Genomic DNA, 57,671 nt, shown 5'->3' on the forward strand with positions numbered 1-57,671 from the left:
GGTATTTCTATCGACGGCCACGTGGAAGGCTGGTTCTCAGACGACACACCAAAACGTTTTGAAGCCTACGGCTGGCAGGTCATCCCAGCGGTTGACGGTCACGATGCGGAAGCGATTAACGCAGCAATTGAAGCGGCGAAAGCCGACACGTCTCGCCCAACCCTGATTTGTACCAAAACCATCATCGGTTTTGGCTCGCCAAACAAAGCCGGCTCACACGATTGTCACGGTGCGCCACTGGGCAACGATGAAATCAAAGCTGCCCGTGAATTTTTAGGTTGGCAATACGCACCATTTGAAATCCCAGCGGACATCTACGCCGAGTGGGATGCCAAAGCCGCAGGCGCCAGCAAAGAAGCGGCTTGGGATGCGAAATTCGCCGCTTACGCCAAAGCTTACCCAAGCGAAGCGGCAGAATACCAACGCCGTATCACCGGTGAGCTGCCAGCCAATTGGGAGGCTGCGACTAGCGAGATTATCGCTAACCTGCAAGCCAACCCTGCCAACATTGCATCGCGTAAAGCTTCACAAAATGCACTAGAAGCGTTCGGCAAACTGCTGCCAGAATTTATGGGCGGCTCGGCTGACCTTGCACCATCTAACCTCACCATGTGGTCTGGCTCTAAGTCACTAACCCGCGAAGATTTCTCAGGCAACTACATCCACTATGGTGTGCGTGAGTTTGGTATGACCGCAATCATCAACGGTATCGCGCTGCACGGTGGCTTTGTGCCTTACGGTGCGACCTTCCTGATGTTTATGGAATACGCGCGTAACGCGATGCGCATGGCCGCACTGATGAAAGTGCAAAACATCCAAGTCTACACCCATGACTCGATTGGTCTCGGTGAAGATGGCCCAACTCACCAGCCGGTAGAGCAAATCGCTTCTCTGCGTCTGACGCCAAACATGAGTACATGGCGTCCTTGTGACCAAGTCGAATCGGCTGTAGCGTGGAAACTGGCGATTGAGCGTAAAGATGCACCATCGGCGCTGATTTTCTCGCGTCAAAACCTGGCGCAGCAACCACGTAGCGCTGAGCAAGTGGCGAACATCGCCAAAGGCGGTTACATCCTCAAAGATTGCGCAGGCCAGCCTGAGCTGATTTTGATTGCGACCGGCTCTGAAGTGGAACTCGCAGTTGCGGCTTACGAGCAACTGAGCGCAGAAGGCAAAGCGGTTCGCGTAGTATCCATGCCATCAACCGATGCGTTTGATAAACAAGATGCAGCCTACCGTGAAGCCGTACTGCCCGCGGCCGTGACTCAGCGTATTGCGATTGAAGCCGGGATTGCCGACTTCTGGTACAAGTATGTCGGCTTAAATGGCCGCATCATCGGTATGACCAGCTTTGGTGAATCAGCCCCCGCCGATCAACTGTTCAAACTGTTTGGCTTCACCACTGAAAACGTGGTGCAGCAAGCGAAAGAACTACTGGCGTAATTAAAAACGATTCTTTTCTTTGTTTAACAAAGAAAAATCGATGATAAAAAAATCCCGCTGCGGCGGGATTTTTGTTTTAGAGGATAGCTAATTACTCTTTTGAAAAAAACTGTGTATTGATAGCCATGCATAAGTTGCCATTTGATATATAAGCTGAATCACGATTGGACAATTCTTTGATAGCGGTTTTGCTAATTCAGCATTTCACAGATAACTACATGGATTGGGAAATCAATTATTTTAGTGTCCCGTATTGATGGTATAGTTTTCTTCCATTATCGTATTTAATAAAAAGGCTAATACAGGTATTTAGGAGCTTTGGGGGAAGACCTGTATTAGCACGTATTTAGAGTCTTAATTTCTATAAAATACCTGCTTGGTGGATGGTATTTACATTAATTACACCTAAAAAAACGCCACTTTCCCGCTGAATGACAGGTAAAGCAGTTATTGATTTTTCATTCATGTATTTCAGAATGTTACTGCATAGTTGATCTGAATATGAGCACTTGAAACTTGTCGTCATTACATTACCAATCGGTAACATCAAGTCATAGCGACGATGAATAGCTCTACGTAGATCACCATCAGTAAAAACACCGGAAACTTTGTTGTCCGACAATATCGCAATCAATCCAAATCCAGTGTTACACATTAGCTCAACCGCATCTGCTATTTTTGTATCGGCGTTACAAAATGCTTGTTGATGTTTATCGCTGAGTAATTGATCTAACGTAAGTAATAATTTATTACCTAAGGCCCCAGCAGGATGAGATAGGGCAAAATCATGCTTGCTAAACCCTTTCATTGTCATGATTGTAAGAGCCAGAGTATCTCCTAAGATCAAAGTATTAACGGTACTTGCACTTGGTGCTAACCCTAGTGGACATGCTTCTTTATCAACCGCAGTCGATAAACTATATGCACATTGCTTGGCGAGGAAGCTATCAAGATTTTGAGTTATAGCTATGGTTTCTACCATTTTTCTTGTTAGTAAAGGAGCCATTACTTTGAATTCTGGTGCTTCGCCAGAATTTGAAATAAAAATAATAATATCGTCAGATTCAACCATTCCTAAATCACCATGTAAGGCTTCAGCTAAATGAACAAAAAACGATGGAGTTCCAGTTGATGCAAAGGTGGCCGCAATTTTTTTTCCTATATGTCCTGATTTTCCGATCCCAGAAACAATGATTTTACCTTTACATTCACATATAGCACGGCAGACATCAGTGAAGTTACTATCAATCACATCAACAATCTTATTCGCCTGTGCCAACTCCTCTTTCACAATTCTGAGCGCTGTAGAGCGCATCATTTCTATTGCATGAGCAACTTTCATTTCGCAGCATTTTTTCGTCATAAGGTTTCACTTGCCAATCAATCACTTTCACTCCAACACTCTAGCGGGTTATTTTTAGTAATTCAATTATCTGTTTTTTATTTCACTTGAAGAAAATAACCACCAGAAAACTATAATGCATTGATTTTAATTGCAATGTTAATGGCTTTTTTTGCCACCATTAACTTTCATAATTTTCATTTAACTTTTACTTGATTTTCATTTCGTGAGTTAGATCGCTTTTAGTATGAAAGCCAGCATGCATAATGCCGCTACCAAATAACAAAAAAGGTGAAACAAAATGGATACCATAATTTTAGGAGCAGAATGGTTTATCGGACTATTCCAAAAAGGCGGAGAAACTTTGCTTGGCATGATGACAGGCATTCTTCCACTACTCATTTCTTTACTTTGTGCAATGAATGCATTGATTTCATTTATTGGCGAACACCGAGTTGAAAGACTAGCGAGCAGATGTGCAAGCAATCCAGTGTCTCGCTATTTGATTCTTCCCGTTATCGGTACATTCATTTTTTGTAACCCGATGACTCTTTCATTGGGAAAATTTTTGCCAGAACGTTACAAACCAAGCTACTACGCAGCAGGCTCATACTCTTGTCACTCAATGAACGGTTTATTCCCACACGTAAACCCAGGCGAACTATTTGTCTATCTAGGTATTGCAAGTGGTATCACGACGTTAGGTTTGCCTCTGGCACCACTGGCTGTCGCGTATTTATTTGTAGGTATGATTTCGAACTTCTTTAGAGGTTGGGTGACTGACTTTACCACCATGATGGTCGAAAAACAGCAAGGGATTCAATTAGATCGCAAAGTTCATTTCGGTTAATGAGGAAGAGAACATGACTACAACATTAAAAATCAGAGCTGGTAAAGGTGGTTGGGGTAAAGAGCTGATCGTCAACTTCCCCAAAAATAAGAAAATCATGTACATGGTAGGAGGAACCAGACCAGCACTCGTTGACCGTTTAGTTGAATTGACAGGCTTAGAAGCGGTTGATGGATTCGCTGACGGTTGTGATTATGCAGATATGGCTGTAGCCGTAATCGACTGTGGTGGCTCAATGCGCTGTGGTCTGTACCCTAAAAACAATGTTCCGACCCTGAATGTTATGCCTACAGGTAAATCTGGCGTAATGGCGAAATACATAAATGAAAGTAACTATGTTTCTAGTGTTAACGTTGATTGCGTGAGCGTGGTTGATGCCTCTGAAGCTGCAACGAGGACTTCAACTGTTGCAGCTACCGAGATTTCTATTGACTCAAGCAGCGCGACTGTGATGACTAGGGATATTGATATCACTAAAAAACTCACCGAACAATCTGATGGCCTTTTAGCTCGCATCGGTATGGCTATGGGTAATGTTATGGCAGTGTTTTTTCAAGCAGGTCGTGACACGATTGATACAGTGATGTCCACAATCATTCCATTCATGGCATTCGTTTCGATGCTCATCGGTGTGATATTGGCTAGTGGTATTGGAGACACAATAGCTCACGTGTTAGTGCCTCTTGCAACTAATCCTGTTGGTCTAATCATCTTAGCTCTAATTTGTTCATTCCCGTTCTTGTCACCATTCTTGGGCCCTGGTGCTGTTATTGCTCAAGTAATTGGTGTGTTAATCGGTACTCAGATCGGTTTGGGTAACATTCCACCACAATTAGCCCTACCTGCTCTATTTGCGATCAATGCTCAAGCTGCTTGTGACTTTATTCCGGTAGGTCTAGGACTCGCTGAAGCGAAACCAGAAACAGTGCGTGTGGGCGTTCCATCTGTCCTTTATGGACGTTTCTTAACCGGTGCACCAACAGTGTTGTTGGCATGGTTTGCATCAATGTTCATTTACAACTAAGGGCCAGAAGATGAGCTTGTATAGTATTGAAATTATTAAAGTTGGTGAGTGTGCGTTAGAAGCACTTGAAGACGATATGTTGATTTTATTCAACCAGTCAGTGCCAGCCGATGCCGCGCAGTACTGTTTTGTGCACACTCATGATCAATTGAAAGGTGAAATTTCTGTTGGTGGTGAAGTGGTTATCGATGGCAATACTTATCCAATAACCGCTGTTGGTGGTGGTGTTAATCAAAATTTAGGCAATTTGGGACATATTACATTGCGTTTTGATTCATCAAACGAAGCCGACTTCGTTGGTAGCCTTCATTTAGCCGGTACACAACCCTATTCATTGAGAGTTGGTTCAATTATTAGCTTTATTTGAGGTGCTAGCACCTTCACATTTTAGGAGATTCGTTATGAAAACAGCAGTCGTTATTGGTGGCGGTCAAACTCTGGGTAAGTATCTTTGTAAAGGCCTTGCAGAGGCAGGATACAAAGTGGGTGTTGCTGACTTAAATGTTCAAAATGCAACAAAAGTAGCTGATGAAATCTGCACATTACAAGGAGAAAACATCTCTGCCGGTGTTGGAGTAGATGCCACTAATGAGCAAAGTGTTGCCGATGCATTTAAAATCATCAAAGATCAGCTAGGTAGTATTGATATTTTGGTTTATAGCGCTGGTGTAGCAAAAGCCACTAAAATTACCGATTTTACACTACAAGATTTTAATTTTAACGTGAATGTTAACTTAAACGGGTACTTCCTATGTGCTCGTGAAGCTGCTCGACACATGGTTCAACAAGGTAATGGTGGGCGCATTATTCAGATCAACAGCAAATCAGGAAAAGTGGGCAGTAAACATAACGCTGGTTATAGTTCAGCGAAATTTGGCGGGGTAGGTTTAACCCAGTCGATTGCACTTGACTTAGCCGATGACAAAATTACCGTAAATAGTTTAATGCTAGGGAATCTTCTAGAATCTCCAATGTTCCAAAGCTTAATTCCGCAATATGCTAAAAAATTAGGACTAAAAGAACATGAAGTCATGCAACATTACATTGACAAAGTACCTCTAAAAGCAGGCTGTGGCTATGACGACGTATTGAATGTTCTCAAATTCTATATCAGTGATGGTGCTAAATACTGTACAGGCCAATCGATCAACATTACTGGCGGCCAAGTGATGTTTTAATTGCGAATTTAGCTAACTGCACAAGTATTATAGGGGCTGCAAAGCCCCTATAAATTATTTCGTAGTCAGGGGGATTTTATGGGTATAATTTTTGCTATTATAATATTTTTTATTATGACCTGGTGGACAAGATTGTTTTTGAACTATATGAAGTTCACACCAAAAATCAAAGAAAAAAATGAAAATCAGTAAAAGTACACCATCACTATGAAAATTGTGGCACTCACAAACTATCACGATTTATTTCTTATCTTCCATTAGCTAATGCACTTTGGCTATCACTTTGAGGTAATCTATGGATTCTATTTCTTTGTTCATCAGCATAGCAATTGTTGCTTGGGTTACGCAAATAGCAATGAGTTTTTTCCAAATACGCGCCTTTAATAAAATGATTCAATCGATGGCTAGAAAAGGTAAAGTAAAGATCGGTCGAACTAAAAATCGGTTGAAGGCAAGAACAATTGTCGTTTTAGTTGAAGCAGAAAACGGCACCATTATTGATGCTAAGGTACTTCATGGAATCACTGTTTTTGCACGGCCTAAAACACTAACCGAAGTGATTGGTTACACATATCCGCTTAGTAAACAGACTATGGATGGGCTTAATAACGGAATTAAGGAAGCACTTAACGTTGCCTTTCAAACTGAATGACATAACTTTCAAATTATATTCAACATGATACTAATCTGGTGTAGAATAACCTCAAATGTATCGGTAGATTTTATGATGAGTATTGATAGCAGACAAAGTCAGTTGGTTTCTTACCTTCGAAAGAATGGCAAAACAGCAGTAAACGATCTTGCCTCTATTTTCCAGACATCTGGAGCCACGATTAGAAGTGATCTAAGAGCGTTAGAAGAAAAAGGCATTGTGGCAAGACGCTACGGAAGTGCAGAAGCCGTTTCCAGCAGTGGTGCTACCATCAGCACTTCTGAAGAAATTGCTATGGATGAAAAGAAAACGTTAAATCTAGATAAAAAAATCCGAATTGCAGACAAAGCGGCTCAGTTAGTTCGAGATGGAGACTCCATAATCCTAGATTGTGGTAGTACTACACTACAAATGGTCCCGAAGCTTGATAAAATCATGTCATTGACTTTAATGACAAATAGTCTAGATATTGTTCATGCCATGAACGAACTAAACTCAGAACATACGGTGATTATGCCTGGAGGGACTTACAGAAAACGTTCAGCTTCGTTTCATGGAAGTTTAGCGGAAAGAGCCTTTAGTCATTTTACATTTGATAAACTTTTTATTGGGGCTGACGGTTTTGATTTAACTCAAGGTTCCACGACTTACAACGAAGCTTATCAAGTTAGCCAAGCGATGTGTAAATCTGCCAAACAAATTATTGTTGTACTAGACTCCTCAAAGTTTGGTCGAAGAAGCCCAAATGTTGTTGTTCCCCTAGATCTGGTTGATATTGTCGTCACTGACACAGATCTATCCGCAGAACATTTAGACGGATTGAAAAGCAAAGGAATTACGGTTTATCAAGTATAGGATTTTTTAATTTGAAAATTTTCTTTGATGATTGAAATCACATTTCAACACACTGATTGTGTTTAGCCTGTCGTTATGTATCAAAATAGCCCAACTGTTATATTTATATTCAGGTGGGCGTTATGGAGTATTTTACTTTAAGTGCTGAGTGGTTTTTAGGACTGTTTGAAAAAGGTGGTGAAGTCCTTGTAAGTATGGTTACGGAAGTTCTCCCAGTGTTGATATGTCTGCTGATTGCCATGAATTCATTAATCTGCTTTATTGGCCAGCATCGAATTGAAAAACTGGCGGCAAAATGTGCTACTAATCCTATCTCTAGATACTTAATTCTTCCTGTAATTGGCACATTTGTCTTCTGCAACCCAATGAATCTAAGCCTCGGCAAGTTTCTCCCAGAACGTTATAAACCATCTTATTATGCTTCAGCTTCTTATAGTTGCCATTCTATGAACGGTATATTTCCTCATGTTAACCCAGGTGAGTTGTTTATCTATCTCGGTATAGCAAGTGGCTTGACTCAAATGGGTTTATCTTTAGCTCCTTTGGCAATAGGCTATCTATTAGTCGGGCTAGTTTCAAATTTTTTCAGAGGTTGGATAACTGATTTTACTACGGTAATGGTGTCTAAACAGCAAGGAAAAATATTGTCTGACCAAGTTAGTTTTTCATTAGATGGTAGAAAGTGATGAAACGTACGTTAACCGTAGTTGTGGGTAATCAGGGATGGGGTGGCCCCCTTTATATACCAATAATCTCAGGAAAAAAAATACTGTATGTCACTGGAGGGATAAAGCCTAAGGTTGTCGACTACATTAGCCAACTGACAGGTCTTGAACCTGTAGATGGTTTTAAAAACATAATTGCAGATGAAGATATTGCCTTAGTCGTTATTGATTGTGGTGGCACTCTGCGTTGTGGTTTATACCCCAAAAAAAATTTGTATACCCTAAATATTCACGCGACCGGAAAATCAGGCCCCCTTGCCCAATTCATTCATGAGGGGATCTATGCTTCTTCCGTAGATGAATCTTGCATCAGCATCGTGGAACATGAAAACGTAAGTGAACCAAAAAATCGAAAAATCAACGAAAACCATCCGCTAACTTACGAAACAGATAAAAAATTAAGCGAACAAAGTGCTAGCATCATTGCTAAAGTTGGCATGTCGATGGGCAATATCATGTCTACGTTTTACCAAGCGGGCCGGGATACCATAGACACTGTGCTAAAAACTATTTTGCCATTTATGGCATTTGTTTCGATGTTGATTGGCGTAATTTTGGCGTCAGGCCTTGGTGATTTAGTCGCCAAATTGCTTACTCCTCTCTCGTCAAACCCTATAGGCTTGATCGTTTTAGCTCTGATTTGTTCATTTCCGTTATTTTCTCCGTTTTTAGGCCCAGGAGCCGTGATCGCTCAAGTCATTGGTGTTCTGATTGGAGTACAGATAGGTATAGGAACCATACCTCCTCACTTGGCTCTCCCAGCGCTGTTTGCTATCAATTCACAAGCCGCTTGCGACTTTATTCCTGTAGGTTTAGGGCTAGCCGATGCTAAGCAGGAAACCGTAGAAGTCGGTGTACCTTCTGTGTTGTATTCCCGATTTATAACAGGTGCTCCAACAGTATTATTCGCATGGTTTGTATCCATGTTTATATATCAGTAGGTCCGACGATGACTTTGCAGTTCAAAGCAAAAATCACTGAGATAGGTATGCTCGCGACTGAAGCGTTAGAAGAAAACATGATCATTTTGTTTAATCAAACTGCACCTGAAGAAGTAAAAGACTACTGTTTTATTCATGATCAAGGTTTATATTCTGGTATGATCACAAATCAAAGCACATTACTTATTGCAGAGAAAGACTTCATCGTCACAGCAGTAGGGAGTGCAGCAAATCAAAACTTAACCAATTTAGGTCATATAACGATAAAGTTTGATGGGCAAATGGAGCCAGAGCAACCAGGGACTATTCACGTGATAGGACATCGCCCAAATTCAATACATGAGGGGGATGAAATTGTATTTGGTTGATATGAATCAGACGTAACATCGAAGCGTCTATGAGCAATTCTAAACTAGCAGCAAATCCCCATCATCTCCCCCTCAACTCCTCCAACTGCTTTTTCAGCATCGCGGGCAGTGAATAGAGCAACAATAAGCGCAGGGCGTGGTTGATCATTACAAATGCGGGTTCCATGCCGAGCAGTAAGGCGACGGCGGTCATGGCTTCAACACTGCCGGGGATCCAAGCAAGCAGCAGTACCACCCATGATTTATCGAGCAGAATCGAAAAAATGCCAGATACGCTAACCGCCACCAACAGGCCGATCATCGTGACCATCACCCCAGCGCGAGCATATGCCATGGCTTCGCGCCATGTACTATCGGCAATTCGTGAGCCAATCAAAATACCCAGTAAGGCGGTAGCGAACAGCACCATCCATTTCGGCAGTTGCATTTCCATAGTGATGGATAAGCTATTAAAGCTGGCGGTGACCAGTAGCGCCGCCAACATGTAGGGGGCGGGAATGCCGAGTAAGGTAGAGGCTTTACCGAGTAGCAAACTGAACAGCGCCAGAGCCAAGAAAATCAGCCAAGCGTAAAGCGTCACGTTGTTGGTAATAGCGGCGCTATCCGGCACATGGTTGGAGATCAGTAGTGCGAGCAAAGTGAGGATCATCAGCCGGATTGAATGAGCATAAACCACTTTGGTGGACGGTTTTTGGTTTGATTCGCTGATAACTAAAATCGCCGCCATAGCACCCGGCACTGCGCCGAGTAGCGATTCAAACGGCGTCCAACCTTCTTTTTTGGTGAGCCACAAATAGCTCATGCTGATTTGCAGGGTTAAACAACATAACAGGCCAATCAGCAGCGGCAGAGTTAAACTCGCACCCAGCTCAGTCAAACTGATGGTTGTACCGACGCTGATGCCAAGCACAATTTGCACCACCAATAATAACCAGCGTGGCGTTTGCATGCTCAGCCAGCGCTTTTTATGCAGCACAATCACTATAGCGGCGGCAATAAACATTTCCGATAACGGGATCGCAAGCAGGCTCCCCAGCCCAGAGGCAAGAGCGGCAATCAACAGAATTTGGATAACGAGAGTAAAACAAGCTCTTTCGAACATCTTGCTTTCCTTTCAGGTAGATAGCGTAACATCACAGATCCGAATCTTACGCTTTGCAGTCGCAATCAACAACACTGTACTGGCTTATTGGCAGCCGTGTTGTCGCGCGGCCATTGCCTGATAAACATTGTCAGACAACCATTTTACAAACAACAACGCCACTCGCGGTGAAACGAGTGGCGTCGAGTTTTATTGGCAAAACGATGGGATAATCGTTAGAACCAAGTTTCCATTTGCAGTGCAAAGATAGCTTCGCCGCCAGATCCCATGGTTTGGCCACTGCTTGAGTCGATCGCGTAGTTATCTAACTTATCGCTCCAATCCACATAACTGACCGCAAAGCGCAGCTCTGGTCGATCAAAAAATCCTGCCGATGTCGCCAGTTTAAATGTTGGCGCAAAGGTCGCTTTATAAAAACTGCCTTTGGCTTGCGTTTGGCTATTATCCAGATCCATATATTGGTAGGAAGCCTCATAAACTAATTCAAAGTTTTCGGTCATCTCTTGGGCTAAACGCACATTCAGCGATGCCCAGAAAAACTCATCATTTTTCTTCAAGCGATCTTGGCTGTATTCGGCCATTAGTGCTGGGGCTACGCGCCAGCCCTCGGCCAAATACGTCACCCCAGAAGCAAAAGCTCGGGTCGCAAACGCATCGTTGTACAATTCGCCATTAGAGCCAATGCCTTTCAGCTCGGCCCCTAAACCTTCACCAACTAATAAACCATATTGAGATGAGCCTTCATTGAGGCCAAAGAAACTCTGCGCATGGTAAGCCAACAAAGCATGTACGCCACTATCAGCCGTTTTGCTCACGCTATCGCTACGTTTCGCGTTATCGGCGGCATGCATGCCACTGAGCATCAATTGCCAAGGGCCAAAACGGTTATTCATGGTCACGATATAGTTTTCAATTTCAGTGTCTGAGCTATCAATTTGCCCAAAATCGCGCCCATAAATCGAGAAATTGGCCTGCCATTGATCGGCTAATTTAACATCATAAATCCCGGCCCCAGTTCCAGAAAGAAACACGATGTCGGAATCGAAGAAATGAATGTCAAAATTATCACGATCGAAACGTTTACCCGCCCACAGCGTACTCTCCGCAAAAGCGCCGCTGAATGAAGGTAAGTTGGCTAATTCCGCATACATTTGACGCACATTGAGCTTGCTCTCATCGGCAGTCCATTCATTACTGGTTTCGGTACTGTCGGCCAACATGATTTTAAATAGCGCGCTAGAGCCATTTTGCATCTGACGTTTATGGATCAAGTTGGCTTCTAAGTAATTATCATCCTCTAGCCCCAATCGACCAACCGGTGCGCCTAACGCTCCTGCCTCGGTCATATAAGGCCCGGTTCCAACCGCACCATTGAGATCACTGTTGGTCAGCAAACCTGCTCGTGCATAACCATGAAATTCAAAAGATGAATCGGCGGCCGATGCAGTTGGACGCTCAGCCGCCGCTTGCTCAAGTTGCTGGATCCGCGCTTCTAAAGCAGCGAGATCTGTATTGGCATACGCAGCGTGTGAGACTAAAAATAGATTGGCCAACGTGATTGCGATTAAGTGTTTTTTCATTTTGTATCTCCATGACTTATTGAATTATCACCAGAACCTGCAAACGTTCCCAATAATATGACCAATATGTGCGAAGAAACCTCGAAAGAGGCGCAATGCTAAAATCTTTGACTGCTAAGCAAAAAATAATTCGGCGATTGTCTTCACTGGCAAAGACCGATTACTTTGGCTTAATCTCTCAGCTCACTCACTATACACAAGCAAACGGGAACGATCCCGAAAATAATGGAGAATTCATAACTTCATCACGTTATTTGTTGATGCTGTAAATTTGAACTCTCCAACCACTCGCTCCAACCACCACTGATGCTTTCTCGCGTTATGCTAAGAAAAGCTTTAGCGCAGCTTGAGTTGGCAAGGCCGTCATCGCACCTTTTTGAGTGGTTGCCAATGCGCCGCAGCCATTGGCCGCTGTCACCGCCTCTACAATCAGCGCCGGATGCTGCCAATCTTTGGCCACTGACAAGTGATAAAGCAGCCCGCCGACAAAAGCATCACCAGCTCCGGTCGTATCTAGCGGCTTAACCACTTTACCGGCCACCATCTGCTGCCCGTCCGGGGTGACCACTAATGCGCCTTGCGCGCCAAGCGTCACCACCACTAATGGGATCTGGTACTGCTCAAGTGCCTTTAATCCCTCTTCAATCGAATCGGTTTCGGTTAAATATTGCAGCTCATCGGCTGAAAATTTGACCACATCCGCCAAACGCACCGCCTCCATCACTACCGCTCTTAGCTCGCTTGGCTGCGCCCACACTTCTTCACGTAAATTAGGATCAAAACTGATGTAACCCCCAGCTTGTTTCATTTGTTGAATGGCACTCAAGGTGCTGCTGCGACTGGGTTGATTGGCCAACGCGATCGAACAGACATGTAACCATTGGCCGGATTCAAAGCGCGGAATATCACTCGGCTGAAGAAACTGATCGGCACTCGGCTTAACCATAAAGGTAAAGCTGCGCTCGCCATGCTCATCCAGATCCACCAGCACGGTCGAAGTGCGTCGCTCAGGATCAAAAGCTAAGTACTGACAATCGACCTGCTGTTCGATCAAGGTCTGCTGCATAAAACGACCAAAGGGATCGTTCCCGACACGACCAAAAAAAGCACACTCACCACCCAGCCGTGCAATCGCGACCGCAACATTAGCCGGTGCACCACCGGGACATTTTAAATAATGCTGATCTCCATCGGGGATCAAATCCACCACTGCATCACCGGTTAACCATACTTTAGACATCAAACTACTCCTGAAATGATTGTTGGATTGAAGTCTAACTAAAGCGTTTCAGCGGCAACACTAGCGACACTAAAAACGATCCAGAAATTGATGAAATTTGTGAGCTCAGATAAAGATTGGCAATTTGTCGCGCATTTCCACTTTACTTTATTGGGAACGATACCTATCGAATGTTCACCCTTTCGATGACTCCTTTGCTGATCGACTCATCAAGCATCGACTCTTGATTCATTTCTGATCAAGATCAAATTTCATAGTAGAAATATTGCGCACTCGTGTGCTTTAATGTTTTCATACGAACATTAAAGAGCAAAAAACGAAAATAAATAATGCGGAGATAACCATGAATAGTCGCTCAACACGTTTCACCTCCAATGAAGTGCTCGACCTGATTATTGTCGGTGGTGGCATCAATGGTGCTGGTATCGCCGCCGATGCCAGCGGACGCGGACTCAAAGTCGGTTTATATGAAGCAAAAGATTTTGCCAGCGCCACCTCTTCGGCGAGCTCGAAGTTGGTGCATGGCGGTCTACGCTATTTAGAACATTATGAATTTCGCTTAGTCAGTGAAGCACTGGCCGAACGCGAAGTGCTACTCAATAAAGCCCCACACATTGTCACGCCAATGCGTTTTCGTCTGCCGCACCGACCTTTCTTGCGCCCAGCTTGGATGATCCGTGCCGGGTTATTTCTTTATGATCACTTAAGCAAACGAACTTCACTGCCCGCCAGCCATAAAGTGGCGCTTAAAGCGGGAACCATCACCAAACCGGAAATGGCGGTGGGTTTTGAATATTCCGATTGTTGGGTCGATGATGCGCGCTTGGTACTGCTCAATGCACTGCAAGCCCATGAACAAGGCGGTGAAGTGCTCAATTACTGCACGGTAGAAAAAGCCCAACGCGTGGGTAAGTTATGGCACGTGACGCTGTTTGATGAGCAAACCAAGCAACGCTTTGAGCGCCGTAGCCATGCATTAGTCAATGCAACCGGTCCTTGGGTCAAACAATTTTTACATCACCATGCCCAGCTCAATTCGCCTTATGGCATTCGCTTAATTCAAGGCTCACATATTATCGTGCCGCGCATTCACGCTGAGCCGCAAGCCTATATTTTGCAAAATGAGGATAAGCGAATTGTGTTCGTGATCCCTTATCTTGAACAATATTCGATGATCGGCACCACCGATGTGGAATACCACGGAGATCCGCGACAAGTCGCCATCACCGATGCTGAACGTGATTATTTGATTGCGATTGTGAATAAGCATTTTATCCATCAAATCACACGCTCTGATATTATTGCGGAGTTTAGCGGAGTGCGGCCACTGTGTGATGATGAATCCAATTCCCCACAGGCGATAACCAGAGACTACACGTTGGCGCTGGATCACCCAGACGATCAAGCACCATTGCTGTCCATTTTTGGTGGCAAGCTGACCACTTATCGTAAACTTGCTGAAGCAGCAATGGCCCAACTTGCCCCTTTCCTGCCACAGATGGGTGCGCCATGGACCGCTAATGCCTCATTGCCCGGCGGTGAAGGTTTTGATCATCTCACGTTAAAAAATCAGCTACTCACTGAGTTTCCATTTATTGCCGAACCTTTAATCGCACGCTGGCTACGCAGTTATGGCAGCCGTACCCGGCAACTGTTAATGGGCGTCACCGCGATCGATGATCTCGGGATGGCTTTTAGTGATGAGCTGTATCAAAAAGAAATCGACTATTTGTGTGAGCAAGAGTTTGCTCGGCAGGCGAGCGATATTTTCTGGCGCAGAAGCAAACTTGGCTTGAATCATGATCATGCGTTAATGATCAAAGTGGAAAGCTATTTGCAGCAAAGAGAGCTCAATCAGCGGATTGCCCAACAAGCGGTTTAAATAGCCATAGCCTTGAATAGCTATACTCTTGAAGTGCTTACTCTTGAAGAAAGTAATGGTGTGAATTTTATTGATCAAGACACTCAAAAGATGGGGTAACCATGTTAACCCCCACTTTTTCAGATCATTTTGAATGGTTTGAGTGTCTGTTTTAGTACTGCAATACTCAACTTATTGTCCAGCTAAGATAAAACGCACTTCAACTCGGCGGTTACAGGCACGACCAGTCTGCGTGTTATTGCTACACGCAGGCACATGCTCGCCAAAGCCGCGGGTATAAATGGTATTTTGCGCCACCTGACGCTGGATCAGCGCATTTTTCACCGCATTGGCTCTTCTTTGTGACAGGGTATCGTTAAATCGCTCTGTGCCGGTGCTATCAGCGTGGCCTTCTAACACCACTTCAATTCCATTTTGAGTGGATAAAAAGCGCGCGACGCGATCTAACCATTGTAGAGATTGACTGGAAAGCTGAGCCGATCCAGTGGCAAACTTGACGGTTTGTTTTAACTTTATCGTGGGGTGAGCGCCGGCAATAAATTCATGCTCAATACCGCTCGTGAGCAAATATTGCTGGATCAGCATATAGCGATTCGGTTGTGGTTGCGGTATGTTGTGCGGCAGTGCGACCACACTCTTCTTGGTGGCATAGCCCCACTCTGGATGACGCACATCCGCATCACTTTGCGGCGCAACATCCAACAAATTGTTACTGAGCATACGATCGGTTGCCAGTGAACCACATCCCGCCAAGCATAATGTCATGCAGCAAATCCAGAATTTCATATCCCATACTCAGTTGTTGATCTCTTATATAGTATCGGCGCATTTGGTAAAACTTTATTGCTGATCAATAACAATTTACCCAGCGCTAGCTTGCCATCACATAATCCATGGTTAGAATGTGGCTGGTTGTTCATTTCCGTATGGACAGCGACTCACGGAATCCGGTCTGTGATTTCAAGCGGATCAACTCTCTTGATTACTTGAGCGCAAGCGCTTCAAGTCGCAAGGCAATATTGCTGTTAAAGGACGTTAAACGTTTTATGTCGAAAATTATTATTCCCTTAGTTGTTTTTCTACTCGCTGGCTTTATGATTTATCGCACTTGGACTAACCATAAAGCGGCCGATGCTAATTTTGCGGCTGGACAACATTTTCTGACCGAAAATGGCCAACGTGAAGATGTGATCACCACCGATAGTGGCTTGCAGTACCAGGTATTGCAAGCGGGCAACGGAACCGAGCATCCGGGGCCGAAAAATCGGGTAAAAGTGCATTACCACGGTGAATTAATCGATGGTACGGTGTTTGATAGTTCAGTAGCACGCGGAGAACCGATCAGCTTTGGGTTGAACCAAGTGATCAAAGGTTGGCAAGAGGGTGTACAACTGATGGTGGTCGGCGAAAAAACACGCTTTTATGTGCCAAGCAATCTAGGCTATGGCAAAAGTGGCACTGGCCCTATCCCACCTTCTGCCGTATTAATTTTTGAGGTTGAACTGCTGGCGATTGAATAAATTCGCTGAGTTTGCCGCAAACAGATTGGATCTCGCGCTGAACCGAGCAATCCATTTAATACGCCATCCATAGAATAGAAAAAGCTGCCGCGGCAGCTTTTTTTGGCGCTAAATAATCCTCACCGCTGAAGCTGGCTGAGCCGCAGCAGGATAAAACGCCAATCCTTGCTCGCTGACCAATACACAATCCATCCCTCCAGCATGCGCCGCTTGCATACCTAGCTGAGTATCCTCAAACACCAGACACTGCTTAGGCTGTAATCCCATCTGCTCACAGGCACTCAAAAAGGTTTCGGGATGCGGTTTATGCTCAGTGACATCGCTCGCACTGACAATCACATCAAATTTATCCACGACTTGGGCACGAGTGAGTAAACCCAGCGCACTTGCTCGTTGACTGCCTGTGCCAATCGCCATCTTTTTCTGACCATGCCACTGACACAATAGCTGATAGGTAGCAGGGATCAGATCCGCTTGCAAACCCAACTTAGCAAACTGCGCCATCTTATAAGCCGCCACCTGCTCAGGATCCAGCGTCATATTTAATTTGTGATTGATCTGCTTAACAATTTTTGCACTAGGCATGCCTCCTAAGCCATAAAGCCACGCGGCATCAAAGGGAAAGTCAAACTGCTCAGCAGTGGCTTGCCAAGCGGCTATATGCGCCGGCATGGTATCAAGAAGAGTTCCATCCATATCAAAGATGAAGCCATGGTACTGATTAAAATTGATACTAATCACGTTATCTCCCACGCTTAATAAGGAATTTGTCATTAATAATTCATAGAAAACCGAATCGGATAAGCTTCTAAGCTATTGATCGTTTGCTTATTACCAGTACACTGCAGCGCAGTTTAGATTCAGACATTCATTTACGCTTGCAACAGTCTGTTAAGTAAAATAATAACTAGGTAATACCATGAATATTAAAAATAAGCTGTATAGTTTGGCCATCATAGCCATTTTAGGATCGATTGCGATTTTTTTTACTACCTCACAATTCGCCACCACCAACGATGAGCTTAATCGAGCCGTCAACCAAGTCGATAAACTCGAAGTCCGATTACTCAATTTAAGACGTAACGAAAAAGACTTTCTGCTGCGCAGTGATGCAAAATATCTCGAAACTTTCCAGAAAAATAGTGACCTTTTTCTCGCTCTACAAAGTGATCTCGATGCGGTCATGTTCAAGTATCAGCTTGGGGATTCTAACGCGCTACGCAGTGATTTACTCGAATACAAACGCAGTTTTGAACAATTGGTCAATGCTTATCAAACTCTAGGTTTAGATCAACAACGTGGTTTATGGCACAGCTACTATCAAGCGTTCAACCACACTCAACAGCAGCTATCAACCGATGCGCGCTTAGCCCTGCACGATTTTCATCAACAACTGCTGGACGGTACCATCACCAGCAACGCATTTAACCAATATCCTCAGCTCATCAATGCCGCACAAGCCGTCGTAGCCCAAAAAAAGGTGATTGGTTTAACCTACAATCAAGGTTTACTTGGCCAAGCACGAGCCAAGTCTCATGCGGTAGAAGAGCGCTTTAAAAACTTCTCAACCATGTTGAGCCAAGCGGTTGAGCAAAAACAGCACACCATGAAAACGGTTCAAATCACGGTCACGGTTGGCGTAGTGTTCGCCATTTTGTTGGTGATTTACCAAATTAGCCGCTCGATTAACTTACAGATCACCCAGCTACTCGCTGTGATCCAGCGCATTGCCCAAACCAATGATATTTCTCTGCGTGCCAAACTGACTGGTCAAGATGAATTAACTGCGGTCGCCCGTTACTTCAATGGACTACTGGATAAATTTGAGCAATTGATCAGCGGCTCACAAACTAAATCTCATCAGTTGTATACCAGCACTTCGAGCATGCATAACGAACTTGAGCAGGTAATTACACAGTTTAATGTCCAGTCGGAACATATTGCGTTAATGGCAACCTCGGTACAACAGATGGTCTCCACCATCAGTGAAATTTCGCAAAGCACCAATATTGCGGTCGATGGCGTCAACCAAGCCACTCACAATGCCGAACATGGGCGCAGCGTAGTCGTCACCACAGTGAAAAACATCGATCTACTCTCATCAACTCTGCAGAAAAGCCAAATCTCGATTGGTTCACTGAACACCTTAGTGGAAAAAATTGGAGGTGCGGTCAGCATTATTCAGGGCATTGCCGAGCAAACCAATTTGCTGGCGCTCAACGCTGCGATTGAAGCTGCGCGTGCCGGTGAACAAGGACGTGGATTCGCCGTGGTGGCTGATGAAGTACGTTCACTGGCCACTCGTACCCATCAATCCACCGAAGAGATCACCCGAGTGGTGTCGGATATTCAGTCTCAGATGAGCCAAGTGGTCGAAGAGATTGTACAGTGTAATCATCAAGGGCAAGAGACGCTCAGTGCATCACGTCAACTTGATGAAAGCTTGCAGCAAATTATTTTTGATATGAACACTATTCAAGATAACTCGCAGCGGATTGCAGCGGCAATTGAAGAGCAAGGTTGTGTGATGGATCACGTCAGTCAATCGATCACCGAACTGAATACCATTTCTGACAACAATATGCATTCGGCACAGCACTGCCTAGTTGAGGTGGACATGGTTTCTCGCCAAGCCCATGAAATGGATGAAACGGTTGCCGAGTTTCATACTAATCGAAATCAATAAGTAAAGGCACCAGCGTATCACTTAAGCCTGCGCGAAGGCTCTGCTTGAGCCTTCGTGAGTTAATCAAACCGCGGAATAATCGAGCCGTAATTCTTCTAGTTGAACATATCGCCTCTATTGCTATTACCCACAACGGAGCAAAGATGCGATCAGTTAGAATAATGCTCCAAATAGACAATCGTGGCGGCAGTGCGTGAAGGTACATCCAGCTTTTTCAGTAAACTTTTCATATGCACTTTCACGGTCGATTCTGAGATAAACAGACGCTCAGCGATCTCTCGATTACGAAATCCTTTCGCCACTTCCGACATGATCTGCATTTCGCGTTCCGTCAATGTGGCAAAAGGATTGCGTACCTCTCCACGATTCAGCAAATAGCGTGTCACCGCCTCACTGTAAGCTTTATCCCCTTGCAACGCTTGTTTAAGCAGGGCGATCAATTGATCCGGTTCAGTATCTTTGAGCAAATAACCGTCCGCCCCCGCCTTAACCAGCGCTTCAATATCCGCCGCACTATCGGAAACCGTTAAGATCACCACATAGGCATCACACTCATCCATACGCAGTGCGGTAAGCGTATCTAAACCGGACATGCCCTTCATATTCAAATCAAGCAAGATCAAATCCGGTCGCAAATCGTGTGCCAGCGCAATCGCTTCGGCGCCATTACTTGCTTCGGCCACGACGTCGAATTCCGCTTCAAAATTGAGTAATTGATGAATGCCGCGGCGCATCAATGGGTGATCATCCACCAAAAGAACCTTATAGCTCATTATTCTGTATCTCCTCGTTCAATGGTTATCACCCGATCTGATCCTGGTGTCTCAAGTGGCTTGGGCATAAGTCAGCCTCACCTTGCACCCTTTACCCGGTGCAGAGTCAACCTGTAACGTGCCACCTAAACGGGCTGCACGCTCTTGCATAATGCTCATCCCATAATGGTTAAGCTTGTGACCTTGTGGATCAAAACCGATCCCGTCATCTTCAATCGTGACCAGCACCTCCCCGGCTTGCTCTTGGCAATTAATCTTAATCGTGCTGGCCTTAGCATGTTTAATGGCGTTAATCGTGGCTTCACGGATCAACTGCACTAAATGCACTTGTTGATGGGCATCGAGATCCATCGATGACAAGGCATTATTCAGTTCAATATTAGCCTCGGTTTGTGCCGCAATCTGAGTCAACATACTCTGCAATGACTGCCCAAAACTGCCTTCACTTAAGGTGAGACGAAAAGTGGTCAGTAACTCGCGCAATTGGGTATAAGCATCCGATAAACCTTGGTCGATATCGCCAATGATGGTTTCCGCTTTGCTCAAATTGGCTTCGGCAGGCAGTGACATCACCGAACGCTTCAGCAAGGTGAGCTGAATTTTCAAATAAGATAGCGATTGCGCAAGTGAATCATGCAATTCGCGCGCGATAGTGGCGCGTTCTTCCATCAAAAGCAACTGTTCGGCTTGGCGCTGCGCTTGGTTGTAGTATATTGCGCGTGACAAAATCTGCGCGAAATTATCAATCAATGCACGATCGGGCCCCGGCGCACTGGCATCCCAATATAACAACCCCAGATGCTGTCCATCTAAAGTGAGTGGGGTTTGCAGCATCAATCCGCCACTTGGCTTGCCTTCCTCTAAAATCAAAGACTTACCAGCTTGGTCATCAATTTCTAAGCGTAGAGCACAGATCCCATCCACTGCTACCCAGTGACGCAAAATATTTTGGAAATTACTCGCGGTGATCCGTGAAGCGGTCAACTCTTGCGATGAGTGGTACAACACTTGTAAGGTTTGATTCGCGGCTTGTAGTTTATGGGTTTTTTCATTCACCGCATGTTCTAGTCCACGATACAAATTACCGAGATCACCAGCCATGCTGTTAAAAGTACGCGTGAGGATGCCCATTTCGGTGCTGCTGGTTTCGTCTAAGGCGACATCAAAGGTGCGATTTTTGATTTTTTCACTGGCGGCCACCAGCGCATTTAACGGTTTGACCACCTCTTCACGAATGTAATACACCACAAACAGCGAGACGGCGAAAATCCCACCAAGACCAAAACTGCCGACCGCAGCCAAGGCAATCAGCTTACGTTCAGAAAAGCGTTGCAGCTTAAGCACAAAGCTATCCACCAAACTGACAAAAGGGGCCACTTCATCAAAATATTGCACTTTATTTTCACTATTGAGCACTTTTTTGAGCTGATGCCAACGGTCGATCAATTGGTAATAATCACGCTGAATATCGCTCGGTACCGTCCAATGCAACAGTGCCAACATCGAAGGTGAATACAGTGAATGCTCAAACAGATAAATGTGTGCTTGGTAATCTTTCGATTGGGCTTGAATATCATACGCCAGTCGATAACTTTGCATGCGCATCGAGCCAGAAACGTTGACCGCTTCGGCATCATTCAGTGACGAAGCCAACGTGACAATCGCCACCCCTGTGGTCAAGGCGGATAAGAATAGGATCAGCAGCATAGCTTTCGCCATGGTACGCGTTAATGATTTGGGTACCGAACTCGACAACGCCATTTCTCTCTCATCACTCACTAAGCAGCCACCTCTTTGCGCCAACATTATCCGATTTGGGGCTACACTATCCGAAATGAGTAGGTAGATTTATTGATCCAAAACAACCGCCCCGCCTAATTACCTCCTAAGAGGTATTTATACAAATAGGTTAAAAACTACAATTTGTGTATGGAAATAGGGTTGGTTGTGAGCGCGCGGGGGGAAACAATGGTCGATTTAAGCAAACGACGCTGGTTTACCGCTGGCCAGCAAACGCCGCCAAGCCAAGTCAGATTGCCTTGGATAGCCAACCCATCAGCATTTATTGATGACTGTACTCGCTGTGGTAAATGCCTCCAAGCGTGTGAAACCCAGATCATCAAAACCGGCGATGGTGGCTTTCCCAGCATCGATTTTTCGCTAGATGAATGCACTTTCTGTTATCAATGTGCCCAAAGCTGTCCGGAACCGATTTTTCTGCCGCAAAGTGCCGCACCTTGGCAAGCCAGCGCTCAAATTGCCAGCCAGTGTCTGGCGCATAACCAAGTGGAGTGCCGTTCTTGTCAGGATGCTTGTCCTGCCGAGGCGATCCAGTTTGCTTTACAACTTGGACGCACAGCGACGCCACAGGTCAATCAACCAAACTGTTCCGGTTGTGGTGCTTGTGTTGCCGTTTGTCCAAGCAGCGCAATCGCCGTCTACTATACTGCCGTTGACTATACTAAGAATATCGCTTAAACCGCGAGGCAAAATTGGAGAGCAAGATGTCACAACCTTTAAATTCACTGCATGAAATCCACATTTCAAGCTTAGTGATCCACACTTTGCCAGAGCATCTCGCCACCGTAAAACAACAAATTAGCCAACTGGCTGATGTCGAAATTTACGGCGAGGACCCGCAAGGAAAACTCGTCGTGGTGGTGGAAACTGAACGCCAAGGCTTCATCACCGAAACCATTGAACACATCAATCATCTTCCTAATGTGCTGAACGCTTTTTTGGTATTTCACCAAGTAGAAAGCGCAGAAGAAGATGAACTATAACCCTGCCACTTGAAATACGCGCTCACCTACCCTAAGGGTGGGTGACAATCAAGTGGCAAGCAATAATTACACACTAGAAATGCCTTTTCTCAACTCGAGGTAATGTATGAAAATGACCAGACGTGCGTTTGTGAAAGCAAATGCAGCTGCCTCCGCCGCAGCGGTTGCAGGGATCACCCTCCCCGCTTCTGCCGCTAATTTGATCGCAAGTTCCGATCAAACTGCTATTCATTGGGACAAAGCGCCTTGTCGTTTTTGTGGTACTGGTTGCTCTGTACTCGTCGGAACCCAAAATGGTCGCGTTGTTGCCACCCAAGGTGACCCGGAAGCTCCGGTAAACAAAGGCCTGAACTGTATCAAAGGTTACTTCCTGTCTAAAATCATGTATGGCCAAGATCGTCTCAAGACGCCACTGCTGCGTATGAAAGATGGTCAATATCATAAAGACGGCGATTTTACCCCTGTCTCTTGGGACACCGCTTTTGATGTGATGGCAGAAAAATGGAAAGCGTCACTCAAAGCCAAAGGCCCATCCAGCATTGGGATGTTCGGCTCTGGTCAATGGACGGTGATGGAAGGCTACTCAGCAGTAAAACTGATGAAAGCCGGTTTCCGCAGCAATAACATTGACCCGAATGCGCGCCACTGTATGGCTTCTGCGGTAGTAGGCTTTATGCGTACCTTTGGTATTGATGAACCAATGGGCTGCTATGATGACTTTGAACACGCCGACGCTTTCGTGCTGTGGGGTTCAAACATGGCGGAAATGCACCCAGTGCTTTGGACGCGGATCACTGATCGTCGCTTGAGCCACCCGCACGTCAAAGTCAACGTATTGTCGACTTATTACCATCGCTCGTTTGAATTGGCGGATCACGGCTACATTTTCCACCCGCAATCGGATCTTGCGATCGCCAACTTCATCGCCAACTACATCATTCAAAACAATGCGGTGAACTGGGATTTTGTCAACAAACACACCCATTTCAAACAAGCGACCACCGATATCGGTTACGGTTTGCGTGATGAGCACCCACTGCAAAAACAAGCGAAGAATCCCAACGTCGACAGCGTTAGCGATATTTCATTTGAGCAGTACAAAAAATCGGTTGCCGCGTACACGGTTGAAAAAGCCGCTGAAATTTCAGGTGTTGCGCCAGATAAACTGATCGCATTGGCGAAACAGTATGCCGATCCAAATACCAAAGTGATGTCACTGTGGACTATGGGTATGAACCAACATACTCGTGGAGTTTGGATGCAAAGCTTGGTCTACAACCTACATTTGCTAACCGGTAAAATTGCTACTCCGGGTAACAGTCCATTTTCACTGACTGGTCAGCCATCGGCTTGTGGTACCGCTCGTGAAGTGGGGACTTTCTCACACCGTTTACCTGCGGATATGGTGGTGGCCAACCCGAAACACCGTGCGATTGCCGAAAAAATTTGGCAACTGCCAGAAGGCACTATTCCTGATAAACCGGGCTTCCACGCGGTACAACAAGATCGCATGCTCAAAGATGGGGTGCTGAACTGTTACTGGGTACAATGTAACAACAACATGCAAGCCGGTCCGAACATCAACGAAGAGCGTTTACCGGGTTATCGTAACCCTGAAAACTTCATCGTCGTCTCAGATCCTTACCCAACCGTCACTGCGCAAGCGGCGGACCTGATCCTGCCAACCGCGATGTGGGTAGAAAAAGAAGGGGTTTACGGTAACGCAGAGCGTCGTACCCAAGCTTGGTACCAACAAGTGAAAACCGTCGGCGAAGCACGTTCAGATTCATGGCAAGTGATTGAGTTTTCAAAACGCTTCAAAGTTGAAGAAGTGTGGCCAGAAGAGTTGCTGGCGAAAGCCCCACAATGGCGTGGCAAAACTCTGTTTGATGTCTTGTTCAAAAATGGTCAAGTGGATAAATTCCCACTCAGCGAAGCGCGTGAACTGAACGATGATGCCCATCACTTTGGCTTCTACATTCAAAAAGGCTTATTTGAAGAGTATGCCTCGTTCGGCCGCGGTCATGCCCATGATTTAGCCCCTTACGATGTTTACCACCAAGTTCGTGGTCTACGTTGGCCAGTGGTCGATGGTAAAGAGACCAAATGGCGCTTTAAAGAAGGTTTGGATCCTTACGCTAAAGCGGGTTCAGGCTGGGATTTCTACGGTAAGCCAGATGGTAAAGCGTGGATCATTTCATCCCCTTACGAAGCTCCACCAGAAGTACCAAACGCAGAATATGACCTGTGGCTGTGTACCGGACGGGTTCTGGAACACTGGCATACTGGCACCATGACTCGTCGTGTGCCTGAGCTGTACAAAGCCGTACCGGATGCATTGTGTTATATGCACCACGAAGATGCGCAAGCTCGTGGTTTACGCCGCGGTGATGAAGTGCTGATGTCTAACTCACGTGGTGAAGTGCGAGTTCGCGTTGAAACCCGTGGCCGTAACAAGCCGCCTAAAGGCTTAGTGTTCGTGCCTTTCTTTGATGCACGCATTTTGATCAACAAGTTGATCCTCGATGCGACCGATCCACTTTCGAAGCAAACTGACTTCAAAAAGTGCCCGGTGAAAATCACTAAAGTCGCGTAACCCTGATTGTACTGGGCTGCTCGTCAGCCCAGATAAAGAATTAAGCCGCAAGGCGGAGAATTTACGATGAAAAAACAACTCATTGCCTTACTTTCAGTGTTTACGGTACTGGCTGGTATCGCACATGCTGAGCTGAATAATCCAGGCGGGATTGGTGGTTTAGAATCACTGCGTGGCGCCAGCGAAATTGAAGATACGCGCGCCGCGGATCCCATGAAAAAATTTCCACGTGAACAAGCGTTGGAAAGTGATTTTGTCTATCAGCCACCGCTGATCCCACACAATATTCGTAATTACGAAGTCTCGTTAAACGCGAATAAGTGTCTGGCTTGCCACAGTTGGAAAAATGCCAAAGAGATGGGCGCGACCAAGATCAGCGTAACGCACTTTATCAATCGTGAAGATGCGGTACTTTCGGATGTCTCTCCACGTCGCTACTTCTGTTTGCAGTGCCACGTGCCTCAAGCCGATGCCAAGCCACTGGTTGAGAACGATTTCGAACGCGTTGATGCGCTTCGTTAACCCCAAAGAGGCCATTTATGAAATTTCTAAAAGCGTTTTGGCTTCGTTTATCTCGTCCAAGTAAAGCCGCCGTTGGCGTAGTATTACTGATGGGATTTATTGGTGGCCTACTGTTTTGGGGCGCATTCAACACTGGGATGGAAGCCACCAACAGCGAAGAGTTTTGCTCAGGTTGTCACGCTCCGATCGTAGCTGAAATTCAAGAGACGATTCACTATTCAAACCGTTCAGGCGTTCGAGCCATCTGCTCTGACTGCCATGTACCCCATGAGTGGGGCGATAAAATTGTGCGTAAAGTGCAAGCCTCCAAAGAATTGGTCGCCCACTTTATTGGTACCATTGATACTCAAGAGAAGTTCCAAGCACGCCGTGCTCACTTAGCAGAACGTGAATGGGCACGCTTGAAAAAGAATGACTCGTTGGAATGTCGTAACTGTCACCAGTTCAACTACATGGATTTTTCAGAGCAAAGTACGCGTGCTGCGCAACAGCACTCCACCGCACTCGCCTCTGGTGAAAAAACCTGTGTCGACTGCCATAAAGGTATCGCACATAACCTACCCGACATGCATGGTGTTGAAGGCTGGCAATAAGGAGATCCGCTATGAGTACTCTTGAATCGATTTTTTGGCACGTCCTCGGTTACAGCGCCATGCCAGTGATCATTCTGGCCGGTTTCCTTGGGGTGGCCGTGGTTTCACTTGGCCTACTGGCCATGACCAAAGATAAATAAATAGATACCGTTAAACCTCCAAAATCCGGTGCTCAGCGCCGGATTTTTTTGTATAGAGAAAAAGGTCTGCCATTGGCAGACCTTGAAATATTCAACCCTTCTCAGTGCCACGCTGGCTATGGCGCACTGTCGATTTCTGGTTTGAGATAATGCTTGGCCTTTAGCCCAAACCACTCCGGTAATACGGTACCAATCGAAATCGATGACCAGGTACCAGAGATCACCCCAATAAACATGGCAATCGCAAAGCCTTGCAATGGTGCGCCGCCCATTAACCATAATGCGGCAATCGTCATCAAGGTCGTGCCAGAGGTGACCATAGTGCGCGAGAAAGTCGCGATCACCGCCTGATCATTAATCGCAGCGGTCGGGGTCTGTTGTTTGGCTATCAATAGCTCACGGATCCGATCCGCAATGATGATGGAATCATTCAGTGAATAGCCGAGTACCGCCAATATTGCCGCAAACACGGTGAGATTAAACTCCATCTGCGTTAGCGCAAAAAAACCGATCACTAACACCACATCGTGCAGCAAAGCCAACAAAGCACCACTGGCTAAACGCCATTCAAAGCGAAAGCTTAAATAAGCGAGGATCGACAGCAGGCAGATCAATAACGCTAAGCCACCTTGGTTGACCAAATCTTCCCCGACTTGCGATCCAACCATGCTATTGCTAACAATCTCAACCTGCGTCGAGAGTTGGTGAAGTAGCGCGTCGATCTCTAGCGGAGCGGCAGCTTGATCCGCTAATGGGTAACGGATCACCCAGCGTCCATCCTCACCCGATGGGGTAGCGGTAACCGAATCACCTAATGCCGGCTGTAGCTGTGCGATAAGCTCGGTTTTAGTGACCGAACGATCGATGATCGCCTCGGTCACCATACCACCGGTAAAATCCAGCCCCATATTGAGACCTTTGCTGGCCAATGCGGCCACCGACACAACCACCAACAACATCGAGACTAGGCCGGTGATGTAACGAATAGGACGAATGCGCGCTTTAAAATATTCAATCATGGCTTATACCCTTACATCACGACGCGTATCGCGTCCCCAAATCAGATTAATTAATGCTCGTGAAGCAAATACACCACTGAACATACTGGTCAGCAAACCCAGACCCAGGGTCAATGCAAAGCCTTGGATCGGCCCATTACCGATCGAATACAGAATAACGGCCGTGATCATCGTAGTAATGTTGGCATCAAAAATCGTGCTAAAAGCACTCTGGAAACCCGTATCAATCGCTTGAGCAAAATTACGCCCTTCCGCCAACTTGTCACGGATCCGCTCAAAAATCAGCACGTTGGTATCCACCGCCATGCCAACTGTAAGCACCAATCCCGCAATACCGGGTAAGGTCAATACTGCCCCAGGCAGTAGTGCAATCAAGCCCAGCAAGCACGCCATGTTGATCAATAGCGCCAAGTTCGCCACCCAGCCAAGACGGCGATACCACAGCGCCATAAACGTCAGCGTCATGGCCATGCCGAGTGCTAATGCGGCAAAACCGTTAGCGATGTTTTCTTCCCCTAATGACGCACCAATCGTGCGTTCTTCGACAATGGTCACTGGTGCGGTTAAAGAACCTGCCCGCAGCAACAGCGCTAATTGCTGCGCTTCTTCCATTGAACCCGCTCCGGTGATCCGAAATTGGCTGCCGAGCTGAGATTGAATAGTGGCAACGCTGATCACACGTTCACTACGCACCGTTTCACCCTGCGCATTAGTTTTATATTCACGGTACACCGTCGCCATCGGCTGACCGATGTGCTTACCAGAAAAATCACTCATGATTTTACCGCCGGCGTGATCGAGGGAAATATTCACCTCAGACATTCCCATGTTATCAACCCCTGCCCGAGCATTAACAATATGCTCACCGCTCAGCACAGGCCGTTTGGCTAAAATCACCGTGCGACCATTGGCATCTTCCAGCAGCAAATCCTCCATGCTGCGGGCTTCGCTCGCCGACTTTGCTTGATAAAAAGCCAAACTGGCAGTGGCACCAATCACGTTTTTTGCTTGTGATGGATCTTGTACCCCTGGCAGCTCAATACGGATCGCGTGTTCACCTTGCCGTTGGACCAGCGCTTCGGTGATGCCAAGTTCTTCAATCCGATCACGCATAATTTTTAAGTTCTGCTGAATGGTTGTGGTTTGAAATTCGGCTTTATTTTGAGCGGAAGGTTGAACCTGCAAATAACTCGAACCTTGGCGGATATCCCAATCACGATAATTCTCTTGCAGATATTGGCGAACATGCTGCAGCGCCGCCGGTTGATCGGTTTTGACCTCGAAACCATCACTGACCATCGCTTGCACGGTGACTCCCCGTATCCGCGCAGCACGCAGTGAATCTTTCACCGCATCCATCATGCTATCTCGCTGCTCTTGAAATGCTTTATCAACATCCACATTGAGCAGAAACTGCACGCCACCGCGCAGATCTAATCCCAATTTTATCGGTGAAAAACCTAAATTATCGAGCCACTTCGGGGCGACCGACACATAAGAGTAACTGATGGTATCCCCTTCTTGCACCAGTGGATCGAGCACATTGCGAGCTTGGGATTGCTGCGTTTCATTGGCAAACACTAACATGGTTTGATCGCCACGTTGGGTAATTTCATCGGCTTGGATGTTGTGCTTATTCAACAGTTGGGCAAGCTCTGGCACATTACGCAGCACACTGCTGGTTTGTTGGCTTTGTAACTGAATGGATGGTTGCTCACCATACCAAGTTGGGATCGCGCTTAAAGTCAAAATAACAATGGTCGTCACTAGTACGACGTATTTCCACGCAGCATAGTGATTGAGCAATCGCTTAGCCGACTGCTTAGGTGTGGTTTTTTTCATAGTTCCCTCTCAGCCTAAACTGAGTTATTCAACAAGTTATGATTGTTACTATAGTGTTAATTAAACTTGGTGTGGGAAAATAAAAACTGACTATTGAGCGCGACATACATCGCGTTACTCTCTTTCCAGCCGGCAAGACGGTGAGTTGCGCTAAAAAAATCGTAACTGCGGTTCAGATGATGGTTAGAGTCATCGATCACCACCGAGTATGGAGTGGTGACTAACATTGGCCATGGCGACGATTCGGGATCACTATCAAACGGTAAATCCGAGCCCCCCTCCGCTAAGCGCTGAGCTAACCCGTTCAGTGCATGATTTAAAATCGCGCGTGGCGTTGGTGTGACATCAGATTGTGAGCGAGGTATCGAGCTCGGTGGCGGTGCGCTATGAGCTACCCGTTCAGCCCTAGTAAGGCTTAATGTGGAGCTGAACGGTAAGATTGAGGGCTTAGCGACATCAAGCGACTCACTGGCTTTTTGCTCTAGCGCACAGGCGAACAGCGGCGCAGGAAGCGCAAACGCAACGACCACCAACCAACACGCAATAAGGGCTCGCCAGAACATTATGTCGCTCTAACCACTGAAAGATGTCAGCAGTTTAGGTGGATGTTTCACCAAGCTCAAGCGAAAAAATGTGATCTAACGATAGAAAATTTGGCCAGTTTGCGCATTCAGATAAATCTTATTACGTTGGTTCAAGCCGCCACAGTAGATAAAGTAAACCGGTTGGCTCGCGTAGGTGACTGAGCGTACCCATCCCCCGAGCTCAGCAAAATCTTGTGGGGCACAATGCCCATCATTGAGTAACCGATCGGTGCTGGTCACAAATTGCTCTTGGTATAACCCAAAGTCATCAGAAGCGCCAATATAGCCAGCTACGGTTTTGCTCCGTTCTTGTGGCGTAATGATCGGCGCTTCAACGCTTAAGCCATCCAGAGGGATCCACTCAGCCACTTCAGGCCCACCTTCTTGATAAACGTAGTAATCAGAAATGCGTCCCCACCCCGATTGTTTTTCAAGCAGATGAACCCGTTGACCTCGATAGAGCAGATTATTGAGGTCAACATAAGCACTTAGATCCGGCTGTTCGCGCACCCCTAAACTGACCGCGCTCACATAAAAATCCATCACTTCAGGTCTCGCCTCTAGAGCTGGAGTCAAGCTCAGCGTTGGCAATGGTGGCTCAGCGACACTTTCCCGCGAGGCGTTGGTATCGACCGCTTCAGCATCCATGTGCGGTTTGAGATAAAACAGATAAATCCCTGCGGCGGCACAGCCTAAGCCAAACAGCAGCACCACTAACATTAGCCATTTTTTCATCTTTCCTCACTTATCCAATGTTTTCTATATTTCCAATGTTCGGTGTTATTTTTAGATCGTTATTTTTGAACCTGAGCGGAACACAACGCGGCCAGTTGAATCTAGGCGATAACGCGCAGCGTGCTCCCCACCCGTGCCGCCGACACCTCTAACCTTAAGCCAATTTGCTCTTTAAGTTCAGAAACATGAGAGATGATCCCGATGGTACGTCCCCCTTGCTGCAAATCGATCAGGGTTTGGATCGCCAAATCGAGTGACTCCGGATCTAAACTGCCAAATCCTTCATCAATAAATAGTGTATCTAAACGGATGCCACCACTGTAGGACTGCACCACATCCGACAAACCAAGCGCCAACGCGAGCGCCGCCATAAAGGATTCCCCACCAGACAAGGTCGCCACATCGCGCCATTTGCCGCTGTAACTGTCCTCAACCATCAGATCGAGTCCCGATCCGACATTGCCTTTAGCACGCTGCTCTTTGCGCTTCAGCAGATAGCGACCGCGGCTCATTTTCAATAACCGCTGCGAAGCTTGCAGCAACACATCATCAAGCAGCACTCCCAAGACAAAGCGATGTAAGCTGACCTTAGCGCCGGTTTTACCGTTAGCCACATCACTCAGAGTCCCCACCACTTGGTATTCCGCTTCTAACGCACGATTTTTTTGATACAACTCGGCCAATTGATTGGCCACCCGTTGTAAACCATCCCACCGTGATTGCTGCTCAGTCATTTGCTGTAGAGCCAGATCGGTGCGCTGCTGCTGCTCAGCCACCGCCGCCAACAGTGGCGCAAGTTGTGGCCAGCTTTTAGCGTGCAATTTACGCGCTAATGCCTGTTGCTCACCACCAAGCATTGCACCGCGCTGTTCATAGTGGGCAATCTGTGCCTCCAGCTCAAGCATCCGCGGCTCGGTCACCCGCGCGGCCAAATAGTGTGTTTCATCAATCAAAGCATAATGCTGCAAGCCTTGCTGCCATTGATTCAGCGCCTGCTGCGCTTGTTGCTGTATTTGTCGGTGCTGCTCTAACGCGGCTTGATAAGCCGCTTGGGCGCTCGCGGCTTGCTTTTGTGCTTGTAGTGATTGCGCTTGCGCTGTTTGTTCGGCGGCTTGCAATGCGTCAATTTGTGCAATCACGCGCTGAATTTCGCTGCGCAGTGTCTCTAGATCAGCCAAGCCCTCGGGAATATCCTGTTGCAAACTCGCCAACTCGGCCTGAGCCTGCGTCAATCGCTGCCAAGCTTGCTGCTCAGCCTGCTGTTGCAGTTCCAACGCTCGTTGATTCTGGATCAAATTCTGCTCAAACTCTGCGAGTTGGCGCTGTAATTGTTCAGGTTTCAGTTGTTGCAGCACTTCAATTTCGCCGCGTAAACGTTGCTGTTGTTCCATTAATACGGCCAATGGTGCGACACCTTGTACATCCAGATCGGCACTTAAACTGGTCAATTCTTGCTCAAGCTGTTGCCATTTAAACCGTTGCTGTTGCTCGGCATTGCTCGCCACTTGCAACTGCTCCACGCTATGCTGCTGAGCGGCTCTGGCCTGTTCAACCTGAGTTTTAGTGACCGCGTCACCAAGATATTGCGCTGGTTGGGGATGGTCAACACTGCCACAGACCGGACAAGGTTGATCGGTTTGCAGCGCTTGTGCCAACTCCGCCGCACGCTGGGTATGCCAACTGAGCTCCAACTGATCGGCAACGTGCTTAGCCTGCACAACTTGAGTTTGCGCTTGCTGCTGCAACGGCTGCAGTTGCGCCCACTGTCGCTCGGCGGCTTGCCGTTGTTGCTGTAACTGTTGCTCACGCTCGCGAGCCTTTAGATAGCCACCAAGCTGCTGTAGCTGCGCTTTTTGCGTCTCTAAATGAATTAATTGTTGCTGCTGTTGCTCTCGCTCCAGCCGCAAGGCTTGGATGGTTTGATTAAATTGCTCTGCCTGCTGCTGAAGGTGGTGAGTGTGTTGCGTGCAGCTGTGCCATTCATGCTCCGCTTGGCCGATGCGCTGCTCAACGCTCGCCTGTGCCAGCAGTTTTTGCTGCGCTTGTTGCCAGAGCAGACGCTGCTCATTGAGTTTCGGCACTGCTGCACATGCCTCACTGGCTTGTTGGTTGGTTTGTGCCGCTTGTCGCTGATGCAGTTCACTTTGTTGCAACCACAGTTGCTGCTGCTCAACCCCACGCTCGGCTTGCTGTAACGCTTGTTGAGTCTGCTGCCACTGTTGATAGGCTGGGGTTAAATTGGCCGCTTTTTGCGCCTGCTGTTTGTGTTGGCGCAGCTGCTCAATGTGCTCCGCTTGCTGTTGATGCTCAGCAATCTCGATCGCGAGCTGCTGCTGGCGAATAAAGAGCTGCTCAAGTTCTAAACTGGTTTGATAATGGGCTTTAGCGTGATCGAGCTGTTGCTGCTCAGTATGCAGCTTAGCCTGCGCTGCGGTAAGTAATGGCTTCACTTGCTCAAGATCTTGCTGTAATTGCAGTTCACTGGCTAAGCCGACGACATTGAGCGTCCCGGTGATCTGCTGATCAAACTGCTCTTTCTGTTTGCGGATCCCCGCCGCGCGCTCAAACAGAGCCTGTTCAATGCGGCTGTAAAGCTGAGTTTGAAATAGCTGACCGAAGATCTGCTCGCGCTCTTTGGAATTCGCGGTCAGTAATTCACGAAATTTACCTTGTGGCAGTACCATCACCTGGCGAAACTGTTTCACATCCAAACCGATCAGATCCACTACCGCTTTAGCGACCTGATTGGGCTTATTGGCGATCAGTTCAGTGTTGTCGGATTGCAGAGCCAGCAACAGCGCCGAGTGTGCTTTTTTGGTCATGCCTAACCCGCGCTTTTTCGGGATCTCTTGATCTGGCTGGCGAGTGATTTGGTAACACTTACCATTGAGTTCAAATTCAAACACCACTTCAGTGAGACAATCTGGCGCGGCAAAATCACAACGCATTTGATCGCCGGTGCGTTCACTACCCGTAGTCTCCCCGTATAGCGCGTAACAAATCGCATCTAAGATCGAGCTTTTGCCGGCTCCTGTAGCACCGTTAATCAAAAACAGCGGAGCCTCGCCCAGCTCCGTAAAATCAATCACTTCGCGCCCAGCAAAAGGGCCGAACGCTTGCAGTGTGAGTGTTAATGGACGCATGTTACTCCCCTTGCGCGGTTAGGCGTTGGATCACCTCAATCACCACTTGCTGCTGTGCTTCAGTCAGCGACGCGGATTGCGCTTCTAAGAAAAAATCACTAAACATCTCTAGCTCACCACGCGCTAAACGGGCTTTACCCATCGCTTGATCAACACCAATCAACATGCCGGGTTTTTCTAAATGCAGCACATTGGGGTAAACCTGACGCAATTTATCCATCGGATCCAAAATAGCGTGCTGGTCTAAAAGGCGTACCAGCAAATAATCATCAGCCTGTGGATCGGTGGCTCCTTGCGCCAAAATTGTCGCCAACTCCCCTTCAATAATGCGCATTTGATGCGGCGCTTGCAGCGGCACTAAGCTGGCGCGCACAAAACCGTGCTGATCCAGTTCAACTAACGTGGCACCTTTGCTTTGATGCTGCTCACCAAAACTGTATTTCATCAGCGAGCCAGAATAGCGGATATGCTCTGCCCCCTTAGTTTGCGGCTGATGTAAATGCCCGAGGGCCACATAATCAAAAGCTAAGAAGTGTCGATGATCGACGCGATCCGAGCCGCCAATCGACAGCGGGCGCTCCGATTCGGACTCCATCGCACCATCAACAAAACAGTGGCTAATTAATACATTGCGCTGCGTAGCATCCGCTTGCGCCAAGATTTTCTCACACAAAAATTGATGTGCGGCATCATGAGTGGTGAGCTGATTTTGATAGTGGTGACGCACCAATTCTGGGTCATGATACGGCATCCCCCAAAAAGTGACGGCACCGGCTTGCGCGGAGTGTAAAGTGATCGGCTGCATCATCTGCTCAAAATCAGCAAAAATGTGTAAACCCGAATTTTTCATCTGTTTGGCAGCAAAACCTAAGCGTTTCGCACCATCGTGATTACCGGGGATCAATAAGAGTGGCATGTTCAGCTCACCACAAATCACACTCACCACCTCATCAAGCAGATCGATCGCTGCGGTAGAAGGTACCGAGCGATCATAAATGTCCCCGGCCACCACGACCGCATCAACTGGGTTAGCGCGTAAGTAGGCCAGCAATTGCCCAAGTACCGCCCGTTGATCATCCAAAAGGGAAACTTGGTGAAATTGGCGGCCAAGATGCCAATCCGAGGTGTGGAGAAACTTCATACATTACCCATGCAGCGAAACAAAACTGGTCAATATCATACCGTTATTTTGTTCAAGCACGCACTTTTAACTGACGTGGGATGAGTTCGATCCCAGTTTGATAACGTTTGGCCGAAGCATTGAGCGCCAAAGCTAACGCGCTATCGGCAATCCATTCAAATTGCTGCGGTAATGAGTTGACCTTGATCGGTAAAAAATCGAGCAGTCGGTGATCACCAAATGTAGCAAGACGCACTTTGTGCATCAGCTCAGGCTGCTCCAATAGCACATCGAGGATCCCTTCAAGCAAGGTATAAGAGGTTGCCACCACCGCATCCGGTAACTGTTTAGCCGCGACCCACTGGGCGAAGACTTTACGCCCCTCTTCGCGATTAAAGTGCTCGCCGTAGGCGATCTGGGTCAACAAGTGGTGCTGGCTCGCTGCACTCAAAAAGCCTTGCTCACGCTCACGCGACACATTTAAATCCGGCAACGCCCCAATTAAACCAATACTGCTAACTTGATCGCTCAATAATGAGTGAGTCAATTCAAATGCGGCACCAAAATCTTCGCTGATCACACAGCAGAAATACTCATCATCCAGTGCCCGGTCAATCGCGATCACTGGCGTGCCGGCTTGTTGTAACTGCAAGTAAAACTCACTGGCGTTGGGGATACTGCTGGCAACAAATAGTGCATCAATTCGCCGGCAGACTAACGCTTGCGCTGCGGCCATTTCAATCTCTGGCGAATCATCTGAGCAAGCGATCAAAATTTGGTAACCCGCCTGCCGCGAATTGTGCTCCAAAAGTTTGGCTAAACGCGCATAACTGATGTTTTCCAGATCGGGAATGATCAAACCGAACGAGCGGCTGTTACCGGCGCGCAGTGCCGATGCGGCGTGATCGGGACGAAAGTTATACTGCTCCACCACCGCCATCACTTTTTGCTGAGTCTTGGCACTGATCCGATATTTTTGGGCTTTACCATTAATCACATAGCTGGCAGTAGTTTTCGAAACACCGGCTAATTTAGCGATTTCATCAAGAGTCATCATCCTCACCTTATTTTTGTGGGTCTGATCATAGAATGCGATTTTCGCTCCTAACTGAGAGTTGAATTATAAGCTGAATCGATTCAGTATTAAAGCTGAAAGGATTCAGCAAAAGTGCGATTGACTCACACTCTCGACTAAGAGTCTGCAATAAGAGTCAGCAAAGGATGGCAATCAGATCGCACGGCAAAATCATGATGATTTAAGGTTTTGCTGAATTTTTTTGCTCTTAAAGCTGAACCGATTCAGCTTTAAGTCACACCAAGCTAGGATGACGCACTGCAGATGGCTCAGACGCCGCAAGGCAAGCCACCATTCATCCAGCTCACATAGGCAAACAGGGGTTAACGATGTTGGAACTCACCACACAAGATATTCAATTGCAGCAACAGTTTGAAAATAAACAGGCGGCGATTTTAGGACTGGCACAAGCACTGATCTCTAAAGGTTTGGTAGCCGAAGGTTATGCGCAAGGCATGCTGAATCGTGAAGCACAGCACTCCACCTATCTGGGCAATGGGATTGCCATCCCTCATGGCACCATCGATACCCGTGAGCTGGTCAAGCAAACGGGCGTAACGGCGATGCATTTTCCACAAGGTTTAGATTGGGGTGATGGTAATCGCGTCTATGTCGCGATTGGGATTGCCGCAAAATCTGATGAACATTTGGGCATTTTAAAACAGTTGACCAAAGTGCTATCCGCCGATGGCGTTGAACAAGCCCTGCAACAAGCACAAACTGCAGCGCAACTGATTGCGATTATTAAAGGTGAAGCACAATTACAGGCCGATTTTGATGCTTCGTTAATCCAGCACCAATTTCCAGCCAGCGATATGCTGCAAATGAGCGCGGTCGCCGGTGGTTTATTAAGAAATACCGGTTGTGCGGAGAGTGAATTTGTCGCGCAATTAGTGACCAAAATTCCAACTCATCTGGGCCGCGGTTTATGGTTAATCGCCAGTGATCGCGCGGTTAATCGCACTGGTATGTCAATCGTCACCACCGCTAATGATTGCGAATATCAACAGCAACCAGTGAAAGCTCTGATCGCATTTTCGGTCTGTAATGATGCCCATCAACCGCTACTGGATAAAATAACTAAATTAGTCTTTCAACAAAAACAGGATTTGATTTGGCAAGCCAGTGTTGACCAGTTACTCAATCTGTTTGTTAACACAGCAGGTCAAGCAACGAACGAAACCTCTGAGTCTCAGACAGCCGACACTTCGGCGCACAGTGCGATTTTCCGCATCAAAAACAGCCATGGCTTGCATGCGCGTCCAGGCGCAATGCTGGTGGCCGAGGCCAAGAAATTTTCAGCCAATATTCGGGTAGCCAATCTTGATGGTGATGGGCATGTGGTCAATGCCAAAAGCTTGATGAAAGTGATTGCGCTTGGCGTGAAACACAATCATCAATTGCAATTTAGTGCCGAAGGTCCTGATGCTGAAGCGGCGCTGCAAGCGATTGGCGCTGCGATCAAAGCTGGCTTAGGTGAAGGTTAAGGAATCGATCATGACCAATAAAGTTGTCACCATTACATTAAATCCAGCGCTCGATCTGACCGGTAGTCTGAGCCAACTCAATGTTGGATCGGTCAGTCTGGTTGAGCAAAGCGCCCTGCATGCCGCTGGTAAAGGGGTTAACGTCGCAAAAGTGCTCAGTGAGTTAGGTGCTGAGGTGACCGTGACCGGTTTTCTTGGCCGTGATAACCAAGAGCTATTTTGCCAATTATTTGAACAGCTTGGCGTAAAAGATCAATTTATCCGTATCGCTGGCGCCACGCGGATCAATGTCAAATTGGTTGAGCAACAAGGCACAGTGAGCGACATCAATTTCCCAGGCATCACGGTCACTGAGGACGATATTGCGGCATTTGAAGCGACCCTACTGCGCCTCGCGCAAGATCATGACTATTTCGTCCTCGCCGGCAGTTTACCGCAAGGTATTTCGCCACAACGCTGCGCAGGTTGGATTGAGCAGCTACATCGCATGAATAAAAAGGTGCTGTTTGACAGTAGCCGCGATGCTTTGATGGCCGGTTTAGAGGCCAAACCGTGGCTGATCAAGCCTAACGATGAAGAGCTGAGCCAATGGTGTGGCCGCGAATTAAGCACGCTGAGCGAATGCCAGCAAGCGGCCAACCAACTGGCTGCCAAACAGATTGAAAATATCGTCATTTCCATGGGTGCCAATGGCGTAATGTGGCTGCACCAAAATCAGTGGTTACATGCCAAACCACCTAAAATGCACGTGGTGAGCACGGTTGGTGCTGGTGATACGCTGGTGGCCGGCCTGTGCTGGGGACATATGCAGAATATGGAAAAACAATCATTGCTACGTTTCGCGACTGCTTTATCCGCCCTTGCGGTGACTCAGGTGGGCGTTGGAATTGGCGATCGACAACAACTCAATACTCTACAACAACAAATTATAGTATCTGCACTCCATCCCGTGATGAGTGCCTAAGGACAGAAGGTCGTGAATATGAAAATAGCCATCGTAACGGCATGCCCAAGTGGCGTTGCCAATAGCATCATCGCTGCAGGATTATTGCAACAAGCCTGTAAAACCGTCGGTTGGGAGGCTGCGATCGAGTGCCATTCAACCGTGATCGCCGGTCATACTCTGACTGCTGATGAAATCCAAGCTGCGGATCTGGTGATCTTGGCGACCAACTGCCCAGTGGATAGCCAACGTTTTGTCGGCAAAAAAGTCTACCAAAGTCCAATTTCAGCCTGTACCAGTGATCCGGTTGCATATTTGACTGAAGCTGCAGAAAAAGCGACTGAGCTCAGCGCCGCACAAGCCACTGCGGCAAGCTCGGTGACTGCAACGGCAACCGCGACCGCGAAGAAAATTGTCGCCATTACTGCTTGCCCAACTGGGGTAGCACACACCTTTATGGCTGCCGAAGCATTAGAAACCGAGGCGGCACGCCAAGGCCATCAGATCAAAGTGGAAACACGTGGTTCGGTTGGCGCTAAAAATCAGTTGACTGCGCAAGACATTGCCGATGCAGATTTGGTGATCATTGCGGCGGATATTGATGTGCCATTAGAGCGCTTTAATGGCAAACCACTTTACAAAACCAGCACCGGTTTAGCCTTGAAGAAAACCGCGCAAGAACTCAATAATGCGTTTACTCAAGCCAAACCGTTCTCGGCTGCCGCAGCAAGCACCAGCAGTGAAAACAGCGAAGAGAAAAAAGGCGTGTACAAACATCTGATGACCGGTGTTTCGCATATGCTGCCTGTGGTGGTTGCGGGCGGGCTTATTATCGCGCTCTGTTTCGTGTTTGGGATTGAGGCTTTCCAACAAGAAGGCACCTTAGCGGCGGCATTAATGCAAATTGGCGGTGGTTCGGCGTTTGCGTTGATGATCCCGGTACTGGCTGGCTATATTGCGTTTTCGATTGCTGACCGTCCCGGATTAGCACCAGGTTTGATTGGCGGTATGCTAGCAAGCTCGACCGGTGCTGGCTTCCTAGGCGGTATTGTGGCGGGCTTCCTAGCCGGTTACAGCGCAAAACTGATTGCTGACAAACTTGAATTGCCACAATCAATGGCGGCACTTAAACCGATCCTGATCATTCCTTTTATCGCAACCTTGTTCACCGGCTTAGTGATGATCTATGTGGTTGGCGGTCCAATGTCGAGCATTATGCAAGCCATGACCACCTTCTTGAACAATATGGGTTCAACTAACGCAGTACTGCTTGGCTTGGTGCTGGGCGCAATGATGTGTTTCGACTTAGGTGGCCCAATCAATAAAGCCGCTTACACTTTTGGTGTTGGTCTGTTGGCTTCACAAACTTATGCCCCAATGGCGGCGATCATGGCAGCCGGTATGGTACCTGCACTGGGTATGGGACTGGCAACTCTGCTAGCAAAAGATAAATTTGAAGCGGCAGAACGTGAAGCAGGTAAAGCCTCTTTTGTTCTGGGCCTGTGTTTTATCTCTGAGGGCGCGATTCCGTTTGCAGCCAAAGATCCGATGCGCGTGATCCCCGCATGTATGGCAGGTGGCGCGGTGACTGGCGCGCTGTCAATGCTGTTTGGCGCGAAACTGATGGCACCGCACGGTGGTCTGTTTGTACTGTTGATCCCTAATGCTATCAGCCCAGTATTGCTGTATTTAGTGGCGATTGCCATCGGTACCGCCATCACTGGTTTTGCTTACGCGATGCTAAAAAAATCCGCATCAGCTCAAGCCGTTACCGCATAACTTTGCGTTGATATAATACAAAAGCCAGTGATTGATTCACTGGCTTTTTTAATGATTGAATATCAGATGGTTAAGTCACGTTAGATTAACGTTGACCTTGAATATAGTGGCGAGAAACATCCACTACCGCGACATCTTTGAAAAAACGACGCCCCAACAGTAATGGATACGCCAAATGAGTACGGTCAGTTAAAGTGAACTCTATCTCTTGCTTAAGATCACCAATTTGGATCCATACCATCACCACAGGTCGGCGCTGCGGCTCATTCACGTTTGATTGACGAATTCTCACCCAGCGCTCAACCGGCAAAGTGATCAGCTCACTGCGCACACCCTCATGCTCAATTCGAAATTTCACCCAATCTTGGCCACTGCGCTCAAACGGGACAATCTCAACCGCGCTGATCGAAGAGGTGGTTGCACCGGTATCGATCCGCGCTTTAAAACTCTCTTTTAAACTGGGTAAATAGACCCACTCCTGATCACCGAGTACGATTTTGCCATCTGAAGTGTACTTGGCGCTGGAAAAATCATCCTGTTTATTCACTTCAAGCTCCAATGAAGACGCAGGTTCAAGCCGCAGTAAGGGCTCGACCAGTGGCTGATTGTCATTCATGTCCGCCACAGGTTGGAGAATAACCTCAGCGGCTGGCTCCTCAATAACCTTGCTCTCCGACAGCCAAGGAGGTGTAGCACACGCCATCAAGCCGCTACTTAACATTAAACACACCAATAATTTCAGTGGATGATTCATCGTTTCACCTAATCAAATACCCCTGTTCGAGGGATGATGTTACACGCTTGAGTTATGATGCTTGAGTTATGATGCTTGGATTATGACGCTTGCGTTACGAGACTTGGATAATCGCCTTCGCCACATAAGGAATGTCTTTTTCAGTCAAGCCAGCAATATTAATTCGACCATCGGCCACGCCATAAATCGCAAACTCGGCACGTAAACGAGCCATCTGCTCACCACTCAAACCCAGCACCGTGAACATTCCTCGGTGGTTTTCAATAAAGTCAAATTGTCGCGTATTGTATTGATTTCTCAACTCATGACATAAATCTTTGCGTAGAGTTAACAACCGTTGCTGCATATCACGCAACTCTTGCTGCCAGATGCTGGTCAACTGCTGATCATTTAATACGGTTTTGACTAGTGCGGCGCCATGATCGGGCGGCATAGTGTAAGTAGAGCGCGCCAAGGTGAGCATTTTGCCGCGGGCGTTGGTCACTTCACGCTGATTTTTGCCAATCACCAGTGCGGCGCCAGTACGTTCACGATATAGGCCAAAATTTTTGGAGCAAGATGTGGTGATCAGCATCTCTTCGACACGTTTGGCCATATAACGCAGACCTTGTGCATCTTGATCTAAGCCATCACCAAACCCTTGGTAAGCAATATCAACAAATGGAATAAAGCCATTTTTCTGGGCCAATTCTGTGATCGCCTGCCACGCGCTAAAATCGATATCCGCTCCGGTTGGGTTATGACAGCAACCGTGCAATAAGACCACGTCTTGACTTCCCGCTTGCGCTAAATCGGCCAACATTGCCTCAGTATCGACCATTTTGGTATCACGACTAAAATAACGGTAGTAACGAACCTTAAGCCCCGCCGCTTCCATCACGGGTTTATGATTGACGTAACTGGGATCGCTGATCCATACCGTTGTATCCGGCTGCGCGACACGCATTAAATCCCCCAACATACGCAGTGCGCCGCTGGCACCAGGGGTTTGAATCGCAATGGTACGCTCGGAATCCAGCGCCGAGTCCAAAACCAAGTGCATCATGCTGTGATTGAACTCTTCACATCCGGCAAGGCCAACATAAGATTTACTGGTTTGACTGGCGACAACCTTCTCTTGCGCCAAGCTGACTGCACGCATGATCGGGGTTTGACCGAGGCTGTTTTTGTAGACGCCAATGCCCAAATCCACCTTTTGTGGGCGTGGATCACTACGAAAAGCGACGGAAAGAGAAAGAATAGGATCTAAAACTGGTGCTGGTAAATCGGTAAACATGAAAGTCACAACCCTTTGAAATTCAGGTAACAACCCACAAAGTAAACCAGATAACACAAAATCGAAAGGGATTTTTTGCCCACAGTATACGGTCATGATAACCGTGCACTACGAGCAAAAACATTATCGCGTGAAACGGTGGATCACTTGATTGGCACTACCCCGCCACTCTAACCCCGGATCAGCTTGCTGCTGTATAAACTTGCCATCAATCAGAACATCGATATAAGGCAATAATGCTTGTTGTGCCACATCCAATTCTGCCAACTGATAGCCAGTCCAGAGCCAGATATCTTTACCCGGACATTGCGTTTTCACGCGCTGGATCAACTGTAACACCGCGGCTAAATTGGCGGGATGTAGAGGATCCCCACCAGAGAGTGATAAGCCACGGCGCTTGATCCGCTGATCATTCAGATCGGCAATAATTCGATCTTCCAGCGCTTGAGTATAAAGATGGCCAGATGACAACGACCAAGTACTTTGGTTGTAGCAGCCTTTACATTGATGGACGCAGCCGGAGACAAACAGCGTACAGCGTGTCCCCGGCCCGTTGACCACATCAATCGGATGGTATTGATGGTAATTCATATGCTTACAGATGTTTTACTCGCCGTTTAACTTCTTCTTGCTTACCGAAGTTAAATGGCCGAGCATCTGGACTGCCTAAATAACCACATACGCGGCGTGTGACAGACACTTTGGTTGGCTCATGATTGCCACAACGGGGGCAGACAAAACCTTTGCTGGTACAATCAAACTCACCGGTAAACCCACACTCATAGCATTCATCAATCGGGGTGTTAGTACCGTAATAAGGGACTCGGTGATAGCTGTAATCCCAGACATTTTCTAAGGCTTCGACATTACGCTGCATATTAGGAAACTCGCCATAGCAGATAAAGCCACCACTCGAAATTTCTGGATAAGGCATCTCAAAATCAATCTTATCGTATGGATTAACTTTCTTTTGCACATCTAAATGGAAACTATTGGTGTAGTAACCTTTGTCCGTCACTCCTTCCACGACCCCAAACTGTTTAGCATCGATGCGACAGAAGCGACTGCACAAGTTTTCGCTTGGTGTGCCGTACAAACTAAACGCGTAACCGGTCTCTTTTTTCCATTGATCAACCGCTTTGCGCAGATATTGAATGATATCCACCGCCGCTTGCCGTAACTTGGCATCATCATAAACATGCTGCTGCTGACCAAACAGAGCGATGATGGTTTCATGCACACCAATGTAACCCAGCGAGATAGACGCACGACCATGTTTGAAAATATCCGCAATCGAATCGTTGGCTTTCAAACGCACACCACACGCCCCTTCCATATATAGGATAGGAGCGACACGAGCTTTAACATTTTCTAAGCGATTGATCCGCGTATCCAAAGCACGGCGAGCTAACTTAAGCTTCTCATCCAGTAATGCATAAAACTTGCTGATATCTCCTTGCGCTTTCAAAGCGATGCGCGGCAAGTTTAAGCTCACCACACCAAGGTTATTACGTCCCTCATGGATCAGCTCACCATTTTCTTCATAGGTATTGAGGAAAGAACGACAGCCCATTGGGGTTTTGAACGATCCTGTTACCTCAACCACTTTGTGGTAATTGAGAATATCTGGGTACATGCGTTTAGATGCACATTCGAGCGCCAACTGCTTAATATCGTAGTTAGGATCGTCCGCTTTATGGTTGAGCCCATCTTGAATTGCAAAAACTAATTTTGGAAATACTGCCGTTTTGCGATTTTTGCCCAAACCGGCAATCCGGTTTTTTAAGATCGATTGCTGGATCAGACGCGATTCCCAACTGGTCCCCAAGCCAAACCCGAAAGTGACAAACGGAGTTTGCCCATTGGCGGTATGCAAGGTATTGACTTCATATTCCAAAGATTGAAAAGCGTCATAACACTCTTTTTCAGTGCGTGATTTGGCAAATGCATCGGGATTATGAATATCCCACTCGCGGGCGATCTCTAAATGTTTGTGGTAGCTTGCCGTCACATAAGGCGCCAGCACTTCATCAATCCGGTTGATGGTCGTGCCGCCATAAATATGGCTCGCCACTTGGGCAATAATTTGCGCTGTCACGGCGGTAGCGGTAGAAATCGATTTCGGTGTATCAATTTCAGCATTACCCATTTTAAAGCCGTGAGTCAGCATGCCTTTGAGATCGATCAGCATGCAGTTAAACATCGGGAAAAATGGTGCGTAATCGAGATCATGATAGTGAATATCACCCGCTTCATGGGCTTGCACTACATCACGCGGCAAAATGCGCGTTTTGGCGTAATGCTTAGCCACAATACCAGCCAGCAGATCACGTTGGGTTGGGATCACTTTGCCATCTTTGTTGGCATTTTCGTTGAGTAAGTCGGCGTTGCTTTCTTGGATTAACCCTTCGATTTCTTGGGTTAGTTTGCTCTGCTTCTCACGCGCGACGTCGCGATCATGGCGATATTCAATGTATGAACGGGCTAATGCTTTGTATGGCCCTTGCATTAACTCGTTTTCAACTAGGGTTTGGATTTCGGCGATATGCACCTCTGCGTAATCGTGCAGTTTCAGCTCTACCGCTAACGCGACATTGAGTGCGTAAATAGCGATTTCCTGATCCGCATGCTCTGCAGCACTTTCCACTGCCGCTTGGATACGATCCCTGTTAAATGGCGCTTTTGAGCCATCACGTTTGATTACGATAGGTTTCACCTGCTCTCCTTACCCAGCATACTCACAGAGTTATCCACAAATACACTATATAGGGCGATATTATTCTGCCACTGACACTATATGTTGTGGCGTATTTAACGAAATGCGTCAAGGGAGAGTATTGATTTAGATCAACAAAAACCAAGCAACGTACAAGATCAATCCGATCTTATTGGGCAAGATCCCAAACCAGAAAGAAACCTTGAAAATCATCATTTTTGTGATTTTTGTTACTGAATTTAGTGCAACCAGACTCAACATCTTGCTATCACAGGCTTAGCGCTGATTCGATTTTGTTAACGACCATCGCAGGGCAAAACTTAACGTCACCAATACGGTTTTACATCGCATTTCTATTGTTCCAGCAGCGCAGAGTAAATAAGGTCATGCGGTCAAGTTTCGAGAGATTGAGGAGAGGTTAGGCACAAGAACGTCGGATACAAAAAAGCGAGCTTAACCGCCCGCTAATTTTACTTTGAATCCCTTGGCTTCCAGCAGTGTTTTGAGTAGGTCTCGCACATCGCCTTGAATTTCAATGTCACCGTCTTTAACGGCACCACCGCAGCCACATTTTTTCTTAAATTCAGCCGCCAATAGTTTTAATGCCGTATCATCAACATCTAACCCTTTGACTAAAGTTACGCCCTTGCCTTTACGGCCTTTGGTTTCACGCAAAATTCGCACAATACCATCGCCTTTCGGGCGCTCAGTTTTCTCTGCCTCGGGCTTAATACGCCCCAGCTCGGTTGAATACACCAGTGTCATATAATCCAATCTATCTTTTCTGTGTCGCTTGTTGTTTGGCTACTAAATAAGCTTCGATATGTTTTTGAATGGCAATTTTAGAACCTTTAATTAAACGGCCATTAAAAAAACAATACCACTGGTTGGCTTCACCGGTATCATTTTTAATGGTAAAACCATGGAACTGCTCTTGCACACCACTGGCCAGTTCACGCCGCTGACCAATCGATTCAAACTCTTTTGGGTTGATGATTGATGCGGTATCACAAAACCAATCAATACTTTTTTTTACGGCCGCTAAATTACCGGTCAGTAGATGATTTTTTATGGTGACTTGCCATGTATCGGTTGAATTGTCAGCCGACTGGAGATTAAAACCTCGGTAGATTGCAACAGCCATATATACCCTGCCTCTCATTGAAATTGGCTAAAGAATAATTCTATCTTTCAGCTTATCAAGCCGATTGCCACGAATCTGTTAACTTACCGTTCATTATACTGAAAAGCATCATCTTTCAATCCCTGGTGGCAACCTAATTGAAAGATGATTGACGGGTTTGTTAAGCGATCCTAGTTAGCGGCCAAGTCCGCGCGATATTAGCGAGCTGCCAACGTCGAGGTGACGCATTGTGCGAGAAACTCACTAAAACGATGCCCATTATTTTCCAGCATTTTCGGGAACATTGAAATCGGCGTCATACCAGGGAAGGTATTCACTTCATTTAGATAAATTTGCCCCTCTGGAGTGAGGAAAAAATCAATCCGCGATAAATGACGCAACTGCATATGAGTAAACACTCGCTCGGCACAGTGCTGAATTAACGCACGCTGCTGATCGGTCAAATTGTCTGCTTCAATCACAGTGCGCGAGTGGCTACTGGCACTGTATTTTTCCTCATAGGAATAAAAAGCATCCTCAGGTGCGATCACTTCTCCCGGTTTAGAAATATGCAGTTTGCCATCCATCTGGTAGGCGGCGACTTCCAGCTCGCGGGGTTTAACCGCTTTCTCGACCAACACTTGATCAGAATAGCCAAATGCTGCCTCAATCGCACCGGCAATTTTATCTTGCTCAGTCACCTTATAACATCCAACTGAAGAGCCTTGCCGCGCCGCTTTAACAAAGACGCTGCCCCAATTGATAAACGCTTGCTGTGCCTTCGCGACCGCCTCTGGCGTATTTTGGGTTAAAAACAGATAAGGCGTATTAGGAATGTCGAGTGCGTCATACCATAATTTGGAGGTGATTTTATTAAAACTATTGGCGCTGGCTTCGGGGCCACAGCCTAAATAAGGGATGCCAGCCAACTCAAACATCGATTGAATGTCGCCAGTTTCGCCAGGGAAACCATGAATACAAGGCACCACAAAATCAATCGAATAGCAGAGTTGTTCACCATTTAATGTCGCGCGGTTGGTATCGAGATAAACCAAATCGCCCTGTTCGGTAAACCAGCCGTCTTGTTTCATTTCAACCCGAATCACATTGAATTCAGGGGTTAATTCCAGTTGCTGTTGCAGATAGTTGGCCGATACCAGTGAAACTTCGTGCTCAGATGAGCCACCACCACACAAAAGTAGAATTGTCGTCTTAGTCATTAATTGTTCCGGGACACTAAAGTAATCATTGCTGGCTATCATAGAGGATTCAACATCAACTTACAGTCAATGTTGATGTTTCTTCACTAGCGTTGATGCAACTGTGCAAAGATCCAACAATAAAGGGGCTTAAGCCCCTTTACGTCAGCCTCAATTTAGCTTGTTAAGCGTAGGAAATTCAGAGTTTTTAATTGAATCGATACTTTTTACGAAAGGTTTCATAGCGCGTAAATCACTTGGTAATTGAGCAATCGCTGCCAACGCTTCCTGACGGGTGGCATAGTCACCGAATAGAACGGTGTACCATTTAGTGCCATTAACCATTTTGTAATTTTCCCAAATTGGTTGGCCATTGCTCGGCAGTTTGGCAGCAAACTGATCAACCTTATTCTGCGCACCAACGGCAACCACTTGGATGGTAAAACCGTAGCGTGGATTCATCGCCACTTGTTTAGCGGTGGGAGGCGCAATTGAGACTTCAGGTTTAGCCTGCGGGCTCATCTTAACCACTTTTTTCTCGTTGTCGGCAGGGGCCATTTTCACCGCGTTTTGCTCAACGTTTTGTTCTGAAATGCCGTCAGCTACCCCAACTTCTGAAACAACCGGTTGTTCTACTGCGGCCACCGAGAACTCTTCGCGATGACTTTCGGTCTTGACGTCTGTGGTGTAATCACCGGATGCACAAGCGGCAAGAAGGGTGGATAGACCAATAACTGCAATTTTTTTCATGGATTTCGATATGCCTTAACTACAAAGTGCTTTAAATCATGCACATTGCTATCGAGAGAATCAAGCGTAGTGCGTCAATATCTACCGCTATCCTGTGATTTATGGCACAAACTCATCAATCGCAGCGGTGACTCTGTCGATATCATGACCCTGGAACGAATCGCCGACTATTGCCACTGCCAATTTTTTTTCAAATACTGGATACACCATGATTTGGCCTCGCCCATTTGGTTACGCCGCCACGCCAGCACAATCTCCATCGTCTGCGGCAGTGAACCATGGATCTCCTGCAGTTGACCTTGTTCAATATAAGCTTTCGCCACCGCCAGTGGTAAGGTGCCGATCCCAAGTCCGGCAATCAATGCCTTGCATTTGGCATCTAAATTACTCACCGTTAGACGTGGTTGGCGCTGTAAAATATTGACACTCATGGCAGGCTGCTCACGCGCAGTATCGGCGATCACAATTGCGCGGTATTTTTCTCTGGCTTGTTGGTTAAATTCCCCCACTCGCCGATGTACATAATGGGAAGGAGCCGCAACCCAAATCATCGTCACCGAACCTAACGTTTCCGCTTTAACATCTTGCGGCAGAGCTTCCAATCGTGGGCAAATCAACAAATCTGCCCGTCCAGTGGCTAAGGCTTCCCAACACCCGGCCAAGATCTCCTCTTGGATACGTACTCGCGTTTTACTGATATTGCCGAGTGCATCGACCATCGCAAACAAGTTCGTCGCTGGCAAAATGCCATCTAACGCGATGGTAATCTCTAACTCCCAACCATTAGCCAACAGCGTAGCATCGTTAACCAATTTTTCGGTCGCCGCCAAAATGGCTCTGCCCTGTTCGAGGATCAACTTTCCCGCCGCAGTAAAATTGGCTCGATGACCCGAGCGATCAAAAATCATCAGATCCAAATCTTGCTCTAATTTTTGAATTTGATAGCTCAAAGAGCTCGGCGCACGATTCAGTTCATTAGCGGCCGCAGCAAAGCTACCTCGGCGTTGTATTGCATCCAAAATATGCAAGGCTTCAAGTGTGATCGGGCTTAGCAAGGTAGTCTCCCATCGGGTATTTACAGCAACACTCCGTGATACAAATCACAATTGGCAGTGTTCGAACAATTAAGGTTATTTAAGTTACAAGATTGATTTTATTAGTTTTTCATTCAAACCGTCACAGTAATACCTATTTACGCAAATACAAATGATAGCAATTCTCATTAATATTCATTAGAATCACAGTGTTTTAGTCAACATGGAAATGCAGGTAGTTCAAATGTATAAGAAATCTCTACTCGCTAGTGCAATTGTTTTAGCACTAATGCCTTCAGCATACGCTGACGATTATGCCTTATTCGATGAAGTGGTAGTATCAACCACTCGTCTAAATACTCAAATAACTGACACCGCAGCGTCTGTTATCGTGATCAATGAAAATGATATCGAAAATCAGATGATCGAAGACATTGATAGCTTATTCAAATACACACCCGGTGTCACTTCAACAGCGAACTCTCGCCAAAGTGTTCAAGGGATTAACATCCGAGGAATTGAAGGAAACCGGATCAAAGTTATCGTAGACGGAGTCTCTCAACCCAACCAATTTGATCCTGGTGGTACACGATTTATTAGCTCCTCTCGAGTTGATATCGATACCGATATGGTAAAGGCCGTTGAAATCGTGAAAGGTGCGGCTTCATCATTGCAAGGTTCAGATGCGATAGGTGGCATTGTTGCCTTTGAAACTAAAGATCCTGCCGATATTCTCAAAGGTCGGGATTTCGGTGGGTATGCTAAATTAAATTATTCATCATCGGATAAAACATTCAGTGAGTCTATTGCATTAGCAAATAAATATGGAGAACTGGAATCCTTGGTGGCATACACTCACCGTGATGGTGAGACAACTAAGAATTTTGGGGATCCAGATCAACTGGATAATAGTGCAAATAATCTACTGGTTAAACTTCAGTACCAGTTAAATCCTGCACATCGTATCCAATTCTCCGGCAACTATATTCGTAACAAAACCGATTTGGAAAACTTAGCTTATTCTGGTTATGAAAATGCATCTGGTCATGATGAGACAAGCCAATATCAAGTTGGCATCAAGCACATATGGGATGCAGAGTTATCATTTGCTGATCAATTAAGTTGGCAATTTGATGTTATGAATAAGGAAGAAACTGGTGTCACCAATCGTACAAGAACATCGACTGGGAACATTCAGAAAAAAGACTATTTGTACTCGGATAAAGGTTTCCAATTTGATAGTCAATTAGATAAATCGTTTGTAGTAGCCAACACTGAACACTATCTCGTTTATGGTTTATCTTATAGTGACAAAGATATAAAAAATACCAATATTGAATTTAACTCCGTCGGTTCAAATGATGTTATTTTCTATATTCCTAATGCATCCGAGACACGCTATGGTGTATTTATTCAAGATGAAATTTCTTTCAATAATTTCATTCTCACTCCTGGCATCCGTTTCGATTCTTTCGAAACCAAACCTGGTGACACCAGCGCTAACCCAAGTGGAAATGCAGCAAGTGAATATGGAAAATATTCTGATTCAGCATTTACTGCACGCTTAGGTACTGTCTACAAACTAAACCAAGAGAACCGCCTGTTTGCTCAAATCAGCCAAGGATTCCGGGCTCCTGACTTCCAAGAGCTTTATTATTCATATGGCAATCCTGCATATGGTTATGTTAATAAACCAAACCCAAATTTGAAAGCAGAAGATAGTATTTCTTATGAGCTTGGTTGGCGCTACAACAGCCGTAATGTAAGCAATGAAATATCAATTTTCTACAGTGACTACGACAACTTTATTGATAGACAACTGGTGTCTGGTAACTTATCAACTAGAGATGCAGTATACCAATCAATCAATATTGATAAAGCGACGATTAAAGGGGTAGAACTATCTAACCAATTATCTTGGGATAGCTTTATGCCACTTGAAGGCTTTAGTTCACGGATTGCGGCAGCATACACTGAAGGTGAAGATGGCGATGGCAAACCACTAAACAGTGTTAACCCTTGGAATACCGTCGCAGGAGTCAGCTATGATTCTGTTAATCAATGGGGAACCACGGTTAATGTGAGTTTTACTGCTAAGAAAAAAGCTAGCGATATCAATGGTAACTACCAGCCGATCTCTTCTGCTACTGTCGTAGACATTACTGCCTATTACAAGCCGGTGAATAATTTAACTCTACGTGCTGGGGTATTTAATGTGGCTAACGAAGAATACTACAATTGGAATGATGTGCGTGGCTTATCAAGTGAAGATAAGGATCAAACACAGCCTAAGCGTAACTTCGCTATTACTGCCAAATATGAATTTTAAACTATTACAAAAATTAATCAGCAATTATTAATTGCTTTCGATTGATTAATATCCCCTCCAACTTACGTTCGAGGGGATATTAATTCATCTAATACCTGAGCTTCCCGCTGGCTTTGTGCTCTGTGAACACCATAAACACGCTATATACCAAATTAGTGCAATTTGAACTGTTGAATTTCTTGCTTTAAGCCACCGCTTTGTTGCGCGAGTTGATTCAGTGTCTCGCTGGTTTGCTTGGCTTGCTCCAATAGCTGTGCCGAGTCGTCTTTCACCGCTAATATACGCTCATTAATATCACCCGATACTGCGGCCTGCTCTTCTGACGCCGTCGCAATCATCGTGGTCATTTCTAATATGCTATCCAGTTCCTGGCGTAGTACCGTAAACGATTGGGCCGTTTCCATAACCAGTTCAACACTGGTCGCCCCCTCTTGTTGCAAACCACTCATCGTCTGACTCGCGGTATTCGCACCGCTAATCAGTTGCGAAATCTGACTACGGATCTGTAATGTCGCATCATGGGTACGTTTAGCCAGATTGCGTACTTCATCCGCCACTACAGCAAAACCTCGTCCCGATTCACCAGCTCGGGCGGCTTCTATCGCGGCATTGAGCGCCAATAGATTGGTTTGTTCTGCAATACTCTGAATCACATCTAAAATTGAGCTAATCTGCTCCGCTTCACGATTGAGGGCTAATACTGCCTGCCCGGCACCACCCAATTCCGTCAGTAATCGTTCCAGTAATGCGCGACTCGTCTGCCAGTTTTGCTCTGAATCTAATGAGACTTGATGCGCATTTTGTACCCCTTGAGCCGTTCGCTGTGCAATTCCGGAAACTTCCTCAATAGTGGTGCTCATTTCATGAATAGCGACGGAAATACTATCGGTGGATTGCAGTTGATTTTGAGTTAACTGATTGGCTCTGGTCATCCTTTCAACACAACTATCCGCCATGTTATCGGTCTGATACACCTGCTCCTGAACTGAAATTAAGGTTTGATTAAAATTAGCAACGAGGCGATTAAATGATTGACTTAATAAAGAGAGTTCATTATTACCTTGTTCATTTAAACTTAACAACATATTTTTGCTATCAGCAAATTCGTTCATAACCTCAACACAATCACTCAGTGGTTTAGTCATGCTTTTCATGACTAGCCAACAAAAAACAAGAATAAACATCAATAAAGCAATGCTACTAAGACTAACTAGCAAAACTTCATTATTCGCCTGATTAAGTTTGTTATCCCGAGTATGCTGTAATTGTTGTAAAACAAATTGTTTGATAATTGCATAGGCATTTGCTACTCGATTTTTTGCATTGGGCCAATCAGTATTGGTCACTAAAGATTGCTTATCAAGCACTGCGTATAAATTAAACACATCCCAATAAGTTTTAATTACCTGATCTAAGGTGTTTGCATTATTCATCTGTTGTGTAACAAGATCTTTTATATTATCAGTGGCATACTCCATAAATTGATGGCGATACGCATCCTCTATCGCTCGATAATGCATCAACTGGCCAAATTGATAACCACCAACAGGTTGTGAAAGAGCCTGATCAATTTGATCATTGAGTTGAGTACTGGCACTGCTAGCCTCCAATAAAAAGTAATAAGCATTAGCTAAATTTGCCAGCTGCTGATCCTGACTTGCATATACTGCAATTTTAGAAATAGATTTAAGTAAACTCTCGGCTAACCTAGCAATATCCACTCCAGTCCAGATCGTATTACCATCAAATGCTGCTCGATATTCATCTGAGCTGGCTAATTTCTGATCTGCAACTTGACGAATTAATTTTAATTGCAGTAGCTTACTATTCACCTGCTCTAAAGTATTATCCTCAAAAATCACTTTCAGGATTTTTTGTTCACGCTCGATAAATGCCATTAATTCAATAATAAATAGATCGCTTTCTTTTCTTGCCTTCAACATATTCGAATAAAAAATATTCGCCTGATTGGTTTGATCAGCATATACATATTGTTTAGTTATGTTCTGCTCTTGGGTCAATGCCGGCAATACAGGCGCGATGACCTGTACATATTCAATCGCAATAGCTAAATTATCCATAGTATTTTTAGTATGAATTGCCATGCTAAGACGCTGACCAGAAAAAACCACAATAGCCAGACAAGGAATAAAAATTAATAATAAAATTCTATGTTTAATAGATATAAATGATAATAATTTCATGCCGATATAACCTTAGGTATTAATCCACTAAACCACTTGACGACAATGCGGCTAGTTGTGAGGGGAATAAATGACATCAAAAGACCGGACAATTCCGGTCTAGCCACTACTTTTATTTGAGAGATGCGTTTATTCAACAACCGCAGAAGCTCGGTACAGCCATGTGTCTGATTGAGCGTGAATAATATTCACCTCTTCAGGACGCTGATAAAACGTACTGCCCGCACCAGAATAATGTTGTTGGTTGGCTAACCGCACTTCACCGGATAAAACCAACCAAATACAAGCGCCTTGTTCATCAGGCGTGGTGAGGGTTTGACCTTTAGCTAAATGATATTCACGTAGCTGAAAATCTTTGACGGGTACTCGATATTCAATCCCACCATCATTGGTCGCAACCCCAAGAACAGCAGCAGGCGTGATCGGTTCAAAATCAGTGATCGCCAACAGTTCAGTGACATCAACATGCTTAGCGGTCAGTCCGCCGCGGATCACGTTATCCGAGTTGGCCATCAATTCAATATTTTGCCCTTCCAAATACGCATGGGGTACCCCGGCAGCTTGATAGACGACTGATCCTTTCGGGACATACATCAGGTTCATGATAAAGATCATGATCAAACCAGCATCCTGCGCCAGCGACTGGCGCTCAGCGCGTAATGCCGCACGCATAAACCAAAACAGTGATTGAGATTTTGAGATCTCATTTTGTTGATAAGCTAACCGATAGTGCTCAATGATTGGTGAGACTAAGCGGTGTAATTCACTCGGTGATAGCGCAAAAATCGCCGCGACAAACTCTTTTAAACTCCGTTGTTGATAGACATCGGCTAATGCTTCCGTCGATTTGTATTTTTTTAACTCTGCGATACTTTCCGTAACGTTACGGAATCCATGCAATAAATAAAAGTCGGATAATGCCAACATCAGCTCAGGCTTGTGATTATTGTCTTTATAGTTACGACGACTACTCTCGATCATCAGCTGATTTTCACGCGCAAAACCCTGTTTAGCTTGTGCTTGGGTTGGATGAACTTGAATAGAAAGCGGCTCACGAACATCGAGCACTTTCAGTAAATAGGGCAGACGGGAGCCAAACTGTTCAACCACTTTCTTACCTAAACGATATTCTGGCGCCGCATCGATCCAAGTGGTGAGCAGCGAACCATCAACCAAGGTTGAGGAGCCCGCTAAGTGATCCCCCAACCACAGTTCAGCAAAAGGCTGGCGAGCATCCTGACTATCGAGCAGCATCGGCAAATAATAATAACCACCCCAATCATAGTGTTTAATCGCGCCTTTAATCTCAATCATCTTACTCTCCTCAATATAAAAATAACTATTAATCAAAAGGTTAAATAAAAAAATACCGTAGCTAAGTGACAAATTTATCCAGCTCTTGTTGCTGGGCTTGCGATAACGCCATCAAATGATGACTCCGTTGATTGACCTGCTGCAACGTATGAATATTGCCCTCTAGAGTGGCCACTACCATGGTTACTGAGTTGGCAATATGCGCACAAGATTGATGCTGTTCAGCCGCCGATCGACTAACGCTATCCGTTTCTTGCACTAGGCTGAAAACATGATCATCAATTTGGGCAATCGCGGTTTTGGTGGCAGCTAAATATTGAGTATTGCTGTTCATCTGCTCTGAACAAAACGACATACTTTGTACCGCTTGTGCACTGGCTTGCTGGAGGTTTTCAATTAAGGTTTGGATCTTATGCGTGGAATGGGTGGTCTGTTTGGCAAGGTTACTCACTTCATCCGACACTACGGCAAAGCCACGGCCATGCTCACCCGCTCGGGCGGCTTCAATCGCCGCATTCAAAGCCAGCAAATTGGTTTGATGAGCAATATCTTCAATCACACTGATGATTTGGCTGATATCTGCGGTTCGTTTGGCTACATCAGCGATGATCTGCGAGCTTTGGGCGATGAACTGATCTAACTGCTGGTTGCCAGACACATTCTGACCCACCGTATTGAGTGTTGTGGCAACAATGCTGCTGATCTGTTGGGTATGACTGGTTGATTGAGCAATCGCTTGCTCGGTCTGATCACTGATGGTCGCTAACTGTTCGGTCGCGGTTGAAATACTGTGCATCGCCAATGTTTGCTGCTGACCAGATTGACACACCTCATCAATCGCACGTGAGTTTTGTTCACTCTGCAGGCTAAGATCATGGTTATTGGTTTTCACCTGATCGATCAGCGCTCGGTTGACTTGCATCACCTTAGCTAATTTCTCAGCAAGCAGTCTAAATTCACTGCTCCAACCAGTGGTCGTGACCTGCTGGGCATAATTACCGTCAACCAGTTGCTGAAGAATATTGAGTAGATAACCAATCGGGCGCTGAATGTGCAGTGCCAATACCGAACCCGCCACAACCAGCACCAGCACTGAACCCGCTAAAGTCATCCATTGTACCGTGACTATCGCATCTAATACCTCGGTGACGTCCGCTTGCACCGTGTGATTATTGGCCACAACATAATGGGCAACCTGGCTAATTTGTTGTGCGATTTGCTGGGTAAGCTTTTGATAATGCGCTTGTCGCTCGCTCAGTTGTTGATATTCGTTCAGTAATGCGACTTTTTGCGCGGCAAGACTTTGCTCAGAAAATAGAAATTGATTCAGTTTGGCATTGGCCGCTTGATAATCGAGCTCCTTGCTTAAGGCTGGAATTTCCTCATGTAGATAGAGCTCCTCCTCGGCTAATGTGCGCTGTAATAGTTGCAGTTGTTGCACAATCACTTGTGCGGGTTGGCGCTGATAAATAAATAACATGCGATTTGCCAGCGCAATCGCCGCATTACGTTTTTCTAAATAGGCCTCAATATCTTTTTGTAAAAACTCATCCGCGCCCACATTGCTGAGCACTCGTTTTAAGGTGATATCGACCGAGACGACTAAGTTGTCCAACTCTTGGCGATCGGCGGTGATGCGCTGCTCTTGCTGTAAAATGATCTGCTTATGCTGCTGCAATTGCTCAAGGGTTGTCGCCAGTGCGGCCAGCAAAGGTTGCCATTGATGAGGCTCAACCATCGATAAGCGGATGGCTTGTGCCACCTCTTGCTGCAACTGTTGTAACCGGTCGTTGAGTGCCAACACAGTATCGCTATAGTCACGCGAGTGTTGCAATGCGAGCAAGCTGGCTAATTGCAGATCGAGCGCTTGGCTACGATGCTGTAGTTGACTAGAAATGTCATTTAAGGTTTGCGAGTGCTGGATCACTACCGCTAAGCTGTCTTTCGCGGAAGTCGCACGATAAAGCGTCAGCGCATTAGTCAATGAAAAAATCATCAATACGCTGACAAAAGCCACAATAATTTGGGTAACAACTTTCATAAGTTTCCCTTTACGGCTGGGAAAGGGAGAGAGCAAGGTGCTCTCTCCAAAGTAAGGACAATAAATTGGGGTCAAACGGGTTAGAACCACACCTCCGCTTGCACACCAAAGTTCAGCGTGTCAGTGTCGCCATTGCGTGTGTAGCCACTATCAATTTTTTGTGCTGCTTCATCATCCCATTTGGCGTAGGTAACAAAAGCACGCAGTTGTGGGCGCGCCCAGAAGCCGGTTTCCAGCATTAAGGTCGGCGCGATCGTCACTTTATACAGACCACCATCCGCACCACCTGCGGTATCTTCTTTGACATGCTCGTAGCCCAGCTCATATTGCATGGCGAAATTTTTGGTGATTTGGTTATGTGGACGAACCCCAATCGCGAAAATGTCACGATCGATGCCAGTCACGGTTC

The 57,671-nt window shown here is 46.3% G+C and carries 50 protein-coding genes and 1 pseudogene (1 of these 51 running past the window's edge); 23 read left to right on the plus strand and 28 right to left on the minus strand.

Annotated features, from left to right (window positions below):
• Positions 1–1,443 (plus strand): transketolase family protein (locus PUN32_RS10430; RefSeq protein WP_274723046.1); only part of this gene is annotated, 1,443 nt, incomplete at its 5' end.
• 361 nt (positions 1,444–1,804) lie between these two features.
• Here PUN32_RS10430 and PUN32_RS10435 read toward each other — a convergent pair.
• Positions 1,805–2,806, minus strand: a complete 1,002-nt coding sequence (locus PUN32_RS10435; RefSeq protein WP_274723047.1) for a KpsF/GutQ family sugar-phosphate isomerase — start codon at positions 2,804–2,806, stop codon at positions 1,805–1,807.
• Positions 2,807–3,086: 280 nt separating this feature from the next.
• Here PUN32_RS10435 and srlA (PUN32_RS10440) point away from each other — a divergent pair, with 280 nt between their 5' ends.
• The 9 genes from srlA (PUN32_RS10440) to PUN32_RS10480 all read left to right on the plus strand — a co-directional run bounded on the left by srlA (PUN32_RS10440) (position 3,087) and on the right by PUN32_RS10480 (position 9,378).
• Positions 3,087–3,635 carry a PTS glucitol/sorbitol transporter subunit IIC gene (srlA, locus tag PUN32_RS10440; protein WP_274723048.1) on the plus strand — a complete coding sequence of 183 codons (549 nt, stop codon included), beginning with the start codon at positions 3,087–3,089 and terminating at the stop codon, positions 3,633–3,635.
• 13 nt (positions 3,636–3,648) lie between these two features.
• Positions 3,649–4,659 (plus strand): PTS glucitol/sorbitol transporter subunit IIB, encoded by a 1,011-nt coding sequence (srlE, locus tag PUN32_RS10445; RefSeq protein ID WP_274723049.1) that lies wholly within the window; start codon positions 3,649–3,651, stop codon positions 4,657–4,659.
• A 10-nt stretch (positions 4,660–4,669) separates the two neighbouring features.
• Positions 4,670–5,026: a PTS glucitol/sorbitol transporter subunit IIA gene (locus PUN32_RS10450; protein ID WP_274723050.1), complete on the plus strand. Its 357-nt coding sequence runs from the start codon at positions 4,670–4,672 to the stop codon at positions 5,024–5,026.
• 34 nt (positions 5,027–5,060) lie between these two features.
• The gene (gene srlD / locus PUN32_RS10455) at positions 5,061–5,837 is read left to right on the plus strand and encodes a sorbitol-6-phosphate dehydrogenase (protein WP_274723051.1); all 777 of its coding nucleotides are present in this window, start codon (positions 5,061–5,063) and stop codon (positions 5,835–5,837) included.
• A 295-nt stretch (positions 5,838–6,132) separates the two neighbouring features.
• Entirely contained in the window at positions 6,133–6,489 is a 357-nt protein-coding gene (locus PUN32_RS10460; protein WP_274723052.1) for a transcriptional regulator GutM, read from the plus strand.
• A gap of 72 nt (positions 6,490–6,561) precedes the next feature.
• Positions 6,562–7,344 carry a glucitol operon DNA-binding transcriptional repressor SrlR gene (gene srlR, locus PUN32_RS10465; RefSeq protein ID WP_274723053.1) on the plus strand — a complete coding sequence of 261 codons (783 nt, stop codon included), beginning with the start codon at positions 6,562–6,564 and terminating at the stop codon, positions 7,342–7,344.
• A gap of 122 nt (positions 7,345–7,466) precedes the next feature.
• Positions 7,467–8,030 (plus strand): PTS glucitol/sorbitol transporter subunit IIC, encoded by a 564-nt coding sequence (srlA, locus tag PUN32_RS10470; RefSeq protein ID WP_274723054.1) that lies wholly within the window; start codon positions 7,467–7,469, stop codon positions 8,028–8,030.
• Positions 8,030–9,010 carry a PTS glucitol/sorbitol transporter subunit IIB gene (gene srlE / locus PUN32_RS10475; RefSeq protein WP_274723055.1) on the plus strand — a complete coding sequence of 327 codons (981 nt, stop codon included), beginning with the start codon at positions 8,030–8,032 and terminating at the stop codon, positions 9,008–9,010. The genes srlA (PUN32_RS10470) and srlE (PUN32_RS10475) overlap by 1 nt, the downstream gene beginning before the upstream one ends.
• A gap of 8 nt (positions 9,011–9,018) precedes the next feature.
• Positions 9,019–9,378 carry a PTS glucitol/sorbitol transporter subunit IIA gene (locus tag PUN32_RS10480; protein ID WP_274723056.1) on the plus strand — a complete coding sequence of 120 codons (360 nt, stop codon included), beginning with the start codon at positions 9,019–9,021 and terminating at the stop codon, positions 9,376–9,378.
• A 61-nt stretch (positions 9,379–9,439) separates the two neighbouring features.
• Here PUN32_RS10480 and PUN32_RS10485 read toward each other — a convergent pair whose 3' ends face one another.
• From PUN32_RS10485 to PUN32_RS10495, 3 genes are all read right to left on the minus strand, one after another.
• Positions 9,440–10,480, minus strand: a complete 1,041-nt coding sequence (locus tag PUN32_RS10485) for an AbrB family transcriptional regulator (RefSeq protein ID WP_274723057.1) — start codon at positions 10,478–10,480, stop codon at positions 9,440–9,442.
• Between the two features lie 215 nt (positions 10,481–10,695).
• Positions 10,696–12,060, minus strand: a complete 1,365-nt coding sequence (locus tag PUN32_RS10490; protein WP_274723058.1) for a carbohydrate porin — start codon at positions 12,058–12,060, stop codon at positions 10,696–10,698.
• A gap of 319 nt (positions 12,061–12,379) precedes the next feature.
• Positions 12,380–13,300 (minus strand): aminoimidazole riboside kinase, encoded by a 921-nt coding sequence (locus PUN32_RS10495; RefSeq protein ID WP_274723059.1) that lies wholly within the window; start codon positions 13,298–13,300, stop codon positions 12,380–12,382.
• A 343-nt stretch (positions 13,301–13,643) separates the two neighbouring features.
• On the opposite strand from PUN32_RS10495, the gene glpD reads away from it, so the two are divergent.
• On the plus strand, positions 13,644–15,182 hold the full coding sequence (gene glpD, locus PUN32_RS10500) for a glycerol-3-phosphate dehydrogenase (RefSeq protein ID WP_274723060.1): 1,539 nt from the start codon (positions 13,644–13,646) through the stop codon (positions 15,180–15,182).
• Positions 15,183–15,353: 171 nt separating this feature from the next.
• Here glpD and PUN32_RS10505 read toward each other — a convergent pair whose 3' ends face one another.
• On the minus strand, positions 15,354–15,968 hold the full coding sequence (locus tag PUN32_RS10505) for an OmpA family protein (RefSeq protein ID WP_274723061.1): 615 nt from the start codon (positions 15,966–15,968) through the stop codon (positions 15,354–15,356).
• A 260-nt stretch (positions 15,969–16,228) separates the two neighbouring features.
• Between PUN32_RS10505 and PUN32_RS10510 the strand changes: the two genes are divergently transcribed.
• Complete coding sequence (locus PUN32_RS10510; protein WP_274723062.1) at positions 16,229–16,702, plus strand: FKBP-type peptidyl-prolyl cis-trans isomerase; 474 nt, start codon at positions 16,229–16,231, stop codon at positions 16,700–16,702.
• 108 nt (positions 16,703–16,810) lie between these two features.
• Here PUN32_RS10510 and PUN32_RS10515 read toward each other — a convergent pair whose 3' ends face one another.
• Positions 16,811–17,476: a beta-phosphoglucomutase family hydrolase gene (locus PUN32_RS10515; protein ID WP_274723063.1), complete on the minus strand. Its 666-nt coding sequence runs from the start codon at positions 17,474–17,476 to the stop codon at positions 16,811–16,813.
• A 145-nt stretch (positions 17,477–17,621) separates the two neighbouring features.
• Between PUN32_RS10515 and PUN32_RS10520 the strand changes: the two genes are divergently transcribed.
• Complete coding sequence (locus PUN32_RS10520) at positions 17,622–19,388, plus strand: methyl-accepting chemotaxis protein (RefSeq protein WP_274723064.1); 1,767 nt, start codon at positions 17,622–17,624, stop codon at positions 19,386–19,388.
• A 149-nt stretch (positions 19,389–19,537) separates the two neighbouring features.
• On the opposite strand, the gene PUN32_RS10525 is transcribed toward PUN32_RS10520, so the two are convergent.
• Both PUN32_RS10525 and narQ read right to left on the minus strand, forming a co-directional pair.
• Positions 19,538–20,161 carry a response regulator gene (locus PUN32_RS10525; RefSeq protein WP_274723065.1) on the minus strand — a complete coding sequence of 208 codons (624 nt, stop codon included), beginning with the start codon at positions 20,159–20,161 and terminating at the stop codon, positions 19,538–19,540.
• Between the two features lie 51 nt (positions 20,162–20,212).
• Positions 20,213–21,922 carry a nitrate/nitrite two-component system sensor histidine kinase NarQ gene (narQ, locus tag PUN32_RS10530; protein ID WP_274723066.1) on the minus strand — a complete coding sequence of 570 codons (1,710 nt, stop codon included), beginning with the start codon at positions 21,920–21,922 and terminating at the stop codon, positions 20,213–20,215.
• Between the two features lie 207 nt (positions 21,923–22,129).
• Here narQ and napF point away from each other — a divergent pair, with 207 nt between their 5' ends.
• The 6 genes from napF to PUN32_RS10560 all read left to right on the plus strand — a co-directional run bounded on the left by napF (position 22,130) and on the right by PUN32_RS10560 (position 26,795).
• Positions 22,130–22,639, plus strand: a complete 510-nt coding sequence (napF, locus tag PUN32_RS10535; protein ID WP_274723067.1) for a ferredoxin-type protein NapF — start codon at positions 22,130–22,132, stop codon at positions 22,637–22,639.
• Positions 22,640–22,665: 26 nt separating this feature from the next.
• Positions 22,666–22,944, plus strand: coding sequence for a chaperone NapD (locus PUN32_RS10540; protein ID WP_274723068.1), 279 nt, complete (start codon positions 22,666–22,668; stop codon positions 22,942–22,944).
• Positions 22,945–23,050: 106 nt separating this feature from the next.
• A complete protein-coding gene (gene napA, locus PUN32_RS10545) occupies positions 23,051–25,540 on the plus strand; it encodes a periplasmic nitrate reductase subunit alpha (RefSeq protein ID WP_274723069.1) in 2,490 nt (829 codons plus the stop codon).
• A 66-nt stretch (positions 25,541–25,606) separates the two neighbouring features.
• Complete coding sequence (locus PUN32_RS10550) at positions 25,607–26,062, plus strand: nitrate reductase cytochrome c-type subunit (RefSeq protein WP_274723070.1); 456 nt, start codon at positions 25,607–25,609, stop codon at positions 26,060–26,062.
• 17 nt (positions 26,063–26,079) lie between these two features.
• The gene (locus PUN32_RS10555) at positions 26,080–26,655 is read left to right on the plus strand and encodes a NapC/NirT family cytochrome c (RefSeq protein ID WP_166015385.1); all 576 of its coding nucleotides are present in this window, start codon (positions 26,080–26,082) and stop codon (positions 26,653–26,655) included.
• A gap of 11 nt (positions 26,656–26,666) precedes the next feature.
• Entirely contained in the window at positions 26,667–26,795 is a 129-nt protein-coding gene (locus tag PUN32_RS10560) for a TIGR02808 family protein (RefSeq protein ID WP_000105480.1), read from the plus strand.
• Positions 26,796–26,911: 116 nt separating this feature from the next.
• Here the strand turns inward: PUN32_RS10560 and secF are convergent, their stop codons facing one another.
• The 7 genes from secF to cra all read right to left on the minus strand — a co-directional run bounded on the left by secF (position 26,912) and on the right by cra (position 36,292).
• Entirely contained in the window at positions 26,912–27,814 is a 903-nt protein-coding gene (gene secF / locus PUN32_RS10565; protein WP_274723071.1) for a protein translocase subunit SecF, read from the minus strand.
• A gap of 3 nt (positions 27,815–27,817) precedes the next feature.
• On the minus strand, positions 27,818–29,656 hold the full coding sequence (gene secD, locus PUN32_RS10570) for a protein translocase subunit SecD (RefSeq protein WP_274723072.1): 1,839 nt from the start codon (positions 29,654–29,656) through the stop codon (positions 27,818–27,820).
• Between the two features lie 56 nt (positions 29,657–29,712).
• Positions 29,713–30,219, minus strand: coding sequence for a hypothetical protein (locus PUN32_RS10575; protein WP_274723073.1), 507 nt, complete (start codon positions 30,217–30,219; stop codon positions 29,713–29,715).
• Between the two features lie 75 nt (positions 30,220–30,294).
• On the minus strand, positions 30,295–30,960 hold the full coding sequence (locus tag PUN32_RS10580; protein ID WP_274723110.1) for a hypothetical protein: 666 nt from the start codon (positions 30,958–30,960) through the stop codon (positions 30,295–30,297).
• A 116-nt stretch (positions 30,961–31,076) separates the two neighbouring features.
• Positions 31,077–34,118 (minus strand): SbcC/MukB-like Walker B domain-containing protein, encoded by a 3,042-nt coding sequence (locus tag PUN32_RS10585; protein ID WP_274723074.1) that lies wholly within the window; start codon positions 34,116–34,118, stop codon positions 31,077–31,079.
• A gap of 1 nt (position 34,119) precedes the next feature.
• Positions 34,120–35,259 carry an exonuclease SbcCD subunit D gene (locus PUN32_RS10590; protein WP_274723075.1) on the minus strand — a complete coding sequence of 380 codons (1,140 nt, stop codon included), beginning with the start codon at positions 35,257–35,259 and terminating at the stop codon, positions 34,120–34,122.
• A 52-nt stretch (positions 35,260–35,311) separates the two neighbouring features.
• Positions 35,312–36,292, minus strand: a complete 981-nt coding sequence (gene cra / locus PUN32_RS10595; protein ID WP_166015377.1) for a catabolite repressor/activator — start codon at positions 36,290–36,292, stop codon at positions 35,312–35,314.
• A gap of 350 nt (positions 36,293–36,642) precedes the next feature.
• On the opposite strand from cra, the gene fruB reads away from it, so the two are divergent.
• Genes fruB through fruA form a run of 3 tightly spaced genes read left to right on the plus strand, consistent with a single transcriptional unit; the run spans position 36,643 to position 40,522 of the window.
• Complete coding sequence (gene fruB / locus PUN32_RS10600) at positions 36,643–37,800, plus strand: fused PTS fructose transporter subunit IIA/HPr protein (protein WP_274723076.1); 1,158 nt, start codon at positions 36,643–36,645, stop codon at positions 37,798–37,800.
• Positions 37,801–37,810: 10 nt separating this feature from the next.
• Positions 37,811–38,764 carry a 1-phosphofructokinase gene (pfkB, locus tag PUN32_RS10605; RefSeq protein ID WP_274723077.1) on the plus strand — a complete coding sequence of 318 codons (954 nt, stop codon included), beginning with the start codon at positions 37,811–37,813 and terminating at the stop codon, positions 38,762–38,764.
• A gap of 18 nt (positions 38,765–38,782) precedes the next feature.
• Positions 38,783–40,522 carry a PTS fructose transporter subunit IIBC gene (gene fruA, locus PUN32_RS10610; RefSeq protein ID WP_274723078.1) on the plus strand — a complete coding sequence of 580 codons (1,740 nt, stop codon included), beginning with the start codon at positions 38,783–38,785 and terminating at the stop codon, positions 40,520–40,522.
• 85 nt (positions 40,523–40,607) lie between these two features.
• Here fruA and PUN32_RS10615 read toward each other — a convergent pair.
• The 9 genes and pseudogenes from PUN32_RS10615 to PUN32_RS10655 form a co-directional block, all read right to left on the minus strand.
• Positions 40,608–41,129, minus strand: a pseudogene (locus tag PUN32_RS10615) (ATP-dependent zinc protease family protein); the annotation flags it as partial.
• A gap of 241 nt (positions 41,130–41,370) precedes the next feature.
• The gene (locus tag PUN32_RS10620) at positions 41,371–42,552 is read right to left on the minus strand and encodes an amino acid aminotransferase (RefSeq protein ID WP_274723080.1); all 1,182 of its coding nucleotides are present in this window, start codon (positions 42,550–42,552) and stop codon (positions 41,371–41,373) included.
• Between the two features lie 123 nt (positions 42,553–42,675).
• Positions 42,676–43,143, minus strand: coding sequence for an anaerobic ribonucleoside-triphosphate reductase-activating protein (nrdG, locus tag PUN32_RS10625; protein ID WP_166015371.1), 468 nt, complete (start codon positions 43,141–43,143; stop codon positions 42,676–42,678).
• Positions 43,144–43,147: 4 nt separating this feature from the next.
• Positions 43,148–45,268 carry an anaerobic ribonucleoside-triphosphate reductase gene (gene nrdD / locus PUN32_RS10630; protein ID WP_274723081.1) on the minus strand — a complete coding sequence of 707 codons (2,121 nt, stop codon included), beginning with the start codon at positions 45,266–45,268 and terminating at the stop codon, positions 43,148–43,150.
• 453 nt (positions 45,269–45,721) lie between these two features.
• On the minus strand, positions 45,722–46,033 hold the full coding sequence (gene yciH, locus PUN32_RS10635) for a stress response translation initiation inhibitor YciH (protein WP_274723111.1): 312 nt from the start codon (positions 46,031–46,033) through the stop codon (positions 45,722–45,724).
• A gap of 10 nt (positions 46,034–46,043) precedes the next feature.
• Positions 46,044–46,412, minus strand: coding sequence for a DUF3319 domain-containing protein (locus PUN32_RS10640; RefSeq protein WP_274723082.1), 369 nt, complete (start codon positions 46,410–46,412; stop codon positions 46,044–46,046).
• A gap of 197 nt (positions 46,413–46,609) precedes the next feature.
• Positions 46,610–47,611: a D-alanine--D-alanine ligase gene (locus PUN32_RS10645; protein ID WP_274723083.1), complete on the minus strand. Its 1,002-nt coding sequence runs from the start codon at positions 47,609–47,611 to the stop codon at positions 46,610–46,612.
• Positions 47,612–47,761: 150 nt separating this feature from the next.
• Positions 47,762–48,340, minus strand: a complete 579-nt coding sequence (locus PUN32_RS10650; protein WP_274723084.1) for an SPOR domain-containing protein — start codon at positions 48,338–48,340, stop codon at positions 47,762–47,764.
• A gap of 167 nt (positions 48,341–48,507) precedes the next feature.
• A complete protein-coding gene (locus PUN32_RS10655) occupies positions 48,508–49,395 on the minus strand; it encodes a LysR substrate-binding domain-containing protein (RefSeq protein ID WP_274723085.1) in 888 nt (295 codons plus the stop codon).
• A 223-nt stretch (positions 49,396–49,618) separates the two neighbouring features.
• On the opposite strand from PUN32_RS10655, the gene PUN32_RS10660 reads away from it, so the two are divergent.
• On the plus strand, positions 49,619–51,703 hold the full coding sequence (locus PUN32_RS10660; protein ID WP_274723086.1) for a TonB-dependent hemoglobin/transferrin/lactoferrin family receptor: 2,085 nt from the start codon (positions 49,619–49,621) through the stop codon (positions 51,701–51,703).
• Between the two features lie 152 nt (positions 51,704–51,855).
• Here the strand turns inward: PUN32_RS10660 and PUN32_RS10665 are convergent, their stop codons facing one another.
• From PUN32_RS10665 to PUN32_RS10680, 4 genes are all read right to left on the minus strand, one after another.
• Positions 51,856–53,907 carry a methyl-accepting chemotaxis protein gene (locus PUN32_RS10665; RefSeq protein WP_274723087.1) on the minus strand — a complete coding sequence of 684 codons (2,052 nt, stop codon included), beginning with the start codon at positions 53,905–53,907 and terminating at the stop codon, positions 51,856–51,858.
• A 129-nt stretch (positions 53,908–54,036) separates the two neighbouring features.
• Positions 54,037–55,221 carry a mannose-6-phosphate isomerase, class I gene (gene manA / locus PUN32_RS10670; RefSeq protein ID WP_274723088.1) on the minus strand — a complete coding sequence of 395 codons (1,185 nt, stop codon included), beginning with the start codon at positions 55,219–55,221 and terminating at the stop codon, positions 54,037–54,039.
• A gap of 61 nt (positions 55,222–55,282) precedes the next feature.
• A complete protein-coding gene (locus PUN32_RS10675) occupies positions 55,283–57,262 on the minus strand; it encodes a methyl-accepting chemotaxis protein (protein WP_274723089.1) in 1,980 nt (659 codons plus the stop codon).
• An 80-nt stretch (positions 57,263–57,342) separates the two neighbouring features.
• Positions 57,343–57,671, minus strand: the 3' end of a protein-coding gene (locus tag PUN32_RS10680) for a carbohydrate porin (RefSeq protein WP_274723090.1). The gene runs 961 nt beyond the window's last position; 329 of the gene's 1,290 nt are visible here — the last part of the coding sequence; its start codon lies beyond the right edge, outside the window; the stop codon is at positions 57,343–57,345.

Origin of the sequence: Vibrio chanodichtyis, from assembly GCF_028863985.1 — a bacterium.
GTDB lineage: Bacteria > Pseudomonadota > Gammaproteobacteria > Enterobacterales > Vibrionaceae > Vibrio > Vibrio chanodichtyis.

Bases quoted from the DNA above. Each gene is read 5' to 3' on its own strand.
- PUN32_RS10435 (WP_274723047.1), bottom strand. From the start codon at position 2,806: ATGACGAAAAAATGCTGCGAAATGAAAGTTGCTCATGCAATAGAAATG.
- srlA (WP_274723048.1), top strand. From the start codon at position 3,087: ATGGATACCATAATTTTAGGAGCAGAATGGTTTATCGGACTATTCCAA.
- srlE (WP_274723049.1), top strand. From the start codon at position 3,649: ATGACTACAACATTAAAAATCAGAGCTGGTAAAGGTGGTTGGGGTAAA.
- PUN32_RS10450 (WP_274723050.1), top strand. From the start codon at position 4,670: ATGAGCTTGTATAGTATTGAAATTATTAAAGTTGGTGAGTGTGCGTTA.
- srlD (WP_274723051.1), top strand. From the start codon at position 5,061: ATGAAAACAGCAGTCGTTATTGGTGGCGGTCAAACTCTGGGTAAGTAT.
- PUN32_RS10460 (WP_274723052.1), top strand. From the start codon at position 6,133: ATGGATTCTATTTCTTTGTTCATCAGCATAGCAATTGTTGCTTGGGTT.
- srlR (WP_274723053.1), top strand. From the start codon at position 6,562: ATGATGAGTATTGATAGCAGACAAAGTCAGTTGGTTTCTTACCTTCGA.
- srlA (WP_274723054.1), top strand. From the start codon at position 7,467: ATGGAGTATTTTACTTTAAGTGCTGAGTGGTTTTTAGGACTGTTTGAA.
- srlE (WP_274723055.1), top strand. From the start codon at position 8,030: ATGAAACGTACGTTAACCGTAGTTGTGGGTAATCAGGGATGGGGTGGC.
- PUN32_RS10480 (WP_274723056.1), top strand. From the start codon at position 9,019: ATGACTTTGCAGTTCAAAGCAAAAATCACTGAGATAGGTATGCTCGCG.
- PUN32_RS10485 (WP_274723057.1), bottom strand. From the start codon at position 10,480: ATGTTCGAAAGAGCTTGTTTTACTCTCGTTATCCAAATTCTGTTGATT.
- PUN32_RS10490 (WP_274723058.1), bottom strand. From the start codon at position 12,060: ATGAAAAAACACTTAATCGCAATCACGTTGGCCAATCTATTTTTAGTC.
- PUN32_RS10495 (WP_274723059.1), bottom strand. From the start codon at position 13,300: ATGTCTAAAGTATGGTTAACCGGTGATGCAGTGGTGGATTTGATCCCC.
- glpD (WP_274723060.1), top strand. From the start codon at position 13,644: ATGAATAGTCGCTCAACACGTTTCACCTCCAATGAAGTGCTCGACCTG.
- PUN32_RS10505 (WP_274723061.1), bottom strand. From the start codon at position 15,968: ATGAAATTCTGGATTTGCTGCATGACATTATGCTTGGCGGGATGTGGT.
- PUN32_RS10510 (WP_274723062.1), top strand. From the start codon at position 16,229: ATGTCGAAAATTATTATTCCCTTAGTTGTTTTTCTACTCGCTGGCTTT.
- PUN32_RS10515 (WP_274723063.1), bottom strand. From the start codon at position 17,476: ATGACAAATTCCTTATTAAGCGTGGGAGATAACGTGATTAGTATCAAT.
- PUN32_RS10520 (WP_274723064.1), top strand. From the start codon at position 17,622: ATGAATATTAAAAATAAGCTGTATAGTTTGGCCATCATAGCCATTTTA.
- PUN32_RS10525 (WP_274723065.1), bottom strand. From the start codon at position 20,161: ATGAGCTATAAGGTTCTTTTGGTGGATGATCACCCATTGATGCGCCGC.
- narQ (WP_274723066.1), bottom strand. From the start codon at position 21,922: ATGGCGTTGTCGAGTTCGGTACCCAAATCATTAACGCGTACCATGGCG.
- napF (WP_274723067.1), top strand. From the start codon at position 22,130: ATGGTCGATTTAAGCAAACGACGCTGGTTTACCGCTGGCCAGCAAACG.
- PUN32_RS10540 (WP_274723068.1), top strand. From the start codon at position 22,666: ATGTCACAACCTTTAAATTCACTGCATGAAATCCACATTTCAAGCTTA.
- napA (WP_274723069.1), top strand. From the start codon at position 23,051: ATGAAAATGACCAGACGTGCGTTTGTGAAAGCAAATGCAGCTGCCTCC.
- PUN32_RS10550 (WP_274723070.1), top strand. From the start codon at position 25,607: ATGAAAAAACAACTCATTGCCTTACTTTCAGTGTTTACGGTACTGGCT.
- PUN32_RS10555 (WP_166015385.1), top strand. From the start codon at position 26,080: ATGAAATTTCTAAAAGCGTTTTGGCTTCGTTTATCTCGTCCAAGTAAA.
- PUN32_RS10560 (WP_000105480.1), top strand. From the start codon at position 26,667: ATGAGTACTCTTGAATCGATTTTTTGGCACGTCCTCGGTTACAGCGCC.
- secF (WP_274723071.1), bottom strand. From the start codon at position 27,814: ATGATTGAATATTTTAAAGCGCGCATTCGTCCTATTCGTTACATCACC.
- secD (WP_274723072.1), bottom strand. From the start codon at position 29,656: ATGAAAAAAACCACACCTAAGCAGTCGGCTAAGCGATTGCTCAATCAC.
- PUN32_RS10575 (WP_274723073.1), bottom strand. From the start codon at position 30,219: ATGTTCTGGCGAGCCCTTATTGCGTGTTGGTTGGTGGTCGTTGCGTTT.
- PUN32_RS10580 (WP_274723110.1), bottom strand. From the start codon at position 30,960: ATGTTAGTGGTGCTGCTGTTTGGCTTAGGCTGTGCCGCCGCAGGGATT.
- PUN32_RS10585 (WP_274723074.1), bottom strand. From the start codon at position 34,118: ATGCGTCCATTAACACTCACACTGCAAGCGTTCGGCCCTTTTGCTGGG.
- PUN32_RS10590 (WP_274723075.1), bottom strand. From the start codon at position 35,259: ATGAAGTTTCTCCACACCTCGGATTGGCATCTTGGCCGCCAATTTCAC.
- cra (WP_166015377.1), bottom strand. From the start codon at position 36,292: ATGACTCTTGATGAAATCGCTAAATTAGCCGGTGTTTCGAAAACTACT.
- fruB (WP_274723076.1), top strand. From the start codon at position 36,643: ATGTTGGAACTCACCACACAAGATATTCAATTGCAGCAACAGTTTGAA.
- pfkB (WP_274723077.1), top strand. From the start codon at position 37,811: ATGACCAATAAAGTTGTCACCATTACATTAAATCCAGCGCTCGATCTG.
- fruA (WP_274723078.1), top strand. From the start codon at position 38,783: ATGAAAATAGCCATCGTAACGGCATGCCCAAGTGGCGTTGCCAATAGC.
- PUN32_RS10620 (WP_274723080.1), bottom strand. From the start codon at position 42,552: ATGTTTACCGATTTACCAGCACCAGTTTTAGATCCTATTCTTTCTCTT.
- nrdG (WP_166015371.1), bottom strand. From the start codon at position 43,143: ATGAATTACCATCAATACCATCCGATTGATGTGGTCAACGGGCCGGGG.
- yciH (WP_274723111.1), bottom strand. From the start codon at position 46,033: ATGACACTGGTGTATTCAACCGAGCTGGGGCGTATTAAGCCCGAGGCA.
- PUN32_RS10640 (WP_274723082.1), bottom strand. From the start codon at position 46,412: ATGGCTGTTGCAATCTACCGAGGTTTTAATCTCCAGTCGGCTGACAAT.
- PUN32_RS10645 (WP_274723083.1), bottom strand. From the start codon at position 47,611: ATGACTAAGACGACAATTCTACTTTTGTGTGGTGGTGGCTCATCTGAG.
- PUN32_RS10650 (WP_274723084.1), bottom strand. From the start codon at position 48,340: ATGAAAAAAATTGCAGTTATTGGTCTATCCACCCTTCTTGCCGCTTGT.
- PUN32_RS10660 (WP_274723086.1), top strand. From the start codon at position 49,619: ATGTATAAGAAATCTCTACTCGCTAGTGCAATTGTTTTAGCACTAATG.
- PUN32_RS10665 (WP_274723087.1), bottom strand. From the start codon at position 53,907: ATGAAATTATTATCATTTATATCTATTAAACATAGAATTTTATTATTA.
- manA (WP_274723088.1), bottom strand. From the start codon at position 55,221: ATGATTGAGATTAAAGGCGCGATTAAACACTATGATTGGGGTGGTTAT.
- PUN32_RS10675 (WP_274723089.1), bottom strand. From the start codon at position 57,262: ATGAAAGTTGTTACCCAAATTATTGTGGCTTTTGTCAGCGTATTGATG.